The sequence below is a fragment of the Lentihominibacter faecis genome (genome assembly GCF_014306095.1).
GTDB lineage: Bacteria > Bacillota > Clostridia > Peptostreptococcales > Anaerovoracaceae > Lentihominibacter > Lentihominibacter faecis.
Genome location: NZ_JACRWC010000098.1, coordinates 1 through 45,115 on the forward strand (window position 1 = coordinate 1; position 45,115 = coordinate 45,115).

Here is a 45,115-nt window from a genome sequence, read left to right on the forward strand (position 1 = left end):
CCTTTTCGCATAATGCCTAAAACACTTCTAAAAGCTCCTTTATACATTTAAATATTCATTTTCACTATACTGGCATGTGATTTGCATTTACATTTTAGTATTCATTAAACTATTATATTAATACATTAGAAGGGAGGCTATAGTAAAGATTGTAAACCAATTTTTCTTTACTATATAGATGTAAATAATGGATAAATACAATACTGAAAAATCAAAAGCATTATTTTTCGAAACAAAGAAATATCTTGTTGATGGGGTTAGCAGTTCTTTCCATAAAGCCAAAAATGAGGAATATCCAATCTGCATGACACACGGTAAAGGATCCCACATGTACGATGTAGATGGCAATGATTACATTGATTATGTGGCCGGTTTTGGTCCGATGATCCTGGGTTATGCTCCGGAATCGGTCAATGAGGCTGTAAAAGAACAGCTGAAAAAAGGTTCTCAATTCTCTACTCCAACAGAAGATCTTTGTAAATTAGCGAAAAAACTAACAGAAATAATTCCATGTGCGGAAATGGTAAGTTTTCAAAGTTCCGGCACTGAGGCAAATATGCATGCATGGCGTGTTGCCAGAGCACATACCGGTAAAATGAAGATCGTAAAATTCGAAGGCCAGTATCATGGCTGGGCTGATGAGCAAAAGGTAACCATCGGCGCAGACACACTTGAAGAGCTAGGTCCAAAATCAAGCATCAACAAGTTGATGAATACAGCCGGTCAAAGAATCGATACAACAAATGACATTATCGTTGCTCCTTGGAACGATGCCGAATCTCTGGAAGCGATTCTGGACGCTCACGACGATATCGCAGCTGTTCTGATGGAGCCATACATGTGTGACGAAGGTCCTATCCTGCCGAAGGAAGGATATCTGCAGGCTGTCAAAGATATGTGCGAAAAGCATGGTGTACTGCTGATCTTTGATGAAGTTATCACTGGATTCCGTCTCTCCTTAGGTGGAGCGCAGCAGTACTTCGGTGTCACTCCGGATCTTGCAATCTTCGGTAAAGCCATCGCCGGTGGCTTCTCTCTCTCCATGATTTGCGGAAGAAGAGAGCTCATGGAAAAAGTTCACCCGTCTGGAACCTTCAATGCCACACCGATCGCAGTGGCTGCTTCACTGGCGACCATCGCAGAATTAGAAAAGCCAGGAACATATGAGAGGATGGATACCTTAGGCAAAAAACTAACTGCTGGTCTTATGGAACTAGGCAAAAAACACGGGATCAAAGTGTATGCAAACCACCACAATGCTATCTGTCAGCTGCAGCTGGGTATTGACCGAGCACCGGAGGATTTCCGCGACTGTTTACAAAATGTAGATAGAAAAGCTTATGATAAACTGTTCCTTTTGGCTACACAATATGGGGTAAGGCTAACCTCTGCAAGAGGTCGCATTTACATTTCTACAGCTCACACGGAAAGTGATATTGACAAAACATTAGAGATTTTCGATTTCATATTCCCTATGCTGAAAAAATAGTGTATTATTAAATTCCTATCATCTATAAACCATAGTATTATTGAGTGTAATACTGTGGTTTATAGACTGTTCTTTATGTATGACACAGGTGATTTTATGAATGATATGATGTTCGCGAATAAAGATTTTGTTTTTTCTATACTTGAGAACTCTTATGACGGTATTTATATAACAAACAAAGACAGTATTACTGTGTATGTAAACAAGGCATACGAAAATTTGACCGGACATAAAAGATCTGAGTATATAGGAAAGCATATGGATGATTTAATAAAATCCGGCATTATGAAAGTCGATATTACAGGAGATGTAATCTCCTCAAAAAAATCCATTACGGTAACCGAAGAACTGGTTTCCGGTAAAAACGTACTGATCACTGGCAACCCTATTTTTAATGATCAAAATGAAATCATCGCGGTAGTAACTAATGTACGTGATATATCTGAAATCATTTCCTTAGAAAAAAAAGAACGATTGGCAAAAGAAATTATATCTAGATATCAAAAACAGATTTTTGATACTGCCACAATGAAAAATATCATTTGCGAAAGTTCTAACACAATCTCTGTATTTAACTTTGCTGCTAAAGTTGCCCCTAAAGATTCAACCGTACTTCTCACCGGAGAAACGGGTGTGGGCAAAGAAGTCGTTGCAAAGTATATACACTATAACAGTTTACGAAAAGATAATAACTATATTAAAATCAACTGCGGGGCAATTCCAGAAAATCTACTTGAATCCGAACTATTTGGATATGTTGGCGGTGCTTTTACTGGTGCAGATCCCAACGGAAAGCCTGGTCTGTTTGAGCTGGCTGATAATGGCACTTTATTCCTGGATGAAATCGGAGAACTTCCATTAAATCTGCAATCCTCGCTTTTACGAGTTTTACAGGACGGCGAAGTGACACGGGTAGGAAGCACAAAAACAAAAAAAGTTGCCGTGCGACTTATCGCTGCTACAAATCGCAACCTTAAGAAAATGATACAAGAGAAGATCTTCCGAGAAGATCTCTATTATCGCTTAAATGTCATTTCAATCAATATCCCTCCATTACGAGAACGTCGAGATGATATTCCTCCCCTTGCGGAACTTTTTATTAAACAACTCAATAAAAAATACCATACTCAAAAAAAAGTGTCCGAGACATTCCTTCTGGAACTTATGTCCATGAATTGGCCTGGAAACGTGCGCGAGCTTTCTAACTTCATTGAAAGACAATATATTCTCAATGAAAGCGATATTTTATCTACTGTATACGTAAATAATCTGTCACAAAAAGAAAATTTTCATAATCATTTGCAACATTCATTGGAAAATGCAATGGATCCTGATTCTTTTAATATTGAAAAAGCAGTATCCTCTATAGAAGTTTCGTTGATAAAAAAAGCATTAAAAAAATCAAAAAACACTAAAGAAGCCGCAAAACTTCTTGGAATAAGCCAGCCAACGTTCTCACGAAAATATAATAAATATAAAAATCAAGGTATACTATAAACTTTTAACTAAATCGCTCTCTTTCATAACAATGAGGGCGTTTACTAATTTATTTCGCACTGCACTCACTTACCAATCAGGCATATTCCTTAACTTATACCTGATCAGCTCACCGGCCTTCTCGAAGTTCTTATTATTAATTAGAAGTTTCGGTGAGCCGTATTCATGCTCAATAAGGCATTCCGACTGGCACCCATTTACCATCATTACAAGATTGTAATGTTCATTTTCCTTATAGTACAGAAATTCGCACTCATCCGAAAGTTCTTTCTGTATCTTTTTATAAAATGTTTCACGGTCGTAATAACAATTACATCCACCGCAGAACAAAACCCCGATCCTTGCCTTATTTTGCATTTTAATACACCTCTGATTTATGCTATAATATAAATAACATTTCTATGTTTTTATTATATCACAAATCATACTGTTACAGCTTATATTCAGAAAAACCAGTGTAAAAACAAGGAGTAGGAAATATGATTTCACGAACATTTATTACAGAATATCTAAAGCTGTTTTTCCCAAATTACGATGAACGCTATTTGGATTTACTTGAAATTATCAGTGATTTTACCGATCCATATATTGAAGCATCTAATATGGCTATTATAGCCCTTGATCAGAACAAAAGGATCGTTATGGTCAATCAACTGGCCGCCACATTATTCAATACATCTGAAACGGCACTTTTAGAACAAGAAGTGGGACAGGCACTTCCAGTATGCCCGCTGTCTAAAGTTACTCTGGACAATTATGCTGCTCTTCCAAAAGAATTTTCAATGGGCGAAAAAACAGTTCACGCAGAACGAACTCCCATTATTCATGACGAAAAAACCATTGCTGTGGTCAGCTTTCTATACGAACACTCCGACACAGATACAACTGACCAGCGCAGCATCGAGACACAGAAACATATGCAGTTTCTAAATGAAATCATAGAAAATTCTTATGACGGCATCTATATCACCGATTCCTCCGGGAAAACCATACTGGTCAACAAAGCATACGAACGAATCTTTGGCGTTCCTCGTTCCCAACTGATCGGGGAATACATGAAGAATCTGGTCACAAAAGGAATACTTTCTACCAGCATCACTCAGGATGTTGTAGAAAAAAAAGAAGTCATTACGCGAACTCAGACCAACGCTAATAACAAAGAAGTATTTATTACAGGGAATCCGATTTTCGATGAAGAAGGCAATGTTCACCATGTCATTACCAATGTTCGCGACATTACTGAACTTATCAGTTTGAACAAAAAACTGCAGGCTGAAATAGATCGTGCCGACCTTTATCAAAGCCAGTTAATGAAAGAATCTTCGGATGAAAACATTGTATGCAACAGTCAAGAGTTTTCTTCCATCCTTAACATTGCACGAAAGATTTCCCGAATGGATTCCACTGTCCTTATTCTCGGGGAGACTGGAGTAGGTAAAGAAATCGTAGCGCAGTACATTCATAAACACAGCATGCGCGACGACAAGCCATACATCAAAATAAACTGTGGCGCCATTCCACAAAACCTTCTGGAATCTGAACTCTTTGGTTATGTCCCGGGGGCATTTACCGGTGCCAGCGCTAAAGGCAAGTCCGGCATGTTTGAGCTGGCCGACACTGGGACCTTGTTCCTGGATGAAATCGGAGAGCTTCCTATCAACCTGCAGTCCGCACTCCTGCGAGTTCTGCAGGATCACGAAGTGACCAGAGTCGGAGGCCAAAAGAGTAAAAAAGTAGATGTTCGAATCGTTGCCGCAACCAATCAGAATCTTGAGGAAATGATCGAAGAAGGAACGTTCCGAAGCGACCTTTATTACAGATTGAACGTTGTATCCATTAATATTCCACCACTACGCGAAAGAAAAGATGACATCCCAAAACTTGCTGAAAAAACGTTGGAGAATCTCAATCAAAAATATGGAGTTCATAAAGTGATGTCACCACATTTTATCCGCCACCTGCTTCGTGGCGACTGGCCGGGAAATGTCCGGGAGCTTAGGAATTTCATAGAAAAACAATTCGTTCTTTCTGATGAAACCATTCTGGATGCTCCTGTCACTTCATCCTTTGCAGCCAAGCAAACACCATCAATAGAAGAAGAAAACAGTTCTTCACCCTCCATCGAAACACCTCTTCCCACCTATGCTCAGGCCAGGGAAACTATGGAACGAGATCTGATCAAACGTGCTATGAAACAAGGCGGCTCCACTTACAAGGCAGCCGCTCTCCTGGATATGAGCCAACCAACTTTTTTCCGCAAATACAAGGAACATTTTCCAGACGGAATCGAATAATAGATTTCCGCAAAGCTGGCCGCGCCACTGCCGCCAGCTTTTTTTATAAAATAAAAGACGCCGGACTGACTTGAGACAGCCGGCATCTTTTACTTTAAGGAAAGGTTCAAAACTACTTATGGGAACAAGAAAAATTCTTCTTGTCATCTCAATATTTTGTTTTTTATTTATTTTTGAATTCAGCCGGACGCTTTTCTACGAACGCTTTCATACCTTCGACTCTGTCTTCGGATACGAATGTGCTCGTATAAGATTCCGCTTCAAACTGCACCCCTATTGTAAGATCTGTATTGATCCCGTTGTTGATGGCAACCTTGGCCATCTTGATGGCGATCGGAGCCTTGCTCATGATGGTCTTTGCCAGCTTTTCAGCAGCTTCCATCAGTTCTTCAGCCGGCACCACTTCGTCCACCAGACCGATTCTATAAGCTTCCTGTGCATCGATCATCTCTGCACTGTAGATCAGCTTCTTAGCCATGCCTTTTCCAACCAGACGCGGCAGTCGCTGTGTTCCACCATAACCAGGGATGATTCCCAGGTTTACTTCTGGCTGACCGAACTTGGCCTTTTCGGAAGCGATTCTGATGTCACACGCCATAGCCAGTTCATTTCCACCGCCTAATGCAAATCCATTTACTGCGGCAATAACAGGCTTGTTGATGCTTTCGATCAGTTCCATTACCTTCTGTCCCTGGATCGTCATATCACGACCCTCCGTTCCGTTCAGTTCGCTCATCTGTGCAATATCTGCTCCTGCGATGAAGGATCTTCCCTCTCCGGTCACAATTGCGACCCGAACCTCATCGTCTTTATCAATAGCACGGAACACATCGTCCAGTTCCGTAAGAACTTCTGTATTTAAAGCATTTAAAGCCTTTGGACGATTCATGGTAACGTAACCGATACCATCTTTTTTATCAAATATAATATTCTTATATTCCATAGCGCACCTCGTTATTTCGAATAATCATAGACACCCTTGCCGGTTTTCACACCCAGATGTCCAGCTCTTACCATTCTCCGCATCAGCGGTGCCGGTCTGTACTTAGGATCACCGTATTCATAGTACAGTACATCCATAACTGCCAGCATAACGTCCCAGCCAATCATATCCCCTAATGCGAGAGGACCCATCGGATGATTGAGTCCGAACTTGCAGCCGTTGTCGATATCCTCCGCAGTACCTACGCCTTCTTCCAGCATAAATACGGCCTCATTGATAAATGGATCGATCAGTCTGTTTACGATGAAACCACCCTTATCTATCGCCTTTACCGGCACTTTTTCCAGCTGCTCGCCCAGAGCCAAAGCAGCCTGGTAAGTCGTTTCGGATGTCTGCAGACCCATAACGATCTCCAGCAGCTTCATAGCAGGTACCGGGTTGAAGAAGTGAGTACCGATCACCTGATCCGGTCTTTTGGTTGCTGCAGCGATCTCTGTGATCGGCAGAGAAGAGGTATTGGAAGCGAGGATCGCTTCCGGCTTGCAGATCTTGTCTAACTGCATGAAGATCCCCAGCTTGATTTCTTTATTTTCCGATGCGGCTTCGATTACAAAATCAGCATCCTTGGCATCTTCCAGCGAGACTGTAGTTGTCAGGTTTGCAAGTGCTTCTTCCTTTGCTTCTTCTGTCATTCTGCCCTTTGTAACGGCCTTTTCCAGACTTTTCTTGATCTTATTGTAACCTTTGGCGACAAATTCTTCGTTTATGTCATTCATGATAACCTGAATACCATGTGTTGCCGCCGTCTGTGCGATTCCGGAGCCCATTGCTCCGGAACCTACAACATATAATTTTTTAACAGTCATCCTGATTCCTCCAAACTATTATTCGCACAGTTCAAACATCATCGCCATAGCCTGTCCGCCACCAATACACAGAGAAGCGACTCCGTACTGAACCTTTCTTCTCTGCATTTCGCGCATCAGTGTCAGGCTTATTCTAGCTCCTGTACATCCTACTGCATGACCCAGAGCAACTGCGCCACCGTTTACATTTACGATTTCCGGATCCAGTTTCAGATCCTGTACGCATGCTGCTGCCTGAGCTGCGAACGCTTCGTTCAGTTCGTAGAGACCTACATCGTAACGGCTGATTCCCGTTTTCTTTTCCAGCTTTTCAATAGCGCTTACCGGTGCATATCCCATGATAGATGGACTGAGAGCTGTTGACGTTGCTGCAACATATTTAGCGATCGGTTTGTAACCCAGAGCCTTCGCCTTTTCTGCTGACATCATCAGCAGCACGCACGATCCGTCATTGATCGGGGAAGCATTTCCTGCTGTTACTGTTCCGCCTTCTTTGAAGATAGGCTTCAGTTTTGCAAAGTTTTCATATTTAGCGTCTTTTCTATATGTTTCATCGTGGTCAAATACGACTTCCTGTCCCTTTACCTTCGTTGTAATAGGCACGATGTCATTGTCATATTTCCCCTCAGCCCATGCTTTTTCTGCTTTGTTATGGCTGTTTACAGCAAATCTGTCCTGCATTTCTCTCGTAATACCGCACTTCTCAGCTACATTTTCTGCTGTAATACCCATGTGGTAGTTCATGAACGGATCAACGAGGCCGTCATGAAGCATGCTGTCTTCGATCTTTCCAGGTCCCATTCTATATCCAAATCTTGCTTTAGGCAGAATATAAGGGATGGCACTCATGGTCTCACATCCGCCGGCGATCACGACTTCGTTGTCGCCAACCTGGATGGACTGTGCTGCACACTGCATCGCCTTCATAGCAGTAGCACAGTTCTTGTTTGGTGTAAATGCCGGGATCGTATCAGGCAGCCCCGCATAGATCCCGCACTGACGAGCCGGGTTAGCCTTTGTTCCAGCCTGGAAGTGAGTTCCGATAATCAGTTCATCGATATCTTCATGCTTGATGCCTGTTCTCTCCACCAGTGCTTTCACACATTCTGCGCCATGTACCGGTGCCGGGATTTTGCTTAATGAGCCGCCGAACACGCCGGTAGCGGTTCTTACCCCCTCTACGATTACAACTTCATTCATTGTTTTTCCTCCATTCTATGCTGCGGTCAAGTCCGCAGACTTTCTCTAAAATCATTTTTTACACCCGCGTTTGCTAAACTTTTGGTTATATCAGACCATCACGCCGGTTGGTTAGTCCGGCGCGATGTAGTGATCAAAACTATAATTTTACGTGTGCCAGATCCATTGCAAACTGTTCTTTCTGTTCTACATTGGATTCTCTCAGAATCATTACCTTCATTGCCTGTGGAGATCCTGCACCATGCATGGATTCTGCCAGAGCAGTACCGCCGGACATGTTTTCCAGAAGTCTTGCGATCTTGATTCTGTCTCTTGCTGTATACTCTTCGTTCCCAACAAAGAACTTCTCGATCCACTTACCTGTTTCAGGATTGTTCAGATCCCATTCATGAGGCAGTGTTGCGATGAATCCACCGGCAATATCATGTGCCAATCTGGAAATCTCATACATGTTTCTTGTACAGTTGAGCTTGACTTCGTTAGCCAGTAATGTATTTACATAGTAGCTGCCTGCTTCTTCCTTCACACCTTCATAGGAGCAAGCCAGGGAGCAGCAGTACATGGTTTCTGCCAGGTGGATCATTTCAGTCAGTTTATCCTTGATCAGGCTGTTCTTTCTCGTTCCATTCATCTTGGCGATCATGGAAGTTGCACCGATGAGAACGTCGGAGTTACCGACCTTACAGCCACCGTAGTTCTGTCTGTGATATGCCGCAAATCTAGCTACATAGTCCTGCGCAAAATCAGTTTCTCCGCACATGAACACTCTGTCCCAAGGAACGAATACATGATCCAGAACAGTCAGTGTTTCACCACCTACGATAGCGTATTCGGAGTTACCAGTATCCAGGTCGCCCTGCAGTCTTCTCTGGTCGTTTGTCTGTCTTCCGAAGATGTGAGTGATACCCTCTGCATCTACCGGAACTGCACATGCGATTGCGTAATCCTGATCTCCATCCAGCAGATTTGTAGTAGGCAGGATCAGCATTTCATGAGAGTTGGCCATACCAGTCATATGAGCCTTAGCGCCACAGATGACAACACCGTCTTCTCTCTTTTCTACAACGTGTGTGAACAGATCCGGATCAGCCTGCTTGGAAGGCTTCAGACTTCTGTTCCCCTTAACGTCAGTCATAGCACCCGCGATCATAAGATCATTTTCCTGTACGTACGTCATCCACTTCTTGAATCTTTCATGGTAATTCGTACCATACTTCTTGTCCATGTTGTAAGTTGTAATAAAAGTTGCGTTCATCGCATCGAATCCTACACATCTCTGGAAGCATGTACCAGTCTTCTGTGCGATCATTCTCATCATCTTCACTTTATTTACCAGGTCTTCAATGCTCTGGTGAATATGCGTGAAACGGTTTACCTTCTTTCCGGTCAGATGAGAAGTTGCTGTCATCAGGTTCTCATACATCGGATCACAAGCCAGATCATATGTCATGGCTGCAGAATTTACGTGAGGCTTGATCATTGGGTGATCTACCACGCAGTCGATTTTTTCTCCCATGTAGTAAATTCTTGGATGGATTTTTCTTAAACTTTCCTTGTACTCATTTCCTGTCATCATTTTGTTTACTCTCCTTTTTTTGCTAAAAGCGGTTAAACTATAATTTGTTGTAATGTATGAATTAACAGCAGAGGAATCCTCCGTCTACATATAACACCTGTCCTGTCACATAATCCGATGCTTCGGAAGCCAGGAATACTGCGGCTCCTGCCAGGTCGGACGGTAATCCGAACTTTTTCTGCGGGATTCGTGCAAAGAGCTCCGCTCTGCGCTTTTCATCGGCAAAAAGCGGTGCCGTCATCTCAGTTTCATAGTATCCTGGTCCGATGGCGTTTACATTGATACCGTACTGAGCCCATTCGTTAGCCATAGCCTTGGTGATCTGTACGATGGCCCCCTTGGCTGCACAGTATGAGATCATGTTCGGCAATCCCAGCTGACTTGTCAGGGAAGCGATATTGATGATCTTGCCCTTAATGCCCTTTTCCACCATTTGTTTTGCTACCGCCTGACACATGAAAAACACGTATTTCAGCTGTGTATCCTGTACGACGTCCCAGTCGGCTTCTGTGAATTCCAGAGCAGAAAACCGCTTGTTGACACCTGCTCCATTGAACAGGATATCGACCTGTCCGAACTTGTCGCAGACCTTTGCAATAAGACCGTTGATGTTCTCTACCGATGTGATATCCGTTGCAAAGCCCACAACATTTTCATTTCCGGTCTCCTGAGAAATCTTCTCAGCTGCATCATCCAGCTGACCCTGATTTCGGCTTACCAGTACTACATTAGCTCCTGCCTGTGCAATTCCTGTTGCCATGCCGAATCCAAGTCCTTTACTTCCTCCGACTACAATAGCGGTCTTTTCTTTTAACGAAAAATCCATATGCTCCTCCTTTTTTCTTGACGGCTACATTCAGGAAAATCCTTTATTCTCCTGCTTTAGATATCCGACGAAATCTCTAAAATCATTTATCGGATACCTAAAAAAGGAGTACTAAATTAAGTTAGAATGTTTCTTAAGTCAGTTTGTTATGTATTTATAATTTATATTTACTTTCCCAACATGTCACCCGAAGCGGCAGCCTGCGAAAACGCAGACCGCGTACTTCGTATTAATGACATACATGGATAAATGGAGACAAATTTGTTAGTTATTTCATTGTTTTATTTTTCGAACGCAGCTTTGCAGGAGTCCTGTCTGTTATGACTTACTCAAGTGTCCGCAGTGAATAAATGTATTAGCTTTCACAGCACTCCTCAAAGCATGTTCTTTATGTTAAAAGATTTCTTTTTCTTTTAACTGCTGGATTTTGTCTTCATCAAGCCCAAGAATCTCTTTTAATATGTACTCATTGTGCTGCCCAAGTAATGGTGCAGGGTTAAAGCAAAGATCCGAAGTCTCGGAGAATTTCAACGGATTACCTGGATATGCTGCCTTGCCAAGAACCGGATGATCGATATCCACCAGCATGTTTCTTGCTTTGAGCTGAGGGTCTTTTACCAAATCATCGATCCCCAGGATCGGCCCCACTGGAACTTTAGCTGCATCCAGGATTTCTACCGCTTCTTCAGCTGTGCGTTCCATGGTCCATTTTTCAATTTCCGGATTCAATGTATCTTCATGTTCTTTTCTTAAATTATTTTCGGCATATTCCGGTACATCCAGCAGATCTTCTCTATCGATGGCTTTAGCTAATTTAGTGAAAAGACCGTTATTAGCACAGGCAATGGCCACGTATCCGTCCTTTGTCCGGAACGTATTAAACGGAGCGGAACCCAGGTTAGCGTTACCGTTTCTTGTCGGTGCTTCACCAGTCAAAGTTTTTGTTACGACGAAATTTTCCAAAACAGAAAATGCCGTATCCATCATCGCTACATCGATAAACTGTCCTTCGCCGGTTTCTTCTCTGTGATGAACAGCTGCCATGATAGCGAACGCCATGTGGATCCCCGCAAGAGCATCAGCTACTGATGGACCAACCTTATAAGGCTTTCCATCCTTTTCACCGGTCAACGCCATGAAGCCGCCCATTGCCTGGCATACAATATCGTAAGCAGGTTTTTTTCTGTACGGACCTGTCTGTCCAAATCCAGAAATAGATCCATATATGATCTTTGGATTTCGTTCTTTCAGATCCTCATATCCAATTCCCAGCCTGTCCATAACACCTGGCGAAAAGTTCTCCACTACGATATCTGCCCATTCTGCAAGCTCTTTGATGATCTCTATCGACTCCGGAGCTTTTAGATCCAGCGACAGGCTTTTTTTGTTTCTATTGAAATAAGTAAAATATCCGCTTTCATCATTTTTCATCGGACCAAAGTAATGAGTATCATCGCCAACACCCTTTCTTTCTACTTTAATGATATCGGCACCCAGGTCTCCCATCATCATGGTGCAATAAGGACCAGAATATACTCTTGTGAAATCTAAAACTTTTAATCCCTGAAGGGGTTTCTTGCAATCTGTCATCTTTCGTATCCTCAATCTTTCTTTGTTACCATGTTTTCCTTGACACTCTTATAAGTAGCAACACGCGTGCCAACATCCACTATTTTTTCTTCTTTTTCAGCTTTTTCTTTAAAGTGTTGAAATTCCAACGTTTTATCTTCACTATTTTTTTATTTGAGAAACATTTCTAAAATAAAATCTTCTTTTTAAGGTATTCATCCTTGAATATTCCCGGCTATCAATTCATTTTTAAATCGCCATTTTTTCGCTTGCTATTCATTTTCGAATCACTTCTTATTCCTTACTGTACGCTACGATTTTAATAGACTCTTTGGACATGGTTTTTTCAAACCCTTCATCTAAATGATCCAGATCCACCGTGTCAACAATGCCATCAAAGTTTATTTTACCGGCTTCCACGAGCCTGATAGCATATTCGAACTCACTCAAAGTGTAGCAAAAAGTACCACGGATCGATAGTTCTCCTCTTCCTGCCGGAAGCAGATTCATTTCTGAATTGTCATGATACACACCTACTAAAATCAGCTCTCCATGAGGTCTCAGCTGTGGCAGCATCTTGCCTATGATAGCAGCAACACCAGTCGCTTCAAATATGATGTCTGCCTTCCCATACTTGAAACACCCCTTCATCCTTTCATCCACGTCTTCTTCATCCACATTGACGATCTCAACATTGTAATTTTTTCTAGCCAGCTCCAGACGATCCTGGTCTGCCACCGTACCCGCCATAAGAATTTTTCCCGCTCCTGCAATTCTGGCGATCTGCGCCGTATATAACCCGATAGCTCCCGGACCATATATCAGAACATCTTTGCCCGGTATGAACTGCAATACTTTTTTCACAGCACTGTAGGCCACTGCAACCGGCTCAATGGAGGCACCTGTCTTAAGATCCATATCTTTGCCGACTTTATGAAGTGTAACCTCCGGGACTGCTACATATTCTGCGAAACTCCCGTTGATGTGGATCCCTATCTCCAGCAGATTTTCACACTGTGCTTCAAAGCCCTGAATGCAGGCGGGGCACTTGCCACATTTTTTTACAATGCTTGGTACTACACGATCTCCCACTTCATACCCAGTCACCGAGGATCCTAGCTTCACGATCTCCCCGATAAATTCATGTCCCGGGATCAGACCTTCTTCAACCTCCCTGTATCCTTTATAAATTCCGAAATCCGTTCCACAGATCCCTGTTGCCAGGACTTTCACCAGAACCTCATCATCCTTGATCGTCGGGATCTCACAGTCAGACTTTACCAGGCCGTATTTGCCTAAACTCTTTCTCCATGCCAGCATTGAACTGTACCTGCCTTTCTTTTTACCTTACCTATATATCAGGAAAAGCGGTCTGCATTGTTACAGACCGCTTTTCTTAAATTATGCCTGCATCTAAATCTTAACCATCTCAGTCAAGGAGTGATCATTTGTAATATCGATAACTCCCCATGTTCCCAGCAGATAACTTACCGATACATACAGGAAGAATGCTGCTGCTAAAATTCCCAGAACAGTCAAGATATTGGATCCTCTTCTTTCCTTCGGAATCAACTTCAGGCAAACGAAGATTGCCAGTCCACCGAAGATCGGGTAGAAGATAATACCTTCCAGAACAGAACCCCAGCTTACGAAGGTTCCCGGTGTGGACACACCGAATACACCGAAGATGATGCCGCCAACACCCATGAAGATGATAACGGCTTTTCTGATAGCCATTTCGGATACCTTGGCCAGCTTCTTGCAGAATAATGTCTTTAACGCATCTGCCAGCGCTCTGGACCATCCATCGAATACTGCTACAGAAGTACTAAACAGGATCGCTGCTGCACCAAGGAGCCAGATCCATCTTGCCCATGGGCCTAAAGGTCCACCCAACATATCTGCTGCGATCAGGATAACGTCTCTTCCATTCGGAACATTTCCAACCTGCGGCAGGATCTGTCCTGCACAGATGATGATAAAGATCGCACAGATCGGCTGAATGATATACGCCAGTGCTAAGTCCATGCCATATAGTTTGCTGGTAGACTTGTAGTCTAATTTTGCAAACTGTGCATATCCTTTTTCCTTTACCCAGTAAGAGTAGGAGGAGATCGCCATAACGCCACCGCCGGAATATCCGATTGCAGTTGTAATATTAGCAATTTCAGACGGCTTATAATCAACAACGTTCCACGGAACGATGTTGGACACAAATTCTCCGATCGGTGGGAACATCATGATACCGCAGATGAATACGGAGATAACTACGATTGCGATCATAATTTTACAAACCAGTTCTACTGCCGAGTACCCTTTCTTACTGATAGGCAGATACATTGAAATCAAGATAACGATCAATGCTACGATCTTGACCATCAAATGCCCACCATCGTCAAACGTAACTCCTGCGTAGTTCAGTGCACCATACGCTGCAGCACCTACTCCAAGCGGCCAGCCTACAGCCAGGAAGAATGCAATGAAGATCCACGGAATAAAAGTGATAACGATAGCCCACCCCTTAGGGCCTGGAAGATTGTACAAACCATGCACAAACGTTTCTCCGGTTGCCAGTGTGTATCTGGCTAAACGCTCTGTAACAAATACTTTACATAAAGCGGACATTACTGGAACCCATAATAATCCCAGTCCATACATCGCTGCGAAGTAAGGGGTGATAATTGCTTCTCCGGATCCGATAGCGATCGAGCAAAGAACCAAACTTGGCCCGAGCCACAGAATCTTTTCTTTAAATGTTTTCGGAAGCTTTACTTCCTTATCATTTAAAGTGATGAATACATCCTTTTGTTTTTCCATCTCTTTACCTCTCCGATTTAAAACGTACTAATAATAACAACAACTTCTGTTACATGTAACTATATTTCATCAGACCTTTATTACAATGAGATCATGATAAAACCAAAACCTTTTCCTACCACCACCAAAGTACTTATAAATGATAGTACCCTTCTTCATAAGGATTTTCGCCAAAGCGATTTGCTTCTGGATTGCTGGCGGTACACAGCATCATTGCCAATGCCACCCAGCCGATAAATGGAATGAAAGCCAGAAGCATAAACCATCCCGTTTTCCCCATGTCATGCAGCCTGCGAATAGCTCCTGTTACAAACGGAACTGTCGTCACGATTTGATAAATCATTTGAATATATTCAAATACTCCACCGATCCGCATCGTAAACATCACCAGCAATACTACAATAAACACATTACATGTGAATGCCTCCCAGAATTTATCTCTCCGCATTCGTCCTCTCACATCTTTCCAGCTTTTTAATAACTCTAAATAAGCTTGTACCATAACCTTTCCTCCTTAGTAAAGACGACCGCCAGGTGGTCTTGCTATTCATATTTAAATAGTGCGATTCACATATGAATATCGAGTTATTTTTTCCGAATTCTCATTCTTTTCTTACTACGGTCATATTATATTGCAATGCACATGCCAAAGTTCAACAATATTCTACAAATTTCTTATCAATTCCGAAGTCCTTTGAAAACAGTGGATTCATCAATGCTATTTCTTTTCTAAAAAAGTAAAACAGCAACAAAAGCAATAAAAAACGATCCGCCTTTTTAATTCATATGCGAATCGTTCTTCTCTCTATAATTTGTTTCTAATTCGTTTTAGGGACGCGTCAATTCATATTCGAATCACTCTTCCCCTTGATATGTTTCATAAAACACCTGATCCTCTAAATACCGATCAATAGGAGATTTTTCTTTCGCAGCTGTTCCCAACACCACCATGCCCAGCGGTTCCACATGATCCGGCAGGCAGCACAGCTCCTTGATAAAATCAATACGCTCCTGCTTCGGATGAACACCCAGCCAAAGGCTTCCAATACTGAGATCTGTCGCCTCCAGCAGCATATTCTGCATTGCCGCCGAGCAATCCTGGATCCACCAGCCCTCTCCGGGCTCCTTTTCCAAATTCAGGTCAGCACATACAAGAATCACGGTATCTGCTGTCTTTAAAGCCGTAGCATAAGGATGGACTTCCAGAAACTTCTGAAACCGCTCTCTGTCCCGCATCACGACGAACACCCACTCACAGCTGGCCTTGCAGCTGGGCGCCGCCATACCAGCCTTTAAGATCCTTTTGATATCTTCTTCGCTTATTTTATTCTCTAAAAACTTGCGAACACTTCTTCTCTGAAAAATAGTATCCATAGACGCCCTACCGCTTCTCCTGCAGGATCTTTCTGGCGAAATCCAGCAGTTCATCACTTACAGAATCATCCAGTATCACATCCCTGATACCTTCCACATTTCCCAAAATCGCAGTCCTTACCACATCTTTGATGGTATCCTGTGCCGCAGGACATGTCGCGCAAGAGCCAGTCAAGCGAACATATGCCACATCATCTTCGATCTTAGTCAGTACAGAACCTCCATAATGCTCTGAGAGAATAGGATCTACGTTCTCCTGCAATACCTTTTTTACCTTTTCTTCTATCATAACTGTATCCTCCTGGTAAAACTATTTTCTCACAGTAATAAAAAGCAAGTTTTATGCCAGAAAAAGATCCTGCAGACTACTCTTTCCCAACCACCTTATACAATTCATCCATGTACGGAGGATCGATTTCTACCAGTTCTTCCGACGAATCAGGTGCTCCCGCCTCTGGTGCTCCATTTTTCAAGAGGCGAATGCCGAAGTCCGCTTCTTCGATCCTGCCGATGACACTGCAGGCAACGCCTGCTTCTGCCATGGCTTTCTCCATCTGTTCTTTCTTTTCCTTCGGAACGATGATCACCATGGATCCACTGGAGATCAGACGCAGCGGATCTATCTCATAATGATCACAGATCTTCACCGTTTCCGGTTCTATCGGGATCTCGTGCTCCCAAACCTGTGCTCCCCGGCCGGAGATCTGGCACATTTCCCAAACAGCCCCCAGGATCCCGCCTTCCGTGATATCGTGCATACCATGAGTTCCTATCGAGCCTGCCGTAATACCCTCCGGCACGACGCTTACCAGTTCTAAAAAGGATTTGGCCCGCGCCAGTTCCTTTGCAGAAAGAACAGAAGAAAGCTGCTCTTCGTAATCACTGGCAATGATCCCGGAACCTTCCAGACCGACCGCCTTAGTCATCATGATAAAATCTCCCGGCACCATGTCATTACCGCTCTGAGAAACACCCTTTAACGCCTTGCCGATGGCCGTTGAAACTATGACTGGCTGCTTTACAGCCGGAGTGATCTCCGTATGACCGCCGATGATCTCCACCTTGACCTCTGCAGCCGTCTGCGCAGCCTGTCCCATGATATGATCCACATCTTCTTCCGTCGTGCCCTCCGGAAGCATGACAGCCAGCATGATCCCCAGCGGCTGAACACCGTTGGAAGCAATATCATTGCACGTGATATGGATCGCCAAACGGCCTATATCGCTTACTGCCGATGAAATAGGGTCCGTCGACATGATACAGTCGTGATCCCCAAAATCCATGACCGCACAATCTTCCCCGATCCCCGGCCGCACGCTTACATCCTCGCTGCGGTACGTGATCTTCCCAAATACGATTTTCTTTAACAGTTCACTGTCCAGCTTTCCCGTTTCCAGTTTCATTGCTACACCTCTTCCAGCATTTTCATAAAGTCTTCTTCTGTGATAATTGACACGCCCAGTTCTTTGGCTTTTTTATTCTTTGACGAAGCCGATGTGCTGTCGTTGTTGATGAGGTAATCAGTCTTACTGCTGACTGAGCCTGCCGCCTTGCCTCCCGCTGCCACAATCGCTTCCTTTACTTTATCTCTGTTTTCAAAATGATGCACCTTACCGGTGATGACGAAAGTCAGTCCCGCCAGCGCTCCGCCGCTCTTGGCTGCAAAGCTTTCATCCAGGGTCAGCACCTGCAGCAAGTCTTCGATGATCCGTGCGTTTTCTTCTTCTGCAAAAAAAGCAGTATAGGCCTTCGCCATCACGTCTCCGATTCCGTCTATAGCCACTAGATCCTCTTCATTCAGGTTTTGGATGACCGCCCACTTATTTTCACAGGCTTCTGCGATCATACGGGCGTTGGCAGCCCCGATGTTAGGGATACCCAGCCCATACAGAAGCCTTGACGGTGTCGTATGGCTCGCCGCTTTTGCCGCCGCGATGAGATTCTCGAAGGATTTTTCTCCGAATCCTTCCATTTCAACGATCTGTTTCTGAAACCGTTCCAGCTTAAAAATGTCTGCAAATTCACGGATCATCGCTTCGTCGATAAACTTCTCAAGAGTTGCTTCTGATAAGCCCTCGATGTTCAAGGCATTACGGCTTACAAAATGGGTGAACGACTTGATTCGTTTCGCCGGGCAATCCGGATCAGGGCAATGGAGCGTTTCCACACCATTATCATCCTTGATCTCTGTCGTGCTCCCGCATACCGGACAGTGCTCCGGCGGCTGGATGCTCCCGCTTCTGGTCAAGTTTTCCGCGATTTGCGGGATGATCATATTGGCTTTGTAGACCTTTATTGTGTCGCCGGTTCCCAGTGCCAGCTCCCTCACGATGCTCAAGTTGTGCACGGAAGCACGGCTAACCGTCGTTCCCTCCAGCTCCACCGGATCGAACACAGCGATAGGATTGATCAGTCCTGTTCGCGAAACATTCCATAAAACATCTTTCAACGTCGTTTCACGCTGTTCATCCATCCATTTGAAAGCGATAGAATCTCGCGGAAATTTAGACGTACTCCCAAGGGATCGTCCATATGCGATATCATCGTATATCAGTACCAGTCCATCAGACGGCACAGGAAAATCTGCGATCTTTTTTTCAAAATCCGCTACAGCATCTGCGATGTTCTCCCGCGTCACCTTCACATATTCTACCGTTTCAAACCCCTGCTGATGCAAAAGTTCCAGCTGCTCATGACGTTTCTGACATTCTTCCCCGCCAGCTGCCAGCGAAAAAGCGTAGAACTTCACGTGGCGCTGAGCCGTGATCTCATTGTTGAGCTGCCGCACCGTTCCACTGCAAAGGTTTCTCGGGTTTTTGTATTTCGCATCGGCATCTCCGATAGTCTTGTTGATTTCTTCAAAGTCCGCATACGTGATGACCGCTTCACCGCGAACTACCAGCTCATCCTTCTGCGGGATCTGCAGAGGGATATTATCGAACACCCGCGCATTGCTGGTAATGACCTCGCCTGTGATGCCGTCACCCCGGGTGACCGCTTTAGAAAGTTTACCGTCCTGATACGTCAGCACGATCGTCAGACCGTCCAGCTTCCAGGACAGCAGTCCTTCCTTATCGCCCAGCCAACTTTCCAATGCTCCTACTTCTTTCGTTTTGTCCAGAGAAAGCATAGGCGACGGATGCTGCTCCTTAGGCAGACTGCTTATGACTTCATACCCCACATGAACCGTCGGACTATTGGCCAGTACAATGCCGGTTTCAGTTTCCAACCTCTGCAGTTCATCGTATAATTTATCGTATTCCTGGTTTGAAATCAGCTCACGGCTCTCCTGATAGTAAGCTCTGCCCGCCCGATTTAAACGCGCCACCAGTTCTTCCATGCGCTTTCGCTTATCCTCCATGATTTTACTCCTTGATCAAGTTTCATTATATTTTTTTGATCGGTGCAAAGCCGATGGCCAGCTTTTTCGTACCATCTGCAAAGGCAACCGTGACTGTGCGTGCATCTGCCGCCTGTACAGTACCTTCCCCAAATTTCGGATGGCTGACCCGATCTCCCGGCAGGAAACTTCCAGAAAGCGCTTCCACCTTCTGCTTCGTCTGCTGCCGTGCATATTTCAGCTGATCAAACGGCTGAAACGGCTTTTCTCTGCTAATGCCATCTGAAAACGCACCTTCTGCCGGATCCTTGCGTTTCTTTTCAAATACGGCATCGCCTTCCAGCAGTTTTTTATCCATTTCACGCAGGAATTGAGATTCCCTCGTATAATCGGTTTTACCATACATGGTTCGCATTTCGGCACTGGTCAGCCACAGTCGCTCCTTGGCACGCGTGATCCCCACATAGCACAATCTGCGTTCTTCTTCCAGACCGTCTTCTCTGTCGAAGGCGCGCCATCCCGGAAAGAGTCCATCCTCCAGACCCGGCAGGAATACAAATGGGAATTCCAGACCCTTGGCACTGTGCATAGTCATAAGCACTACAGCGTTTTCATCGGCGTCGTGATTGTCTACCTCCGCCAGCAGTGCGATCCGCTCCATGAACTCAGGAAGCGTGATGTTCGGATCGTTTTTCTCATAATCGTAAATTACCGATTTAAATTCCATCAGGTTTTCGATCCGGCTTTCCGCCTCTAAAGTGTTTTGTTCCTCCAGATCTTTTAGATAACCTGTCTTGACCAGCAGCTCATCGTATAAATCGGAGATCCGCATATTGCTTTGCTCGATGCTGAGCATTGCGATCAGCTCTGCCAGCTTCTCAATGTTGGCCGAAGCCTTTGCAGAAAAAGAGGATACTACTTCTTCATCTAAAAGGGTTTCAAAGAGACTCTCCTGACGCACCGAAGCCAGTGCTGTCAGCTTTTCCAGGGTCTTGCCTCCGATCCCCCGTTTCGGCTCGTTGATAATCCGAGTCAACGCCAGATCGTCTGCATGGTTCTGTACCAGTCTCATGTAGCACAGCATGTCCTTGATTTCCTTGCGATCGTAGTATCTCAAGCCGCCCAGCACCCGGTACGGGATGCCCCTGTTGGACAAAGCTTCCTCGAAGGTCCGCGACTGAGCATTCGTACGGTACAGAATGGCAAAATCACTGTATTTGCGGTCTATCGTTTTGATACGATTTATTTCTGCGGCCACGAAATATGCTTCGTCCCGTTCATTTTCTGCCCTAAAATAGGTGATTTTATTCCCTGCTTCATGCTCCGTCCACAGTTTTTTCGGTTTCCGCCCCCTGTTGTGGGCGATGACAGAATGAGCAGCATCCAGAATGTTTGAAGTGGAACGATAATTTTGTTCCAGCTTGATCACCTTAGTGTTCTTAAAATCTTTTTCAAATTCTAAAATATTGCGAATATCGGCACCCCGCCACTGATAAATGCACTGGTCGTCATCTCCGACTACGCAGATATTATCGTGAGTTTCCGCCAGCATTTTTACAAACTGGTACTGCAGCATATTGGTGTCCTGATACTCGTCCACCATGATATAGCGAAAACGATTCTGATATTCCAACAGCACAGCTTCATCTTTTTCAAAAATCCGTACTGCGTTGAGGAGCAGATCATCGAAGTCCATGGCGTTGTTTTTTTTCAACGTTTTTTCATAGCGAAAATACACTTCGTAGATGCACTTTTCCTTATAGTCATCCCCGTTTTCCATCTGGTATTCTGCCGGCGAGATTTTCTGTTCCTTACACTTGCTTATTGCCCCCAGGAAGTATGCCGGTTTGAATTTCTTAGGATCCAGCCCCAGTTCCTTGATTATGTTTTTTACTACCGTTTTCTGATCTGTCGGGTCGTACACTGCAAAGTCGGTGCCGTAGCCCAGGACTTCCGCATGCTTGCGCAGGATCCGAAGGCACGCCGAGTGAAATGTGAGGATCCACATGTTGAGGCCTTCTCCCACCAGTGCTTCAACACGGTCCCGCATCTCGCCGGCCGCCTTGTTGGTAAAGGTCACAGCCAGGATCTGATACGGATTTATATGTAACTCTTCGATCATGTAAGCGATGCGGTGTGTCATGGTGCTGGTCTTGCCGCTTCCTGCTCCTGCCAGGATCAGAAGCGGCCCTTCCGTGTACATGGCAGCTTCCCGCTGCTGTTTATTTAATTTGCTTAATAATGGATTTGCTGTCGTCATTTCAGTCATTTATTTTATCCTTTCCACAGTCCGCGGCTTTAATAAATAATGTAGCTGGCCAGAAGACTGTACAGGAAATTCAAACATGGGGACAGGATCTTGCTGGTAACACCAAAAATGATCAACGCAATGAGGATCCAGTTACCGTACTGATACAGTCTCCAGTAGAGTTCCGTCGTTTTCAGATTGAAGATCTCTGTGATCACAGAGAATCCATCTAATGGCGGACACGGTATCAGGTTGAAGATCATCAATGCCAGATTGATGATGACGATATCGATCACCATGGTCCACAGGATATTGCCAAAAGTGCCGGAAAGGAAACTGTAGCCCAGCACTGCCAGCAGGATCTTGGCAACCAATGCGAAGATCACAGCAATGATCAGATTCATTACAACTCCTGCCAGGGATACCAGCAGTTCATCTCTTCTCCTGTTTTTAAAGTTGGCAGGGTTGATCTCCACCGGTCTTCCCCATCCAAATCCTACAAAAATAAGGGATGCGAATCCCACCCAGTCGATATGTGCCAATGGATTGATGGAAACACGTCCCTGCATCTTCGGCGTCGGATCTCCCAGCTTGTATGCCACTTTCGCGTGAGCGTATTCATGTAAAGACAGTCCTATAATGATCGCCGGCAAAAACATCAATTTGTTCATAAGCCATTCCATCGGGCTGCTGAATGCTCCGCTTCGAAATGAAGAAAACGCCAATATAATAATCAATACCATCATGGAAAGATCCCAGTTTCGTCTCATGAATCAATTCCTCCTTCAGTTTATTTCAGTATTCTCGTATCTATACGCACATCATCATATGAGTATACCATATTTCTGTGTTTCCCGGATATGAATTGTTATGAAAAAGCAAAAGAAAAGCGGACCGAGCAGGAAGTCATGTCTTCCCCTCTGTCCGCTTGCTCCGTATCCGTGATTACAACAGCATCCTGTCATTGTCGATCTCGAATTTTTCAATAAGCTTTTCAACGGTCATTTCTTCCCGCTCTCTGCCTCTTATATCCATCTTGATCTGTCCTCCCTGCATGAGGATCGTCCGATTTCCGTGTTCCAGAGCCGCTTTCATGTTGTGGGTGATCATCATTGTGCACAGTTTCTCATCCTTTGCAAAATAATCGGTCTGCTCCAGGACCTTTCTGGCCGCCGAAGGATCCAGTGCCGCCGTATGCTCATCCAGAAGCAAAAGCTTAGGCTTTGCAATAACCGCCATAAAGAGAGTCAGCGCCTGACGCTGTCCTCCGGACAGGAGACGAACTTTTTCTTTCATGCGATCTTCCAGTCCCATGCCCAGCAGGCTCAGTTTTTCCTGAAACAGTTCTCTGTCTGCTTTACTGATACCTGCCTGCAGGCCGCGTTTGCGGATCTTGTTATAAGCGATGGAAAGATTCTCTTCGATAGTCATATCAAAGGCAGTCCCTTTCATCGGATCCTGAAACACTCTTCCAATATATTTCGCGCGTTTATGCTCCGGCATCTTCGTGATATCGATGCCGTCCAGCGTGATCGTTCCGCTTTCAGCCGGGAATACGCCGGCGATGCAGTTCATCAGCGTGGATTTACCGGCGCCGTTACTGCCAATAATGGTAATGAAATCACCGGCACTGCCATGAAAATTGACATCGTTGAGTGCGGTCATCTCATTGATGGTACCCTTTCCGAAAATCTTGGTGAGATGTTCGATCTTAAGCATTCTTATCACCTCCCCGGGATTTCTTTTTCCATAAGGAGAAATTCTCTCCCAGCATTCCCATTGCCAGTGCGATCGTTACGATCACAGCGGATACCAGTTTGAGATCTGTCGGCGGCATGCCCAGATAGAGAGCCACACCAATGACCATACGGTATACGACTGCACCCAGTGCAACAGCAATAAGACGCTGCATCAGACTGCGGGTGCCGAACAGGACTTCGCCGATAATGACCGACGCCAGACCGATAACGACCATACCGGTACCCATACCTACATCGGAATATCCCTGATACTGCGCCAGCATGCCGCCAGCCAGCCCTACCAGTCCGTTTGAAACAGAAAGTCCAAGCAGTTTCATCCGGTCACTGCTGATCCCTGCTGCCCGCACCATATCTTCATTATCTCCGGTCGCTCTCAGTGCAAAGCCAAGACGCGTCTTTAAAAATCCATACATCAGGATGATCACAACGGCTGCGATCAAAACGCCCAGCACGATAGCGCTCCACCGGAATCCGCCCATAGCATCATCCATCATGGAATAGATGGTCTTGCGGGAAGACAGATTGATATTGGCTTTGCCCTGGATCCGCAGGTTGATGGAGTATATCCCCAGCATCACAAGGATCCCGGCCAGAAGCGGCTGGATCTTCAGTTTCGTATTCAGCAGTGCGGTGATCGCACCGGCTCCCATTCCGAACAGAAACGAAAGCACCAGTCCTAAAATACAGACCACTCCCTGTACAGCTGGATCAAGATCTGCTGCCGCAGTACATACAACAGCAGAAATAGCAGCACCAGTTACAATGCTGCCATCTACAGTCAGATCCGGCGTGTTCAACGTCCGAAATGATAAAAACACCCCCAGAGCCAGTATGGAATAGATCAATCCCAGTTCCAGGGCCTCTAATAACGTTACAATTAACATTCTATAAATCTTCCTTTGCTAAATCTACAGCCTTCTTCAGCACATCATCTGGAATAGTGATCCCCAGGCTCTTTGCCGTATCGCTGTTGATGTACACATCGCAGTCCTTCATGGTCTTGACCGGCATCTTTCCAGAATCTTCTCCATTGATGATCTCTACTGCCATCTTAGCCGTTTCTTTCCCCAGATCTTCGTAATTGATGCCACAGGTTGCCAGCGCACCATCCTTGACCATGGAGTCTGCTGCTACATAGAACGGGATCTTGTTTTTGATGAATACATCGTTTGCCGTTGCGATAGAGGATGCTACTGTATTATCGATCGGCGAGAATACGATATCACATTTCTTCGCCAGACTCTGTGCTGCCGGCTGGATCTCATTGGCACTTGTGATAGCTGCGTCTTCAACCTTGTATCCCTTTTCCTTCGCATAGGCTTTCAGTTCGTCTACTACCGATACGGAATTGGTTTCACTGGAATTGTACAGTGCACCGATCGTCTTATATCCCGGCGTTACTTCTTCTGCCAGTTCCATGATCTGATCGACTGAAATAGCATCAGATGTTCCTGTTACGTTTCCGCCCGGGTTGTCCAGATCTTTTACGACTTCCGAAGCTACCGGATCAGTTACTGCAGAAAATACGATAGGAATGTCACTCGTTTCGCTCATTGCCACCTGTGTTGCCGGAGTCGTGATCGCGATGATCAGATCCACATCATCTGCTACGAATCCCTGGCAGATGGTCTTCAGATTGGACTGCTCATTCTGTGCATTCTGATAGTCGATTTCAATATTTTCACCATCAACATACCCTTCTTCTTCCAGCTCATCAATGATAGATTCTCTGATCTGATCCAGGGAAGTATGTTCTACCAGCTGCACCAGACCTATTTTGATCACCTTATCGCTCTTAGCGGATTTATCACCGCATCCGGTAAAGCCTGCCATAACGGCTACCATTACCATCAGTGCTGCAGCGATCACCGCAATACTCTTTCTTCTCATGTTCTTCTCCTTCTCTTCTATGGGCTATTCTTCCACGATAGTAACCTTTTTCATTACCTGCGGCTCATCCGGCTTATCCATTGCATTTCTCGGCTGAGCCACGATTTTATCTGCTGCATCCATTCCTTCGATGATTTTACCAAAAGCAGCGTACTGTCCGTCTAAATGCGGAGCAGCATCGACCATGATAAAGAACTGGGATCCTGCAGAATTTGGATTCATGGATCTTGCCATAGAAAGCACTCCCCTTTCATGTTTCAGATCGTTATTGAATCCGTTCATAGCGAATTCTCCTTCGATGCTGTATCCAGGGCCTCCCATTCCGTTTCCATCCGGACAACCGCCCTGTATCATGAATCCCGGAATCACTCTGTGGAAGATCAATCCATCGTAAAACCCTTCATTTACCAGCTTTACAAAATTTTCTACTGTTTTCGGAGCCTTTTCAGGATACAGTTCACCCTTCATGATATCTCCGTTTTCCATTTCGATTATTACATACTGCATTTTCAATTCCTCCTACTTATTTCTAACGTTTTTCACGTTCTTTAAACACATCATATCCCAGATCTTCTCCGGACAGCACATGCCATACTTCATCCCTCAGATACTCCGGATATACATGATCCAGCGCCTGGATCTCCTGCCGGGAAAGAAATCTTACATCCCGAAGTACCTGATGGGCTTCATCAAATTCAGGATCTTCCCCCAGTTCCAGCGTGCCGCCGGTCATCCTTCCCAGAAAAAAATTCACAAACCGCTGTCCGCGCTCCGAAACTTCTTCTACATGCCACAGCAGCTTTTCGATCTGCACATCCAGGCCAGTCTCCTCGTCCACTTCCCGGACCGCCGCTTCCAGCGAGCTCTCACCTTCTTCGATTCCACCTCCAGGAACCATCCAGATATCCCGGTCTTCATGATGCTGACATACCATCAGCATACGGTTCTTATCATCCATCACGATGACTCTTACTCCGCCTATCCACATAACAATGCTCCCGCAGCACCCATAACGATCATAAGCGTAATGGGTTTCACTTTAAAGACACCTGACAGCAGCAGCGTTGCCGCGCAAAGCATGACAGGTATCACGTTAAAATAACTTACGCCTTCTGTAAAGAGTTTTGCAGAAATGATCGGACCATTGACCAGCACTGTTTCTCCCACGAAAAGTACTGCTGCCGCAATCAGACCAACTGTTACCGGGCGGATTCCCAGGAATGCACCCTGAATACCTCTGCTCTCCTGAAACCGCTCCAGGAACTGCACTACGATCAGGATCAGTATAAAAGACGGAAGTGCTACACCAAGCGTTGCCGCCAGTGCGCCCGGTATCCCGGCTCCGTTAAACCCCACATACGTAGCTGCATTTACTGCGATCGGACCAGGTGTCACCTGTGACAGAGCAACCAGATCCGAAAACTCAGATGCGGTCATCATGCCAAAATCCTTCACACTCTGAAAAATCAGAGGGAGCATAGCCAGACCGCCGCCAAAGCTGAACAGCCCGATACGAAAAAACATTACGAAAAGAGTTACATAGATCATTTCTCTTCCTCCTTCTCCCTGTTTTTTCGTTCCAGCCATAAAGTATTATATAAAATACCGACCACAGCACCGGCCAGGACTGCCCATACAGCAGTGATCCCAAACACACCTATGGCAAGAAAGGCTGCAACAGCCAGGATCCATTGAAACGGTCCTTTCAGGATCTGTCTGCCCAGCTTGACCGCAGAAATCAGGATCAACCCGCAAACCGCTGCTTTTATCCCAACAAACGCACCCTGGATATAATGATTTTCTCCCACCATCCCCAAGAATGAAACAATGAGAATAATGATGAGAAATGATGGCGCGATCACTCCGGTCGTCGCAGCTGCCGCGCCAGAAAACCCATTCGTCTTCCTGCCGATATAAGTTGCGCTGTTGATGGCAATGACTCCCGGCATAGACTGGCTTACTGCAATGCAGTCCACCATTTCCTCCTCAGACAGCCATCCCTTGTCCTTTACGACTACCTGCTGGATCTGCGGGATCATAGCCATCCCGCCTCCAATGGTAAAAATGCCGATCTTAAAAAACTCCCAGAATAGACTTCTATTGTAAGTTTTTTTACTTTTTTTCGACATTTACTTTTCTTCCTGGATCGTCTTCAGTGCCAGCGCTTTGCTTTCTTCTACTGCCATTTCGGTCTTATCTGCATCACGGCGCATCTTGTATTCTACTACTCCATCTGCCGCACCGCGTCCTACGGTGATGCGGATCGGAATACCAAGAAGATCGGCATCCTTAAACTTGACGCCAGGACGTTCTTTTCTATCATCAAGCAGAACTTCTGCTCCGGCGCTGCAAAGATCTTCATACAGATCTTCTGCCACTTTCGCCTGGATCTCATCATCCGGCTTCATCACGGTAATGATCACATGATACGGTGCTACTGACATCGGCCAGATAATGCCGTTATCATCGTGGTGCTGTTCTACGACAGCAGCCAGAGTCCTCGTGACTCCGATTCCGTAACATCCCATCACGATCGGATGAGACTGCATATTTTCATCTTTATAAACAGCACCCATAGCATCACTGTACTTGGTTCCCAGCTTGAATACCTGGCCCACCTCGATGCCGCGGGCATGCTTTACAGGAGCTCCGCATACCGGACAAGGGTCGCCTTCAGCCAGGGTCTTGATATCCGTTACTATATCGCCTTCGTAATCTCTGCCGTAGTTTACATTGAGGAGATGATGATCCTCCTTGCATGCTCCTGCACAGAGATTTTTCAGTCCCGGCAGTTCGCTGTCCACAACGATCTTACAGTCATGGAGTCCTACAGGGCCTGTGAACCCGCCTACGCATCCCGTTGCAGCAGACATTTTGTCCTCATCTGCAAATTCTATGGCATGTTCTGGAATGTCAAGGGCATTGACCAGTTTCGTCATGTTGAGTTCTCTGTCGCCTCTTACAAAAGCGGCTACATATCCGTTTTCATTGCCTTCCATATCATATGTTACAAACAGCAACGCTTTCATCGTCTGCGTTTTATCCAGCTTCAGGAAAGCGGCAACGTCTTCGATGGTCTTTGTTCCCGGCGTCTCCACTTCTTCCAGCGGCAATGCTTCTACCTCGGTCTGCGGTGCAGCATCTTTGCATTCTGCCCGTTCTACCGTCGCTGCCATATCGCAGGATGTACAGTATGCGATCTCACTCTCACCCACCTCAGAAATAGCTGTGAACTCGTGAGAATTGCTTCCTCCGATAGCGCCTGTATCCGCTTCTACAGGACGAAATGTCAGCCCGCATCTTGTAAAGATCTTGTCATAAGCATCGTACATTTCCTGATAGCTCTTGTCCAGACCTTCATAATCTCTGTCGAAGGAATAAGCGTCTTTCATAATAAATTCACGACTTCTCATCAATCCAAAGCGAGGTCTTGCTTCATCTCTGTACTTTGTCTGGATCTGATAAAGATTCATCGGAAGCTGACGATAGGAAGAAATGTCGTTACGAACGATATCTGTAAAGATTTCTTCGTGTGTTGGGCCCAGGCAAAACTCTCTGCCATTTCTGTCCTTTAATCTCCAAAGTTCCGGGCCATAAGCATTCCATCTGCCGGATTCCTGCCACAATTCTGCCGGCTGTACTGCAGACATATGGATCTCCTGACCGCCTGCAGCATCCATTTCCTGACGGACGATGTCCTCGATCTTACGCACGGATCGCCATCCCAGCGGCATAAAGCCGTATACGCCGGAAACCAGCTTGCGGATCATGCCTGCCCGCAGCAGGAGCACATGGCTCGGGATTTCCGCTTCATTTGGAACTTCACGAAGCGTCTTTAAATGCATTTTCGATAATTTCATTGTCAATCTTCTCCTTCTGTTTTTCTGTCTTGTTATCTGTATATCGAACAGATGGCTTCTGCCGCGATGCCTTCCTCGCGTCCGACAAATCCCAGCCGTTCGGTTGTTGTCGCTTTAATATTGATCCGACTCTTACCAATCCCCAGTACTTCTGCAATGTTTTCCCTCATCGCTTCAATATGAGGACCGATCCTGGGTCGCTGCGCCATAATGGTCATATCCACATTGGCGATGGAAAAGAAGTTCTCCGACAGCAGATCACGCACTTTCTGCAAAAGCAGCATACTGGAAATTCCCTTATATGCATCATCCGTATCCGGAAAATGACGTCCGATATCGCCCAATGCTGCAGCACCTAACAGTGCATCCATCAGCGCATGCACCAGAACATCTGCATCAGAGTGGCCATCCAGCCCCCTCTCAAACGGTATATCCACTCCGCCTAAAATCAATCTGCGCCCTTCCGTCAGAGCGTGGACATCAAATCCTATTCCTGTACGATTCTCTATCGGAAGATCCTCTCTGGTCGTGATCTTGATATTTTGATAATCCCCATCGACCACTTCTACAGGAAATCCGGCCAGTTCCACCAGCATAGCATCGTCCGTTGCCTGGATGCCTTCCCGTAGTGCCTTATCGTGAGCCTCCATCAGGTCAGCTTTGCGAAAACCCTGCGGCGTCTGTACTGAGCAGTACTCAGAACGATCCACTCCCTGGCTTCCCGCTCCATTCATACGGCGGATACTGTTTTTCATAGCAACACAAGCTACGGCAGCACCTTTTTCTGCCGTAGCTTTGATGACATTTCTTACGACCTGTTCACTGACGAACGGTCTTGCTGCATCGTGGATCAGTACATAGGATACCCCAGGGCAAATGCGGTTGACCTCCTGCAAAGCGTTGTAGACCGACTCCTGCCGTTCTGCACCGCCTTTTACGATTCCCTTCACCTTATCCAGACCGTTATCTCGCACGATTTCCTGGCAGCGATCCATATACTCTTCATTTGTTACGATAAAAATGTGATCTACTTCATCCAGCGCAGCAAAAGCCTTCAGCGTTTTGAGTATTACGGGTTCTCCGCCGATCTTCAAATACTGCTTCGGAATAGGGCCGCCGACCCGGGTCCCCTTACCGGCTGCTGCAATGATGACTGCGATTTTCTTATTCTCATACATAACTATCCTCGATCCTGTCTTCCTCCTGCAGGCTTTCCGAAAATCATCCTTCCTGCTGAAGTCTGAAGTACGCTGGTAACCAGCACCTTGATTTTTTTACCGATAAACCTCTTACCTTCTTCTACCACGATCATCGTTCCATCATCCAGATACGCAACCGCCTGATTGTTTTCCTTTCCTTCTTTGACAAGAGACAATGTCATGATTTCTCCCGGCAGCACGACTGGCTTGAGTGTATTTGCAAGCTCATTGATGTTCAGAACCTCCACACCCTTGATAGCTGCCACTTTATTGAGATTGAAGTCGTTGGTCACAACTTTTCCGTTCATGATCTGCGCCAGCTTTAAAAGCTTGACATCCACTTCCGGGATCTCATCCAGAGCTTTTTCTGCTGTAGTATTGTAGATCTCGATGCCGTAATCGCTCTGGATCTTATTTAAGATATCCAGTCCGCGTCTTCCTCTGTTTCGTTTCAGCGCATCGGAAGAATCCGCAATATGACGCAGTTCGACCAGCACAAATTCCGGAATAACGATAGGACCTTCAATGAACCCGGTTTTCATGATATCGGAAATACGACCGTCAATGATAACACTGGTGTCAAATATCTTAGGCGTTGCATCCATTTTCTGTTTGCTGTTTTTGCCTCCCACTGAAGAAATCCTTCGCGAAGTAAGCCAGAGCGCTTTGATATCCGAACTTTTTTTCGTTGCGATCGTAATCCCCAGGTATCCCAGCAGAATGTATGTAATAATATTAAGGATAACACTCAGATACGGGATCTTGATCCCCGCATAGATCTGACTGATCAGAAATGCGATGATCAATCCTGCGATAAGACCTACAGTCCCCATCACGATATCATTAGTCGAAACTTTTTTCAGATCCGATTCGATATTGTCCGCCATCTTATTGCCCTGTTTCTTGATCGTCGGGGTCAATTGGAAGAATATTAATCCAAAAATAAGTGCGAATGATACAGAAATATAAAACTCCTGCATGTTTGTAAAGTTGACCCAGTCGTCATGACCAAAGAACCGAGCTAAAAACTTTACCAGCAGAAATGCACCATAACCAAGTACGGCTCCCACGATCGTAAAGACAGCTCTCACAAGTTTTCTCAGCATTTTCTCTTCACCTCCTTCCTGATCGCATATTTTGATGATACCATGGCATACCAGTGGTATCATAATCGCGTTCATTATACCACAATTTCTGTACCTGGCAAAGGAATTGTGGTACAATCACTACATAAGCTTCACAAAGGAGACACATTAGACTTTTATCCTTTAATCATAAAAGCAAAAGGAGGCTGTATAATGGCTAAAATACTTGTTGCGGATGACGAACAGAAAATTCGGGAAGTCATCCGGGAATACTCAGAATTTAACGGTCACGAAGTTACCGAGGCCGCAGATGGCATGACTGCCGTAGGACTTTGTAAACTCAACGATTACGACTTGATCATAATGGATATCATGATGCCGAAACTGGATGGATTTTCCGCCTGCAAGGAAATTCGGAAAATCAAGGATATCCCGATCATAATGCTTTCTGCCAGAAGTGAAGAATACGACAAGCTCTTTGGCTTTGAACTGGGTATTGACGACTATGTCGTGAAACCTTTCAGTCCGAAAGAACTGATGGCTCGTGTCAACGCAGTTCTTTCCAGAAACAGCAGCGTCGAAAAACCAGTAGAAAAAATCATGAAATTCGATGGGCTTGAAATCAATATCCCCGCCCGTACCGTAACCGTGGACGGCGAAAAAGTAGAGCTGACGCCAAAAGAATACGATCTTCTCTTCTATCTGGTCGAGAATAAAAACATTGCCCTTTCCAGAGACAAGCTTCTTTCAGATATCTGGGGGTACGACTTCTTCGGAGACGACAGAACGATCGACACCCATATCAAGAATCTCAGGAACAATCTTGGAAAGTACAGAGACTATATCGTGACCCTGAGAGGAGTGGGCTACAAATTGAAGCATAGACTGGACTACCGCAGTATCACATTTAAAACATGGCTTTATTTTATTCTGTTCACCACCTTCCTCATGATCATCCTGTGGTTCCTGCAGGTTTTGTTCCTCAACAACTTTTATGAGGTAATGAAAAAAGAACAGACCGATGCTGTCGTAAAAAACATCAAAAAAGCCTACAAAGTCAAAAACAGCGAACGATTTCTCGACAATATCGAAGAAATCTCCGATACACATGATATCTATATTTATATTGCCTCGTTCGACGGAAGTACGATGTATTTCAAACCATCCGGCGATAATACCAGTTCCCGATATTACGCCAATCAGATCGCAACGGTCAATGAAAAGCTGCTGGAATCTCAGGAGGATTCTGTTTCCTTTACCATCGATGGGACGGATGACTCTAAAAAAATCCTGGCATATGGCAATGTACTGATCGCGAAAAATAAAACACCGCTGATCGTCTATACTTTTTCTCCGCTTTGGCCGGTGTCTTCCACGATCCAGATCCTGACCAACCAGCTGGTTTATGTTACCTTCATATCCCTGCTGCTGGCCTGCTGTATCTCCTTCTATCTTTCCGGCAGGATCACTCGACCGATCCGAAAGATCGCTCACTCTGCAGAACGCCTTGCAGATGGAGAATACGGGATCGTGTTCAAGGGCGGACATTACACAGAGATCAACAATCTTGCCGATACACTGACGCGGGCATCCATCGAGCTGGAGAAGTCTGATATGCTGCAAAAAGACCTGATCGCCAACGTATCACATGATCTCAGAACGCCGCTGACTATGATCAAATCCTATGCAGAAATGATCAAGGATATCTCCGGCAACAACCCTCAAAAGCGTGACGAACACCTGCAGGTGATCATCGATGAAGCAGACCGTTTGAACGGGCTGGTCAACGATCTTCTGACCATTTCCCGCATGCAATCCGGTAAAATGACTCTGCATCGTCATGATTTCAACATTACAGAAGCAGCGCAAATGATCCTCAATACCTACCGGATCATGGAGGAAGAGGAAGGCTATACGTTCCAGCTGAATGCTCCTGCAAACTTCATCGTCAACGGCGACGAGGACAAGATCAAACAGGTGATTTCCAACCTGTTCACCAATGCCATCAAATTCTGCGGTGAGGACAAAACCGTCGTCATCACTCTCAAGAAGCGGGGCAAATTCGTCGTGTGCCGCGTAGAGGATCACGGCGTCGGTATCGCTGCGGAAGAACTGGATCATGTATGGGATCGCTATTATAAAGCAAGTTCCAATATGGTTCGTGCCACGGAGGGCTCTGGTCTGGGGCTTTCCATCGTCAAAGAGATCCTGACTCTGCATAAAGTCAACTATGGTGTGGAAAGCACGCTTGGTTCCGGAACCACGTTCTGGTTCGAACTGAATTACGTAAAGACCGAAAAAGAAAAACCGGCTGCACCAGCGCTTACAGATCCGGCATCAGGATCAACGGACGATGATCCCAAACAAAAAACAAAGCATTATAATCAATAGAACATGAGATGATAAAGATGAATGACAGAAACAGCAAGACAAAAAAACAATCGGGAGCATGCGTGCTCCCATGTGATTTTCACACTCACACAGGATTTTCCGATGACTGCGATGTTCCCATGGAGCAGATGCTGGAAGGCGCGATCGCTCATGGCATCGAAACACTGGCCATAACCGATCACTATGATCCGGGTTATCCCGATCCGGAATTCCCGTTCCAGCTGGATTTCAGCCGGTATCTTCCGGCACTCCAGGCAGTACAGACAAAATACCGCGATAAAATCGAAATCCTGGCCGGTATGGAAATCGGCATCTTAAAAGGACATTTTGAAGAGGCGCGCCGCGCAGTGGACAGCTATCCTTTTGACGTGATCATCGGATCCTTTCATTGCACTAGAAACGATGACATGTACCGATACGATTTCGCCCACGCAGACGGCCCTGCCGAATTAGCAGATTTCTACACATATATGTACGAATGCCTCAAGGAATTTCAGGATTTTGATATTGCCGGTCACTTCAGTATTCTGGACCGCTACATCGGGACTCTCTACGATTACGGCGCAGTAGAAGATCAGATCGATGAGATTCTGAAGCTTCTGATCAATAACGGCAAAGGGCTTGAAATCAACACATCCAGTTTCAAATACGGCACAGGCACATGGCTGCCTCGTCGTTCGATCCTGAGTCGCTATCTTAACCTGGGCGGCGAGATCCTGACGTTTGGATCAGATGCACACGATCCATTTTACTACCAGTATCACTTTAATGATGCGGTGGAATTCGCCCGTTCCATCGGATTCCGGTACTACTGCAAATTCCATCAGAGAAAGCCGGAATTCTACAAGCTTCCATAGCATCAGTCAAATAAAAAACACTTTCGGTCTCCTGCGAGAGGGAAGATGAGGAGCATCCACGAAAGTGTTTTTTATTTGGTTTTTACTTATACTTATTTTTTACTTATTTTTTTACTTACTGGCTCTTCAGCCGTGTGTTAAAAGGAGTCGATCCTTTTCGCCGCATGAGGCGGCGGCGCTATCTGCTATTTTACAGACAGCTCTTCAGAACGTTCAGGAATTCTTTGCAGTCATCCGGGTAGATCTCACCCATGTTAGCAACCTGGAACATTCCCATTTCTTCGTACTTGCCCTTGCCGCTGTAAACAACATATCCCTTGTCTTCCATATCCTTCAGGAATCCTTTCAGATCTCTTCCTTCCGGCAGGAATACGGATGTTACAGTGTTGGACATCTTGCTTTCATCATCCAGCAGGAACTTCAGACCCATGTCCTTCATTCCCTGTCTCAGGATTCCAGCACATTCCTTGTATCTAGCTACTCTTGCTTCTACGCCACCGTCAGCCAATGCATTGTCAAGAGCAACGTCCAGAGCCCAGAACAGGTTTACGTTTGGTGTGTTCGGAGTCTGGTTCTTAGTCTTAGCAGAGATGTAGTGCTTTGCCAGATTCAGGTAAACTGTCTTGCCCATTTCCGGAGTCAGTGTTTCAAGAGCATCAATCTTGCCGCATACGTAAGCGGAACCAGGATAAGCTCCCAGGCACTTGCCGCCAACGGAAGTAGCGAATGTGATGTTCATGTCAACGATATCGATGTTTTCGCCAGCAGCTGCGGATACGCAGTCAACGAAGAACCACTTGTCATATTTCTTAGCCAGTTCGCCGACAGCCTTAACCGGGTTAACCATACCAGTGGATGTTTCGTGGAATACCATAGCGATCACCTTAACAGCCGGGTTAGCCTTGATCATTTCTTCTACCTTAGCGAGATCCGGTTCTTCAGCCCATGGGAATTCACAGTCTACGAGCGGAATGTTGTGCTTTTCGATGATCTCCAGCAGCCTTTCTCCAAATACGCCGTTTCTGATCAGCAGAACCTGTTCTCCTTCGTTGAAGATGGAGGACAGAACGGTTTCGTTGGAAGAAGTACCAGAACCGGAAATAATCATGGATCTGTATGTATCGTCTGCCTTGAACAGCTTGTTGATCTTAGCTGTTGCACGTGCAAACAGTTCTTCGAATTCTGCTCCTCTGTGGCAGATATCATAGTGAGTTAATGCCTGTCTAACGTTGTCTTTGACCATGATCGGTCCTGGACTGAATAATTTTGGTGCACTCATCTCTACACTTCCTTTCAAATATTCGATGCTTTGTGCGTTCAACTTATTACTTTACTTACTTTACTTATTGAAACGGCTGCTGCCGTATTTCACTTTTTTCCTGCAAAGCCTGCTGCGCAGGCGCTTTGCTTATTCTTCGGACCAGTTCTTAGCCCGTTCTACTGCTCTGTGCCAGTTATACAGCAAGGATTCTCTTTCGTCCACGCTCATCTTCGGCTCATAGCGTTTCGCCAGTTTCCAGTGGCTTGCCAGATCTTCAATAGAATCAAACTCACCGATTCCCAGAGCAGCCAGCTGTGCAGCACCCAGAGGCGTCGTGTCTTTGATCACCGGAACATCTACCGGAATGCCCAGAATGTCAGCCTGGAACTGCATGAGGAAGTTGTTCGCAACTGCTCCTCCGTCTGTTCTCAGAATAGAGATCGGCATGCTGGCGTCCATATTCATAACGTCTAAATTGTCCTTGACCTGATATGCTGTGGATTCCAGAGTTGCTCTTACGATGTGCTCTCTCGTTGTACCTCCTGTGATCCCTACCATAGTTCCTCTGGCGTAGGAATCCCAGTGAGGTGCAGCAAGTCCTGCAAAAGCCGGTACGAAGTACACACCTCCGTTGGACTTGGCATCGTAAGCCATCTGTTCCGTCTGTGCAGCGGAATCGATGATCTTGATACCATCTCTCAGCCACTGAGTAGCAGCGCCCGTGATATAGATCCCGCCATCCAGCGCAAACGTCATCTTTTTATTGAGTCTCCACGCAACAGTCGTTAAAAGTCCGTTACTGGAGTAAATCGGCTTTTCGCCTGTATTCATCAGCATAAAGCATCCGGTTCCATAAGTGCATTTGATGGTTCCCGGAGCGAAGCATGCCTGTCCGAACAACGCAGCCTGCTGGTCTACTACTGAACCGGAAATCGGTATCTTTGCACCAAAGAAATCCAGAGGATCTGTGTATCCGTACACCATGGAGCTGTCGCAGATTTCCGGCAGGATCGATCTGCTGATCCCCAGGATGTCCAGGATCTCATCATCCCATTTGCCTGTATGTATATTGAACATCATCGTTCTGGAAGCTGTCGAACAGTCCGTTACATGCACTTTACCATGTGTCATCTTCCAGATGAGCCAGGAATCCAGAGTACCGGCCAGGACACGACCTTCCTTGATTTTTTCCTTTACACCATCTACATTGTCGATGATCCATTTGATCTTCGGACCGCTGAAATAAGAGTCGGCCATCAGACCGGTCTTTTCCCGGATCAGTTCCCCATACTCTGTCGTCAGTTCATCTGCATAGCGAGCCATTCTTCTGTCCTGCCATACGATAGCATTGTACACCGGAGCACCTGTGATCTTGTCCCAGAGCATTACCGTTTCGCCCTGGTTGTCAATACCGATGCACGCCACATCTTCTGCAGAAACACCGCCCTCAGACAATGCCATGGACATAGATTCCATCACTCTCTGCCAGAGTTCCAGCGGATCGTGCTCTACCCAGCCCGGTTTCGGATAGTACTGTGTGTGTTCCTTGTAGCCTCTGGCTACGACATTCCACGTTTCGTCCAAAAGCAATGTCGTTGTTCCTGTCGTTCCCTGATCGAGTCCAATATAGTATTTCTTTTTCATAATCATTTCCTCTCTCTTTTATTATTTTTTAACTAAATGGAAATGTAATCATCTATTGTGCTGTAGTCCAGTCTGTTGAAAAAATTCTTTCTGAACTCACCGGAAGAACAGTGTATAAGCTTTTTATACATCCGGTTCATATGTGCATGATCGAAAAAACCACTATCGATAGCGATATCTACCAGGAGCATGTTTCGATCCTCTAAAATCCTCGTCATAGAAAGCTGCAGCCTGATGATCTGCGAATACAGCTTCGGCGAAATACCCACACAGCGTTCAAACATTTTACCAATGTGCCGCGCAGTGAATCCGCTCTCCTCTGCCAGTTCTTCTACTTTTATATTCCCCTGAGTCTGCAAAATCCGCTCCGTGCAGTACTTTATCAAATACTTGTTGGATTCGCTGTGCAGATTCACGCGAATCACCTTGGAGATCAGCCGGATCCGCTCCACCAGATGGGTTTCACGCTCTAAGATGGAAAGGATCTGCTCGCCTCCTGCCATGTGTCCCTTTAAAGGGATCGCCTTATTGGTAAGCTTGTTGGCAGGCTGATCCAGAAGTGAGTATCCGATGCCAGGCAAAAATCGAATGAAAATATAATATTCATCCGGTTCAATCTTCAGCTTTTTTATTTCATCCGTGACCCCGCATATGTAGGCCCGTATATTTTCCTTTTCCCGATTTCCGCAAAAAACCAGCGCCATGCAGCCGTCCGGAATTATAGGCAGCACCCGCGCTGTATCCGCATTGGATCGAATATAGAAAATATCCGCAACCGTTGTATACAGTGGATGTCCAAACGTCACGTCGATTTTCTTGATTTCAAAATCTTCTTCTTCAAGAATCAACGGTTCATATTGTGCTCTCGGCTCATTGGGAGCCAAGTATTGTTTTCTGCTGATGACAAATGACATCTTCGTTTCCTTTTGGTAAAAATCAGAACCTTAACTTTTGTCTCTTTAATCATATCCCTTGAGATTCGTTCTGTCAACTTCTGTTTTTTCCTAGTTTTCGTGTTTTTAAAAGTATACAATAAGGAAGGATACAGGAGGGTTATTTTTTATGCAGATATTACAGAACATGGATCCTGATAAAATGGTTATCGTGCTTCCAACAGCACTGCTGGCAATGTACTTCATCGTAAGCCTGCAGAAATCGCTGTGTGAGAAGCAGAATCCGCTGATTGGACTGATACTTCCTGTGATCTGCTTTGTTGCAGCGACGATCCTGGCATTCCGGCCACTGCTGGTTGCGGACGCCGGTCAGTATGAAGGGCTGGGCATCTTCTGTCTCAGAATGTGGCTGACCTTTAACATCGCGACGCTTGTATTTTTATTTCCTTATTATAGACAGCGTCGTATGATGCGAGCAGCTGCGGAAGCTGCGAGAGCAGAAGCCAAAGATCCCGTGAACGCATCAGACGCAGCGGAAACATCCGAAGCACCGAAAGAAGCTTTGCAGGAAGTACTGCACGATTCCGAAGAAACTTCAAAAAACAAGATTTAAGACAATATAATTAATTTAATTACTATTAATTTATTTATATTCATTATTATTTTACTATTTTAAAAGGAGGTTTTTTTCATGGAAAACAATGCAAAAGCCCAAACGCTAAACAGATCGTTAGGGCTGGCAGAATGCGTCACTACGACAGCTGGTGCTGTTATCGGCGTAGGTCTGTTCACAGTTGGTTCGCAGATCGTTGGTCTGATGGGCGGTACTGTAATCGTCGCATCCCTGATCTCATTCATTCTCATCCTGTTCCCATGCGCTATGTATGGTGAAATGGGTGCTGCGCTGCCGCTGGCAGGAGGTACATACTCTTTTGCTAAGAGAGGTCTCAACTACCCGGTAGCTGTATTTGAAAGCTGGAACTACACTCTGGCTCAGGTTGGTATCGGTGCTTCCGAAGCAATGGCTTTCTCCAACTACTTCGTAAGACTGCTGAACGCTCTGGGTCTGAACGTTCCTATCGACAACAATGACTATTCCCTGATCGATTACTTCCAGGGAGCTGTTCCTACAGATGTATTCCTGTGGAAGGTTCTCCCGGCAATCGGTCTGTTCATCCTCTTCACGGTAATTTCCTACAGAGGAATCGAAATGAACGGTAAAACACAGAACTTCTTCATGTTCTTCTTCTGGGCATGCTCCCTGGTATGGTTTGCAACAGTTATCGCCAAGGCAGACTTCTCCGGCGTTACTGAAATGGTTGCAGGCGTAGGAATCCCTGCTGGCGTTAATGCATTCGCTCAGGCTGTACTGCTCGTACTGTGGTGCTTCTTCGGATATGAAACTATCGTTGGTATGGGTTCCGAAGTTAAGTTCCCGCAGCTGACTATTCCTAGAGCTCTGCTGATCTCGCCGTTCTGCGTACTGGCAGTTAACCTGTTATTCCAGTGGTTCCTGTGCGCACTGACTCCGGCTCAGCACGTTCCTGATCTGTACACAGCTGCTGCACCTTATGCAGAAGCAATGCAGTATGCAGGCATTGTAGGCCTGCCTCTTGTAATCCTGTGTCTGGGTATTACATTAGGCGGAGACTTCTCCACAATGAACCCTTGTATCGCAGGTCCTGCTCGTTACATGTACATCATGGCAGAAGACGGAAACTTCCCGAAATACTTCGGTAAAGTTCATCCGAAATACAAGAGCCCTTACCGTGCAATCGTTCTCTGCGGAGTCCTGGGCGTATTCTTCATCCTGTCCGGATCCATCAAGATCGTTGCAATGATGTGCTCCTACAACCAGATCCAGGCATACATCATCGGATTCGCATCCTTCCTGGGACTGCGTAAGAAAGAACCGGATCTCAAGAGACCTTGGAAGTGCCCTGCTGGTACTTTCGGAGCTTGGTTCAGCATCATCATGTTCGCGATTCTGCTGATCCTGGCTTACGATCCAGTTGCTATCTGGTACAACATCGTTTGGGACGTACTGGCTATCCTGTACTTCGTAATCTTCGTTCGCAAGAGACCGATCCCGCAGGAAGCTGTAGATGTAGAAGCACTGACACTTGCTACTGCTGAACCGACTGCTGAAGAAAAGGCTAAGCTCGACAAACAGTACAAGGCTTGGAGAATCGGCGCTTACTGCGCTGCTATCGCAGGCGTTCTGCTGTTCGTAATCGCATGGATCGTTTAGTACAAACAAATTAAGAGGATCTAATCATGAGAAAATTTATAGGAACGATATTATTCATATTTCTGCTGATTTTATCGACGGCCGGTCTTGCGGCTTATGTCATGCAGAATGCATTTCAGGAGCCGATCACATTCAAAGAGTTCTTTGAAATGATATCAAAATGACAATCGCTCTTAACTTTTCAAAATGACAATATAAAAGCGGGTGCTTCATGCATCCGCTTTTTATATTGATCTGAAATTGTTTCACCGGTATTCCTTGGGCTCCAACTGTCGCACTCCGGCTCCCTGGAGCTAAAACAGCTTCTGTACTTCAGCTATGTTCTTGATCCCTACCATTTTAACAGGCTGCATACCCTTCGCCTGTCTTTCCTTATTGATGGACGCCAAAGTTTTTTTCAGCCGTTCTGCATTCCGGATCGGCAGGACCACCCGTTCAAATCCCAGATGTCCGGCTTCCCGCAGGATCTTCTCTCCATTCTGCACCGCTCTCAGATCTCCGGTCAGTCCGATCTCACCGAAAGCCAGTGTACTACTTCCCAGCGCCTTACCTCTATAAGAAGAATACACAGCCAGTGCAACCGCCAGATCCGTGTACGTCCCTTCCGGACGGATTCCACCGACTATATTGACGTATACATCCTGGTTGATCAAAGATAGCCCCATTTTCTTTTCCAGGACTGCCAGGATCATACTGAGCCTGGAATTGTCCACTCCCAGCGCTGTACGCCGCGCAAATCCGATATTGGCCTGGGATGTCAGAGCCTGCACTTCTAAAACAAGTGGCCGGGTTCCTTCATAAACAGCTGTCACAACGGCGCCTTCACTGTCCTTCTCCATTTCTTCCAGCAAAGTTCCCGACAGGTTTTCGATCTCCATCAGTCCCTGCTGCGCCATCTCAAATGCACCGATCTCGCTCGTCGTCCCAAAACGGTTTTTCTGTGCCCGCAATATCCGCATCTCATGGCTTCTGTCACCTGTAAAGCTGAGCACACAGTCCACCATATGCTCTACTATCCTCGGCCCTGCCAGATCACCGCTCTTGGTCACATGCGCTACGATGAATACCGGTATTCCGTGCATCTTACCGATCCGCATCAGCTCATTGCCGCAGGTTCGCACCTGAGAAACACTGCCTGGCGCTGATTCTATATCCGAGGTATACATGGTCTGGATCGAGTCAATGATGAGAAACACAGGATTCAGTTGCTGGCAGGCTTCTGCGATCACATCGATATTAGTCTCAGCCAGAATATAAAGATCTTCCGGGAGTTTATCACATACCCGGTCAGCTCTGATCTTGATCTGCTCTTCCGATTCCTCTCCGGAAACATACAGCACCGTTCCCTTTGAAGCTGCGATATGAGCTGCTGCCTGGATGATGATAGTTGATTTTCCGATTCCAGGTTCCCCGGAAATCAAAGTCAGAGATCCTGGCACCAGACCCCCGCCTAAAACTCGGTTCAATTCACCTATCCCGGTATCGATCCGGCTGGTTTCACCAGAAGTGACCTGTGAAAGGCGGGAAGGTTTTCCTGCTGCTCTGCCGCCACCTTCCGTTGTACCTTTCACGGACGCAGCAGTCCCAGTTCGCCTTCTCTTGTCGTCTGTATTCAAATCTATCTGTTTTTCTTCCACCATGGAGTTCCACGCACCGCAAATACATCGTCCCATCCACTTCGTACTCTCATATCCGCATTCCTGGCAGACGAATATAGTCTTCCCTTTCTTCGCCATCTTCTTATCCTTCCTAGTCATCAGCTGTTTTGCAAACATTTGTTCCCTTAAGAATAGTACATATCTCCTTTAAAGTCAATGTCAACTTCATGAAAACATCAAAATGGTAGTTCCACCGTACTAAAATAGGAACAGAGGGTATCGCATTTCTGCGACACCCTCTGGATCAAACTTTCTCTATAAAAACCTGCTGGTTTCGATATTCACTTCAGAGCCTCTATTTCTCCTGCTCTGCCTGATGAGCTGCAATAATCTTCTGCGCGATCTGAGCTGGAACTTCTTCATATCTTTCAAAGTGCATGGAGAAGTTTCCTCTTGCCTGCGTCATGGAGCGGAGCACGATCGCATAGTCAAAGAGTTCTGCCTGTGGAGCTTCCGCCATCAGCTTCTGTCCGCCTTCTGCCAGAGGTTCCATACCAAGGATCTTGCCTCTTCTCTTGTTCATGTCGCCCATAACATCGCCCACATAGTCATCTGGAACGATGATCTCCAGCCTCATTACCGGCTCAAGCAGGCACGGCTTTGCTTCTGCGATGCCCTTCTTGAACGCCAGGGAAGCAGCGATCTTGAATGCCATTTCGTTGGAGTCTACATCGTGATAAGAACCATCATAGAGAACAGCCTTGATATTAACTACCTTGCATCCTGCGAGCGGTCCTTTTTCCATGGACTCTTTCAATCCCTTTTCAACTGCCGGAACGTAGTTCTTAGGAATCGATCCACCGAACAGTTCTTCTGAGAATTCAAATTCTTCCTGCGACGGAGAGAATCTGATATGTACGTCTCCATACTGCCCTGCACCACCGGACTGCTTCTTATGTTTTCCCTGTACATCTGAAGTTCCCTTAATGGTTTCTCTATATGCGATCTTCTGAGGAACGGTCTTGACTTCTACGCCAAAACGGTCTTTCAGCTTGGCCATTACAATGTTCAGCTGCATTTCACCCTGACCACCCAGAAGAGTCTGATGCGTTTCGTCATTTCTTTCTACAACGAAGGATGGATCTTCTTCTCTCAATCTGGTCAATCCGGAGAAAATCTTGTCTTCATCCTTTTTGTCAACGGCTTCGATGGCCACGTATAACGATGGAGACGGATAATCCAGCGGCAGATAACGGATGATATCGTTCTTGTCACAAAGAGTATCTCCGGATACCGTGTGCTGCAGTTTCGCAACGGCCACGATGTCACCGGCCTCTGCGTAATTGAGTTCCTGCTGTTCTTTTCCTCTCAGGAAGAAGAGCTTGCCCAGCTTTTCGGTTTTGCCGGTTCTCTCATTCAAAATTTCCATACCGGACGTCAGCTTGCCTGTTACCACTTTCATGATAGAGATCTTGCCTACGAACGGGTCAACGATAGTCTTAAATACAAAAGCAGAAGGAGTTGCATCTACGACACACATTTTCTCCACCTGTTCATTGTTGTCGTTAAAGCCTTTATATGCTCCGTGCTGCAGCGGTGTCGGTACATAAGTCACCAGCAGATCCAGCAGACCTTCAATACCGTGTCCCAATGAAAATGCAGAGGAACATACCGGCACGATACCACCCTCGGAAATACCTTTTACCAGTCCTTTCTTGATTTCTTCATCGCTGAAGTCGTCTCCATTGAAGTATTTTTCCATCAGCAGATCATCTGTCATAGCGATCGCTTCTTTCAGTTCTTCATCAATTTCTGCAGTCAGCGGCCAGCTGAACGGGATCAGCGTTTCACCAAACTTAGCCTTCAGTTTATTAAAGGTTTTATAGAAGTCAAATTCGTCTTTATCTCTTTTATTTATTACGATAAATCTAGGCATCTTATAGCGCTCGCAGGCCTTCCATGCCTGTTCCGTCCCCACCTGGATTCCAGCACCGGCATCCACCAGGATCACTGCAGCTTCCGAAGCTCTCAGTGCTGCATTTACTTCTCCGATAAAGTCAAAATATCCCGGAGTATCGATAAAATTGATCTTGCTGTCTTTCCATTCTACCGGAACGATAGATGTGTTAATGGAAAAGCCTTTTTCAATCTCCATCTTATCATAATCGGAAACGGTATTTCCATCTTCAACTTTACCCAGTCTGTCGATAACGCCTGTAGCCAGAAGTGCAGATTCTAAAAATGTGGTCTTACCACATCCGCCGTGTCCAACCAGTGCAACGTTTCTGATAGTTTCGCTTGTGTAGCCTTTCATTATTGAGTCCTCCCTAAAAAATTTGTAACATGGATATATTATACCATCGCTGTCTCTTATACACATCTCCGAG

38 protein-coding genes and 1 pseudogene are annotated in these 45,115 nt (G+C 45.7%); 8 read left to right on the forward strand and 31 right to left on the reverse strand.

From position 1 onward, the window contains the following. The first annotated feature begins 187 nt into the window (after positions 1-187). From H8876_RS07470 to H8876_RS07480, 3 genes are all read left to right on the forward strand, one after another. Complete coding sequence (locus tag H8876_RS07470; protein WP_283241782.1) at positions 188-1,489, forward strand: aspartate aminotransferase family protein; 1,302 nt, start codon at positions 188-190, stop codon at positions 1,487-1,489. 96 nt (positions 1,490-1,585) lie between these two features. Then, positions 1,586-2,986: a sigma-54 interaction domain-containing protein gene (locus tag H8876_RS07475; protein WP_249287216.1), complete on the forward strand. Its 1,401-nt coding sequence runs from the start codon at positions 1,586-1,588 to the stop codon at positions 2,984-2,986. Positions 2,987-3,465: 479 nt separating this feature from the next. After that, positions 3,466-5,280, forward strand: coding sequence for a sigma 54-interacting transcriptional regulator (locus H8876_RS07480; protein ID WP_249287217.1), 1,815 nt, complete (start codon positions 3,466-3,468; stop codon positions 5,278-5,280). A gap of 163 nt (positions 5,281-5,443) precedes the next feature. Here H8876_RS07480 and H8876_RS07485 read toward each other — a convergent pair whose 3' ends face one another. The 26 genes and pseudogenes from H8876_RS07485 to H8876_RS07610 form a co-directional block, all read right to left on the reverse strand. Further along, a complete protein-coding gene (locus tag H8876_RS07485) occupies positions 5,444-6,223 on the reverse strand; it encodes an enoyl-CoA hydratase-related protein (protein ID WP_249287218.1) in 780 nt (259 codons plus the stop codon). 11 nt (positions 6,224-6,234) lie between these two features. Beyond that, positions 6,235-7,089 (reverse strand): 3-hydroxybutyryl-CoA dehydrogenase, encoded by an 855-nt coding sequence (locus tag H8876_RS07490; RefSeq protein WP_249287219.1) that lies wholly within the window; start codon positions 7,087-7,089, stop codon positions 6,235-6,237. An 18-nt stretch (positions 7,090-7,107) separates the two neighbouring features. After that, positions 7,108-8,289, reverse strand: coding sequence for a thiolase family protein (locus H8876_RS07495; RefSeq protein ID WP_249287220.1), 1,182 nt, complete (start codon positions 8,287-8,289; stop codon positions 7,108-7,110). A gap of 139 nt (positions 8,290-8,428) precedes the next feature. Continuing rightward, positions 8,429-9,865 carry a 4-hydroxyphenylacetate 3-hydroxylase family protein gene (locus H8876_RS07500; protein ID WP_177265476.1) on the reverse strand — a complete coding sequence of 479 codons (1,437 nt, stop codon included), beginning with the start codon at positions 9,863-9,865 and terminating at the stop codon, positions 8,429-8,431. Between the two features lie 61 nt (positions 9,866-9,926). Continuing rightward, on the reverse strand, positions 9,927-10,691 hold the full coding sequence (locus H8876_RS07505; protein ID WP_249287221.1) for a glucose 1-dehydrogenase: 765 nt from the start codon (positions 10,689-10,691) through the stop codon (positions 9,927-9,929). Between the two features lie 393 nt (positions 10,692-11,084). Next, positions 11,085-12,281 (reverse strand): CaiB/BaiF CoA transferase family protein, encoded by a 1,197-nt coding sequence (locus H8876_RS07510; RefSeq protein ID WP_249287222.1) that lies wholly within the window; start codon positions 12,279-12,281, stop codon positions 11,085-11,087. A gap of 273 nt (positions 12,282-12,554) precedes the next feature. Continuing rightward, a complete protein-coding gene (locus tag H8876_RS07515) occupies positions 12,555-13,580 on the reverse strand; it encodes a zinc-dependent alcohol dehydrogenase (RefSeq protein WP_249287223.1) in 1,026 nt (341 codons plus the stop codon). Positions 13,581-13,673: 93 nt separating this feature from the next. Continuing rightward, positions 13,674-15,077, reverse strand: a complete 1,404-nt coding sequence (locus tag H8876_RS07520; RefSeq protein ID WP_249287224.1) for an Nramp family divalent metal transporter — start codon at positions 15,075-15,077, stop codon at positions 13,674-13,676. Between the two features lie 133 nt (positions 15,078-15,210). Then, positions 15,211-15,579 carry a DUF805 domain-containing protein gene (locus H8876_RS07525; protein WP_177265275.1) on the reverse strand — a complete coding sequence of 123 codons (369 nt, stop codon included), beginning with the start codon at positions 15,577-15,579 and terminating at the stop codon, positions 15,211-15,213. 353 nt (positions 15,580-15,932) lie between these two features. Next, positions 15,933-16,451, reverse strand: coding sequence for a nitroreductase family protein (locus H8876_RS07530; protein WP_249287225.1), 519 nt, complete (start codon positions 16,449-16,451; stop codon positions 15,933-15,935). A gap of 7 nt (positions 16,452-16,458) precedes the next feature. Beyond that, entirely contained in the window at positions 16,459-16,740 is a 282-nt protein-coding gene (locus H8876_RS07535) for a NifU family protein (RefSeq protein ID WP_177265273.1), read from the reverse strand. A 76-nt stretch (positions 16,741-16,816) separates the two neighbouring features. Further along, a complete protein-coding gene (locus H8876_RS07540) occupies positions 16,817-17,854 on the reverse strand; it encodes an AIR synthase family protein (protein ID WP_249287226.1) in 1,038 nt (345 codons plus the stop codon). A 2-nt stretch (positions 17,855-17,856) separates the two neighbouring features. Then, entirely contained in the window at positions 17,857-19,812 is a 1,956-nt protein-coding gene (gene ligA / locus H8876_RS07545; protein WP_249287227.1) for an NAD-dependent DNA ligase LigA, read from the reverse strand. Between the two features lie 25 nt (positions 19,813-19,837). Further along, positions 19,838-22,060 carry an ATP-dependent helicase gene (locus H8876_RS07550; protein ID WP_249287228.1) on the reverse strand — a complete coding sequence of 741 codons (2,223 nt, stop codon included), beginning with the start codon at positions 22,058-22,060 and terminating at the stop codon, positions 19,838-19,840. A 29-nt stretch (positions 22,061-22,089) separates the two neighbouring features. Beyond that, complete coding sequence (locus H8876_RS07555) at positions 22,090-22,809, reverse strand: site-2 protease family protein (RefSeq protein WP_249287229.1); 720 nt, start codon at positions 22,807-22,809, stop codon at positions 22,090-22,092. 175 nt (positions 22,810-22,984) lie between these two features. Beyond that, complete coding sequence (locus H8876_RS07560; protein WP_249287230.1) at positions 22,985-23,758, reverse strand: ABC transporter ATP-binding protein; 774 nt, start codon at positions 23,756-23,758, stop codon at positions 22,985-22,987. Continuing rightward, positions 23,751-24,683: an ABC transporter permease gene (locus H8876_RS07565; protein ID WP_249287231.1), complete on the reverse strand. Its 933-nt coding sequence runs from the start codon at positions 24,681-24,683 to the stop codon at positions 23,751-23,753. The genes H8876_RS07560 and H8876_RS07565 overlap by 8 nt, the downstream gene beginning before the upstream one ends. A 1-nt stretch (position 24,684) precedes the next feature. After that, complete coding sequence (locus H8876_RS07570) at positions 24,685-25,689, reverse strand: ABC transporter substrate-binding protein (protein ID WP_249287232.1); 1,005 nt, start codon at positions 25,687-25,689, stop codon at positions 24,685-24,687. Between the two features lie 24 nt (positions 25,690-25,713). Next, positions 25,714-26,196: a peptidylprolyl isomerase gene (locus H8876_RS07575; RefSeq protein ID WP_249287233.1), complete on the reverse strand. Its 483-nt coding sequence runs from the start codon at positions 26,194-26,196 to the stop codon at positions 25,714-25,716. 22 nt (positions 26,197-26,218) lie between these two features. After that, the gene (locus tag H8876_RS07580; RefSeq protein WP_249287234.1) at positions 26,219-26,677 is read right to left on the reverse strand and encodes an NUDIX domain-containing protein; all 459 of its coding nucleotides are present in this window, start codon (positions 26,675-26,677) and stop codon (positions 26,219-26,221) included. Then, on the reverse strand, positions 26,668-27,237 hold the full coding sequence (locus H8876_RS07585; RefSeq protein WP_249287235.1) for a chromate transporter: 570 nt from the start codon (positions 27,235-27,237) through the stop codon (positions 26,668-26,670). Before H8876_RS07585 ends, H8876_RS07580 begins: the two co-directional genes overlap by 10 nt. After that, positions 27,234-27,818, reverse strand: coding sequence for a chromate transporter (locus tag H8876_RS07590; protein WP_249287236.1), 585 nt, complete (start codon positions 27,816-27,818; stop codon positions 27,234-27,236). Before H8876_RS07590 ends, H8876_RS07585 begins: the two co-directional genes overlap by 4 nt. Further along, positions 27,819-29,549 (reverse strand): proline--tRNA ligase, encoded by a 1,731-nt coding sequence (locus H8876_RS07595; protein ID WP_249287237.1) that lies wholly within the window; start codon positions 29,547-29,549, stop codon positions 27,819-27,821. It lies immediately after the preceding gene. Between the two features lie 32 nt (positions 29,550-29,581). Then, positions 29,582-30,058 (reverse strand): 2-C-methyl-D-erythritol 2,4-cyclodiphosphate synthase, encoded by a 477-nt coding sequence (gene ispF, locus H8876_RS10380; protein WP_249287248.1) that lies wholly within the window; start codon positions 30,056-30,058, stop codon positions 29,582-29,584. 9 nt (positions 30,059-30,067) lie between these two features. Beyond that, positions 30,068-30,727, reverse strand: a pseudogene (gene ispD / locus H8876_RS10385) (2-C-methyl-D-erythritol 4-phosphate cytidylyltransferase); the annotation flags it as partial. A 2-nt stretch (positions 30,728-30,729) separates the two neighbouring features. Continuing rightward, positions 30,730-31,854: a PIN/TRAM domain-containing protein gene (locus H8876_RS07610; RefSeq protein ID WP_249287238.1), complete on the reverse strand. Its 1,125-nt coding sequence runs from the start codon at positions 31,852-31,854 to the stop codon at positions 30,730-30,732. Between the two features lie 192 nt (positions 31,855-32,046). Between H8876_RS07610 and H8876_RS10230 the strand changes: the two genes are divergently transcribed. Then, the gene (locus tag H8876_RS10230; protein ID WP_465250740.1) at positions 32,047-34,224 is read left to right on the forward strand and encodes a response regulator; all 2,178 of its coding nucleotides are present in this window, start codon (positions 32,047-32,049) and stop codon (positions 34,222-34,224) included. 17 nt (positions 34,225-34,241) lie between these two features. Further along, a complete protein-coding gene (locus H8876_RS07625) occupies positions 34,242-35,081 on the forward strand; it encodes a histidinol-phosphatase HisJ family protein (protein ID WP_249287239.1) in 840 nt (279 codons plus the stop codon). Between the two features lie 190 nt (positions 35,082-35,271). Here the strand turns inward: H8876_RS07625 and H8876_RS07630 are convergent, their stop codons facing one another. The 3 genes from H8876_RS07630 to H8876_RS07640 form a co-directional block, all read right to left on the reverse strand. Continuing rightward, positions 35,272-36,360, reverse strand: a complete 1,089-nt coding sequence (locus tag H8876_RS07630; RefSeq protein ID WP_249287240.1) for a pyridoxal-phosphate-dependent aminotransferase family protein — start codon at positions 36,358-36,360, stop codon at positions 35,272-35,274. A 129-nt stretch (positions 36,361-36,489) separates the two neighbouring features. Continuing rightward, positions 36,490-37,986 carry a glycerol kinase GlpK gene (glpK, locus tag H8876_RS07635; protein WP_249287241.1) on the reverse strand — a complete coding sequence of 499 codons (1,497 nt, stop codon included), beginning with the start codon at positions 37,984-37,986 and terminating at the stop codon, positions 36,490-36,492. A gap of 32 nt (positions 37,987-38,018) precedes the next feature. Beyond that, positions 38,019-38,900: a helix-turn-helix domain-containing protein gene (locus H8876_RS07640; protein WP_249287242.1), complete on the reverse strand. Its 882-nt coding sequence runs from the start codon at positions 38,898-38,900 to the stop codon at positions 38,019-38,021. 148 nt (positions 38,901-39,048) lie between these two features. Here H8876_RS07640 and H8876_RS07645 point away from each other — a divergent pair, with 148 nt between their 5' ends. From H8876_RS07645 to H8876_RS07655, 3 genes are all read left to right on the forward strand, one after another. Next, positions 39,049-39,492 (forward strand): hypothetical protein, encoded by a 444-nt coding sequence (locus H8876_RS07645; RefSeq protein WP_249287243.1) that lies wholly within the window; start codon positions 39,049-39,051, stop codon positions 39,490-39,492. 78 nt (positions 39,493-39,570) lie between these two features. After that, positions 39,571-41,130, forward strand: a complete 1,560-nt coding sequence (locus tag H8876_RS07650; RefSeq protein ID WP_249287244.1) for an APC family permease — start codon at positions 39,571-39,573, stop codon at positions 41,128-41,130. Positions 41,131-41,156: 26 nt separating this feature from the next. After that, the gene (locus tag H8876_RS07655) at positions 41,157-41,294 is read left to right on the forward strand and encodes a hypothetical protein (RefSeq protein ID WP_249287245.1); all 138 of its coding nucleotides are present in this window, start codon (positions 41,157-41,159) and stop codon (positions 41,292-41,294) included. A 129-nt stretch (positions 41,295-41,423) separates the two neighbouring features. On the opposite strand, the gene radA is transcribed toward H8876_RS07655, so the two are convergent. Both radA and H8876_RS07665 read right to left on the reverse strand, forming a co-directional pair. Continuing rightward, positions 41,424-42,866, reverse strand: coding sequence for a DNA repair protein RadA (gene radA, locus H8876_RS07660; protein WP_249287246.1), 1,443 nt, complete (start codon positions 42,864-42,866; stop codon positions 41,424-41,426). Between the two features lie 217 nt (positions 42,867-43,083). Further along, positions 43,084-45,042, reverse strand: coding sequence for an elongation factor G (locus tag H8876_RS07665; protein WP_249287247.1), 1,959 nt, complete (start codon positions 45,040-45,042; stop codon positions 43,084-43,086). Positions 45,043-45,115: the final 73 nt, after the last annotated feature.

What these genes read in the sequence shown, in the direction of transcription:
- H8876_RS07560 (WP_249287230.1), bottom strand. Translation starts at nt 23,758, where the DNA reads ATGCTTAAGATCGAACATCTCACCAAGATTTTCGGAAAGGGTACCATC.
- H8876_RS07640 (WP_249287242.1), bottom strand. Translation starts at nt 38,900, where the DNA reads ATGTCATTTGTCATCAGCAGAAAACAATACTTGGCTCCCAATGAGCCG.
- H8876_RS07550 (WP_249287228.1), bottom strand. Translation starts at nt 22,060, where the DNA reads ATGACTGAAATGACGACAGCAAATCCATTATTAAGCAAATTAAATAAA.
- H8876_RS07655 (WP_249287245.1), top strand. Translation starts at nt 41,157, where the DNA reads ATGAGAAAATTTATAGGAACGATATTATTCATATTTCTGCTGATTTTA.
- H8876_RS07535 (WP_177265273.1), bottom strand. Translation starts at nt 16,740, where the DNA reads ATGATAGAAGAAAAGGTAAAAAAGGTATTGCAGGAGAACGTAGATCCT.
- H8876_RS07480 (WP_249287217.1), top strand. Translation starts at nt 3,466, where the DNA reads ATGATTTCACGAACATTTATTACAGAATATCTAAAGCTGTTTTTCCCA.
- H8876_RS07650 (WP_249287244.1), top strand. Translation starts at nt 39,571, where the DNA reads ATGGAAAACAATGCAAAAGCCCAAACGCTAAACAGATCGTTAGGGCTG.
- H8876_RS07520 (WP_249287224.1), bottom strand. Translation starts at nt 15,077, where the DNA reads ATGGAAAAACAAAAGGATGTATTCATCACTTTAAATGATAAGGAAGTA.
- H8876_RS07515 (WP_249287223.1), bottom strand. Translation starts at nt 13,580, where the DNA reads ATGCTGGCATGGAGAAAGAGTTTAGGCAAATACGGCCTGGTAAAGTCT.
- H8876_RS07500 (WP_177265476.1), bottom strand. Translation starts at nt 9,865, where the DNA reads ATGATGACAGGAAATGAGTACAAGGAAAGTTTAAGAAAAATCCATCCA.
- H8876_RS07510 (WP_249287222.1), bottom strand. Translation starts at nt 12,281, where the DNA reads ATGACAGATTGCAAGAAACCCCTTCAGGGATTAAAAGTTTTAGATTTC.
- H8876_RS07495 (WP_249287220.1), bottom strand. Translation starts at nt 8,289, where the DNA reads ATGAATGAAGTTGTAATCGTAGAGGGGGTAAGAACCGCTACCGGCGTG.
- H8876_RS07665 (WP_249287247.1), bottom strand. Translation starts at nt 45,042, where the DNA reads ATGAAAGGCTACACAAGCGAAACTATCAGAAACGTTGCACTGGTTGGA.
- H8876_RS07580 (WP_249287234.1), bottom strand. Translation starts at nt 26,677, where the DNA reads ATGTGGATAGGCGGAGTAAGAGTCATCGTGATGGATGATAAGAACCGT.
- H8876_RS07590 (WP_249287236.1), bottom strand. Translation starts at nt 27,818, where the DNA reads ATGTCGAAAAAAAGTAAAAAAACTTACAATAGAAGTCTATTCTGGGAG.
- H8876_RS07490 (WP_249287219.1), bottom strand. Translation starts at nt 7,089, where the DNA reads ATGACTGTTAAAAAATTATATGTTGTAGGTTCCGGAGCAATGGGCTCC.
- H8876_RS07485 (WP_249287218.1), bottom strand. Translation starts at nt 6,223, where the DNA reads ATGGAATATAAGAATATTATATTTGATAAAAAAGATGGTATCGGTTAC.
- H8876_RS07530 (WP_249287225.1), bottom strand. Translation starts at nt 16,451, where the DNA reads ATGGATACTATTTTTCAGAGAAGAAGTGTTCGCAAGTTTTTAGAGAAT.
- H8876_RS07475 (WP_249287216.1), top strand. Translation starts at nt 1,586, where the DNA reads ATGAATGATATGATGTTCGCGAATAAAGATTTTGTTTTTTCTATACTT.
- ligA (WP_249287227.1), bottom strand. Translation starts at nt 19,812, where the DNA reads ATGGAGGATAAGCGAAAGCGCATGGAAGAACTGGTGGCGCGTTTAAAT.
- H8876_RS07555 (WP_249287229.1), bottom strand. Translation starts at nt 22,809, where the DNA reads ATGAGACGAAACTGGGATCTTTCCATGATGGTATTGATTATTATATTG.
- H8876_RS07470 (WP_283241782.1), top strand. Translation starts at nt 188, where the DNA reads ATGGATAAATACAATACTGAAAAATCAAAAGCATTATTTTTCGAAACA.
- H8876_RS07585 (WP_249287235.1), bottom strand. Translation starts at nt 27,237, where the DNA reads ATGATCTATGTAACTCTTTTCGTAATGTTTTTTCGTATCGGGCTGTTC.
- H8876_RS10230 (WP_465250740.1), top strand. Translation starts at nt 32,047, where the DNA reads ATGGCTAAAATACTTGTTGCGGATGACGAACAGAAAATTCGGGAAGTC.
- H8876_RS07645 (WP_249287243.1), top strand. Translation starts at nt 39,049, where the DNA reads ATGCAGATATTACAGAACATGGATCCTGATAAAATGGTTATCGTGCTT.
- H8876_RS07595 (WP_249287237.1), bottom strand. Translation starts at nt 29,549, where the DNA reads ATGAAATTATCGAAAATGCATTTAAAGACGCTTCGTGAAGTTCCAAAT.
- H8876_RS07625 (WP_249287239.1), top strand. Translation starts at nt 34,242, where the DNA reads ATGAATGACAGAAACAGCAAGACAAAAAAACAATCGGGAGCATGCGTG.
- H8876_RS07570 (WP_249287232.1), bottom strand. Translation starts at nt 25,689, where the DNA reads ATGAGAAGAAAGAGTATTGCGGTGATCGCTGCAGCACTGATGGTAATG.
- H8876_RS07505 (WP_249287221.1), bottom strand. Translation starts at nt 10,691, where the DNA reads ATGGATTTTTCGTTAAAAGAAAAGACCGCTATTGTAGTCGGAGGAAGT.
- H8876_RS07630 (WP_249287240.1), bottom strand. Translation starts at nt 36,360, where the DNA reads ATGAGTGCACCAAAATTATTCAGTCCAGGACCGATCATGGTCAAAGAC.
- radA (WP_249287246.1), bottom strand. Translation starts at nt 42,866, where the DNA reads ATGGCGAAGAAAGGGAAGACTATATTCGTCTGCCAGGAATGCGGATAT.
- H8876_RS07540 (WP_249287226.1), bottom strand. Translation starts at nt 17,854, where the DNA reads ATGAAACTGGAAACGGGAAAGCTGGACAGTGAACTGTTAAAGAAAATC.
- H8876_RS07525 (WP_177265275.1), bottom strand. Translation starts at nt 15,579, where the DNA reads ATGGTACAAGCTTATTTAGAGTTATTAAAAAGCTGGAAAGATGTGAGA.
- H8876_RS07575 (WP_249287233.1), bottom strand. Translation starts at nt 26,196, where the DNA reads ATGCAGTATGTAATAATCGAAATGGAAAACGGAGATATCATGAAGGGT.
- glpK (WP_249287241.1), bottom strand. Translation starts at nt 37,986, where the DNA reads ATGAAAAAGAAATACTATATTGGACTCGATCAGGGAACGACAGGAACA.
- H8876_RS07565 (WP_249287231.1), bottom strand. Translation starts at nt 24,683, where the DNA reads ATGTTAATTGTAACGTTATTAGAGGCCCTGGAACTGGGATTGATCTAT.
- H8876_RS07610 (WP_249287238.1), bottom strand. Translation starts at nt 31,854, where the DNA reads ATGCTGAGAAAACTTGTGAGAGCTGTCTTTACGATCGTGGGAGCCGTA.